Below are 57671 nucleotides of genomic sequence, written 5' to 3' on the forward strand. Positions count from 1 at the left end.
ATGCCGAACACAGAAGTTAAGCTTCTTAACGCCGAGAGTAGTTGGTGGGCAACTGCCTGCGAGGGTAGGAAGCTGCCGCGCTCTTTTTTAATATTCCGGCTTAGCTCAGTTGGTAGAGCGCTTGACTGTTAATCAAGATGTCGTCAGTTCGAGTCTGACAGCCGGAGCTAAACGGAATATGCAAGGAAGGGATCACCGGAAGGTGGTTCCTTTTTTCGTTGCTTTTATTTAATAATTTCTGTTTGAAAATTTAATATAACGTTATTTTATTTTTGGATTAAAAATGTTATTGTATTAAACTTCTGTACGTGTAGAAATTAAAATGAAAATTTGAAAAAATTTCAAAAAAACGGTTTTTTATGTAAGCGTTTTTTGATACAATAATAAAGGATTTATTTTTGATCTAGAGGAGGAAATAACATGGTAGGAATTGTTTTAGCCAGCCATGGTGGTTTCGCTGATGGTATTGCACAATCTGCGCAAATGCTTTTTGGTGAACAAACAAATTTTGCTCATGTCATCTTAAAGCCTGAAGAAGGTCCAGATGATGTTCGTGGCAAAATGGAAAAAGCAATTGCTTCATTTGATGACCAAGATGAAGTATTGTTCTTAGTTGACTTATGGGGTGGAACACCATTCAATCAGGCTAATACTCTTAGCGATGGTCATGATAATTGGGCAATCGTTAGCGGTTTGAACTTACCAATGGTTGTTCAGGCTTTGACTGAAAGAATGATGAATGATAAGGCTACTGCACACGAAATTGCAACTGCAGTAATTGCCCCAGCAATTGATGGTATTAAAACTAAACCATCAGATTTGATGCCTAAGACTGAAGCTGCTGCACCGGCTCAATCTGAAGGTAAAGCTACTGGTTCATCTAAGACTATTCCAGAAGGAACTGTTTTAGGTGATGGTCATATCAAGTACGTGTTGGCAAGAATTGATTCTCGTTTACTTCATGGTCAAGTTGCAACTGGTTGGATTCCTGCAATGAAGCCTGATCGTGTAATTGTTGTATCAGACAGCGTTGCAAAGGATGAATTACGTAAGAGTATGATTCGTGAAGCTGCGCCAGCTGGAGTTAAGGCACACACTGTTCCACTTAAGAAGATGGAAGAAATTGCTAAGGACCCAAGATTTGGTGATACACACGCACTTCTTTTGTTTGAAAATCCTGAAGATGTTTTAAGAGCTATTAAGGCCGGAGTTGACATCAAGGAAGTTAATGTTGGTTCAATGTCATACAGTGAAGGTGACGTTAACGCAAACAATGTTTTATCAATGAATCAAAAAGATGTTGATACATTCCGTGAACTTGAAAAGATGGGCGTTAAATTTGATGTACGTAAAGTTCCATCAGATAGTCCAAGTAATATGGATGCTATCTTAAACAAGGCTCAAACTTTACTTGACGAAAAGAATAAATAGGAGTAAATAAATGCAATTTAACTTTATTCAAATCATTTTGATCTTAGTTGTTGCCTTTCTTGCTGGTACCGAAGGTATCTTGGATGAATGGCAATTCCACCAACCATTAGTTGCTTGTACTTTAATTGGTTTAGTTACTGGTAACTTAACACTTGGAGTTATTTTAGGTGGTTCATTGCAAATGATCGCAATGGGTTGGGCAAACGTTGGTGCCGCTGTTGCACCAGATGCCGCTTTGGCTTCTGTTGCTTCTGCAATTATCTTGATCGAAGGTGGTCAAGGTAAGGCAGGTGTCGGTACAGCCGTAGGTTTGGCTATTCCTTTAGCCGTAGCTGGTTTGTTCTTAACTATGATTGTCCGTACTATTTCTACTGCTATCGTTCACATCATGGATGCTGAAGCTAAAAAGGGTAACTGGAGAATGATTAACTTGTGGCAATGGATTGCTGTCTGCTTACAAGGTTTAAGAATCGCTATTCCAGCTGGACTTCTTTTAGCTATTCCTGCCTCAACTGTTCAAGGTTGGCTTAAGTTGATGCCAACATGGTTGAGCGAAGGTATGTCAATCGGTGGTGGTATGGTTGTAGCTGTTGGTTACGCAATGGTTATTAACATGATGGCCTCAAAAGAAACTTGGCCATTCTTTGCTATCGGTTTTGCATTAGCAGCAATTCAAGAATTAACTCTAATCGCCCTTGGTGCTATCGGTATTTCATTGGCCTTGATGTACTTAGCTCTTGAATCAAAAGGTGGCAACGGTGAATCTGCATCAAACAGTTCAAACACTGGTGATCCACTTGGCGATATTATTGATGATTATTAAAATAGGCGCTTAGAGGAGGATTTTTATAATGGCTGATAAGAAATTTCAATTAACTAAGCGTGACCGCTTTAACGTTATGTGGCACTCACAATTCCTTCAAGGTTCATGGAACTATGAAAGAATGCAAAACGGTGGTTATGCATACTCAATGATTCCAGCATTGAGAAAATTATATCCAGATAAGAAAGATTTAGCTGCTGCCTTACAAAGACACTTAGTATTCTTTAACACTCACCCATACTTAGCTTCACCTGTACTTGGTGTTACTTTGGCTTTGGAAGAAGATAAAGCTAACGGTGCTGACGTTGAAGACGAAGCAGTACAAGGTGTTAAGGTTGGTATGATGGGACCTTTGGCCGGTGTTGGTGACCCAGTATTCTGGTTTACTATCCGTCCAATCCTTGGTGCTTTAGGTGCCTCAATGGCCTTAAGTGGTAATGTCGTTGGTCCTATCTTATTCTTCGTTCTTTGGAACTTAATTCGTCTTGGCTTCTTATGGTATACACAAGAATTTGGTTACAAGGCCGGTTCTGCAATTACTAAGGACGTATCAGGTGGTCTTTTGCAAAAGGTTACCCGTGGTGCCTCAATGATGGGTATGTTTGTTTTAGGTGCCTTGATTGAACGTTGGGTTAACATTAAGTTCATCCCAATTGTTTCTAAAACACCTATTCAAAAGGGTGGCTACATCGAATGGGACAAGCTTCCTGCAGGAGCAAAAGGTATTCAAGATGCCCTTCTTCAATGGGATATGGGTAAAGGTAAGCAATTAACTAACATTAAGACTACTACCTTACAAGATAATCTTGACCAATTAATCCCAGGATTAGCCGGACTTCTTTTAACATTCTTATGTATGTGGTTATTGAAGAAGAAAGTTTCACCAATTTGGATCATTATCGGTATTTTCGTTGTTGGTGTATTATTCCACCTTTGGGGAATCCTTTAATCAAAAATGGTCAAATCAATCAATACAAGGGTCGACTTTACGGTAGCTGCTACATGGTTTAGAAGTGTACCAAGTTACGGTAAGGCAATGATCGGTGATAAAGCTTTTGAATTTTATAATGAACGCAATGTAACTGATTACGTTCAAATTCCTTGGAACGAAGTAACCTATGTTGTTGCGGATGTAAAATTTAAAGGAAAGTATATTCCGAGATTTGAAATTCGTACCAGACAAAATGGTAATTTCATCTTCGCTACCAGAGAAGTAAAGAAAACTTTGCGCGAGATTCGGAAGTATATTCCAGCAGATCATATGCTTAAGTCTTTGACGATTTGGCAAAAACTTAAGCGCAGATTTACGCGTAAGGGATAATAAAAAACTGCTAATACTATCAAATAAGATGGTAATTAGCAGTTTTTTTATGCTTCCAGTGAAGCACGTAAACGGTCTAAGAATAATTGAGCAACAGGAGAAAGGGTAGTTTCTTTTTTCCAAATAATATTTAATGGTAGATGGATCATTGATTTTAGTGGAATAAAAGTTAAATCAGAATCGGCCGATGTGTTGGCTAAGTGATCTAATGTTAACATTACTGCGGCATGATTTTTCACAACTAAAGTTCCATTAAAACTTAAATTGTAGGTACCAATAATATTCATTTTATCTCTATAGTTGCCAAACCAATTGTCAAAAATTGAAAAGTTTTCTGCTTGTTGCGAGGTTAGAATCGGCCGATCGATCAAATCTTGAGGTTTAATAAATTCTTTTTGAGCTAGAGGATCTTCTTTAGTTACTAATATTCCCCAACTGTCCTTTTCAGGTAACTGTAGGCTATTATAGTTATCTAGCGGCAAGTTACCAATGATTAGTGCAAAATCAACTGTGCCGATATTTAAACGCCTTTCAGCGTATTCATAATCCCCACTCATAATATGGAATTTTACAGTTGGATAGTCTTGAACGATATTACTGATGATGTTAACAATTCGCTGCATAGCGATACTTTCACCAGCAGCTATTGTTAAATCTCCGCTGATAATTTCGGAAGATTGAAGATTTTCTCTTGTTTTTTGAGTTAAAGTTAAAATCTCTTTAGCTTGTTCCTGTAAGTATTGACCAGCAGGTGTCAGAATTAACTGACGCGGTTTTCTGATGAAAAGTTTGACTCCAAGTTCGGCCTCTAAATCTGCAATTTGACGAGATAAAGCTGGTTGAGAAACAAGAAGTTTTTCGGCTGCCCTAGTCATATTGAGTTCTTGTGCGGTAGCCAAAAAGTAATTTAATACACGTAGTTCCATATAATCACCATGATTTTTTGTTATACCAAAAGATAATTAATAAGTTTTTTACATTGCTTAGCATACAATTTAAACTTGGGTTTAGCAAGAAAAGAGAAGGAAATAAATATGGACGAAAACTGTAGACGATTAATTGAACAAAATCAGAGATTATTGCAGAATTTAAATACACAAAGACATTGTAATTGCGAGGTTTTGCAGCTTGTTAGTGAAATAACTGGGCGGAAGATTGATTCATCAGTTGAAATTAGATTACCATTTTATACGGACTATGGTCGAAATATCAAGATTGGTAAGAATGTTTTTATTAATTCTAATGTGACGATGGTCGACACAGGTGGTATCGTTATCGAGGATGATGTGTTGATTGGTCCAGGAGCACTTCTAATCACTGTTAATCCTCAAATTGATCCACTACATAGAAGAGAATTTGATTTAAAACCCGTGAAAATAAAGAAAAATGCCTGGATTGGTGCAGGAGCAAAGATTTTACCAGGCGTTACCGTAGGAAAGAATGCGATAGTTGGGGCTGGCGCAGTTGTAACAAAGAATGTAGCAGATAATACGATTGTTGCTGGCGTACCTGCAAAAACAATTAATAAGATAAAAAAATAAGAGTGATCAAAGTCACTCTTATTTTTTTAGGCATTTTCTTTATCCCAGATTTTTGAAATGATATACAAAATTACAAAAGTTAAAATTGCAGAGATCATTGGAATTCGATAGCTTGGCAATATTAGCAATAAAATAATTAATATTACAAAGAAGGCTAGAATTAAGTAATCAAGATATGGAAAACCTGGCATTTGGAAATCATGAAATTCACTTTCATCAGTTTTTCGGCGATAGGACATGTGAGTTAAAATCATTAAACACCAAATGATTAAGAACATACTTGTAGCAACTGAAGAAATGAAGTTAAATGCTTGGTCACCGATAATCAGGGTGATTATCGGTGCTAATCCCATTAAGATAGCTGATAGAATTAAACCATTTTGTGGAAGTTGACGTTTAGAAAGGTGGCCGAATGTTTGATTCCACTTGCCTTTTTTGTCATATGTAACGGAGAATAAAAGCCTACCAGCACTATATAAGAAACTATTTGTAGACGAAACAGCTGCTGAAATAACTACAAAGTTAATGATTGAGCTGGCATTTCTCATACCTGTTGCACCAAGTGCTTGAACAAATGGACTTGAATTAGTAGAAACTTTTGACCATGGAATTACTAATAAAATAGCAAGGATTGCTAATACGTAAAACAGGATAATTCTAACGGGTAACTGATTAATTGCATTTCTTAAAGTAACCTTAGGATTTTGTGCTTCGGCTGCAGTTAGTCCGATTAATTCAACCCCGATAAAACTGAAGATAACCATTTGAAATCCCTGCAAGAATCCTTTTCCACCTCTTGCAAAGAAACCACCGTGATCATTTAAAGTGGCAAAAGTTACAGGACCGAAGGTGGTTTTACCACCAGTGATTAAAAGATATGCTACTAAAATTACGAAAGCGATAATGGTAACAATCTTAATAATTGAAAATGAAAATTCTAGATTACCAAAAACTTTTGCCGATATCAGGTTAATACCTAATAGAATTACGATGGTAATTAGACCAGGAATCCAAGGTTTCAAACTAGGGAACCAGTATTGGAAGTAGATCCCTAAAGCCGTTGTTTCAGCCATTCCTAAAGTAATCCAGCTTAACCAATAAAGATAACCAGTAATAAATCCAATATTTTTTCCTAAATATTTTTCAATGAAATCAATATAGGTATGCTTGCTTAGGTCTGACATAATAAGTTCACCTAATGCACGCATTAAAAGGAATAGGAAAGTCCCGACAATGATGTAGATTAAAATTACACTAGGACCAGCTCGGTGAATACTATCACCAACTCCTAAGAAAAGTCCTGTTCCAATTGTACCCCCAAGTGCAATCAATTGGATATGGGCATTACTTAAAGTTCGTTTGTAGCCTGAATTAGTATTTGATTTTTTTTCAACCATTAAATCTCCCCAATTTTGCAATATATTTAATATTTTATCATCTATAGATTTTCTTTCCATAATTTTTAATGAAATTTTAAAAGTAATCCAGAATTAAGTGAATGATAATATATCTTATTCATAAGTTTGTTAATTCACAAACAAATAATTTAGATAACGCTTTCACATATAAGCTAGTAAGGGAATAAAGGATATTATAGTTTGTGCATCAAACAATTTTCAAAATAAATCGTTTACATTTATTTTGAAAGTGATATAGTGAGAATTGTAAAAAGTTTCACAATCATTAGTAGATCTTAGAGGTAATCAATTATGACTAAGACAGAAGAAAAGCATATCGTTACAGAAGAAGAGAAAAATCAACAAATCTACAACATGGTTGATAATTTGGTAAAAAAATCACATGTTGCTTTAGATCAAATGGCCAATTTTTCGCAAGAACAAGTAGATAAGATCTGTGAGGCAATTGCAACGGCCGGAGAACAAAATGCATATCCATTGGCAAAGATGGCAGTTGAAGAAACTAAGCGTGGTGTCTTAGAAGATAAAACTACCAAGAACATGTATGCTAGTGAAAACATTTGGAATAGTTTACGTCACGAAAAGACAGTTGGTGTAATTGAAGAAGATAAGGAGTTAGGTCTAGTTAAGATTGCTGAACCTAAAGGTGTTATTGCAGGTGTTACTCCAGTAACTAATCCAACTTCAACCGTCATTTTCAAAACAATGCTTGCTTTAAAGACAAGAAATACAATTATTTTTGGCTTCCACCCACAAGCTCAAAAGTGTTGCGTGGAAACTGGAAAGATTTTGCAAAAAGCTGCTGTAGCTGCAGGTGCTCCCAAAGATGCAATTCAATGGATTGAAGAACCTAGTATCCAAGCAACTAATGATTTGATGACCCACCCTGATGTCCAAACCATTCTAGCAACCGGTGGTCCAGGTATGGTTAAGGCAGCATATTCATCAGGTAAGCCAGCCATTGGTGTTGGACCTGGTAACGGACCTTCTTACATTGAAAGAACTGCTAATATTGAGCGTGCAGTTTATGATATTATTCTTTCAAAGACTTTCGACAATGGTATGGTTTGTGCTTCAGAAAACTCTGTCGTAGTCGATGATCAAATTTATGATCGAGTAAAAGAGGAATTTAAGAATTGGAATTGCTACTTCTTAAACAAAGAAGAGATCAAGAAATTTGAACAACACTTTATTGATCCAAAACGTGGTACTGTTGCAGGACCAGTAGCTGGTAAGTCAGCTTATGAAATTGCTCAACTTTGTGGAGTACAGGTTCCTAAAGATACTAAAGTGATCATTGCCGAATATCGCGGCGTTGGAAAGAACTTCCCATTATCTGCTGAGAAGTTATCACCAGTCTTTACTTTGTATCGTGCTAAGAGTCATGACGACGCCTTCAAGATTTGTACTGATTTATTAAATTATGGTGGACGCGGTCATACAGCTGGTCTTCACTCTAATGATCAAAAGATTATTAAGAAATTTGCTATGAAGATGGATGCTTGCCGTATCTTGGTTAACTCACCAGCAGCCTTAGGTGGTATTGGCGACCTTTACAACAACATGCTTCCGTCACTTACTTTGGGAACTGGTTCATATGGTGCCAATACCTTCTCACACAATGTTGGTGCAAGAGATTTGTTAAATATTAAAACGGTGGCAATGCGCCGTGACAATATGCAATGGGTAAAAGTTCCTGCTAAGACTTATTTTGAACATAATGCTGCAAACTACTTACGTCATATGCCAGATGTTCATCGTTTCTTCATCGTAACTGACGAAGGTGTTGCTAATCAAGGATTTGCTGATGAAATTACTGACATTATTTCTAAGCGTCGCGGCAGTAAAGAATATGAAGTATTTAAGGCTGTAACTCTTGATCCAGATACCGATGTGATTAAAGATGGTGTTCACCGCATGAACATCTTCAAGCCAGACGTAGTCATCGCTATTGGTGGTGGTTCAGTCATGGATGCCGCTAAGGCAATGCGTTTATTCTATGAAAATCCAGAAATGACTTTTGAAGAAGCTTATCAAAAGTTTCTTGATATCAGAAAAAGAGTAGTACGCTTCCCAAAGGAAAATGAAGTCAAGTTAGTATGTATTCCAACTACTTCAGGTACTGGTTCAGAAGTTTCACCAGTCGCAATCATTAAAGATGCAACAACAGGTATTAAACATACTTTATGTGATTATGCTCTTAACCCAGATGTTTCAATTGTCGATGATCAATTTGTTCAAGAACTTCCTAAGAAGTTAATCGCTTGGTCAGGATTTGAAGCTTTAGGTCATGCTATTGAAAGTTATGTTTCAACAATGGCAACTGACTTTACTCGTGGATGGTCACTTGAAGCAATTAAGATTATTTTTGAAAGCTTGAAGGCTTCATATGATGGCGATCTTGATGCAAGAAAGAGAATGCATGATGCTGCAACTATTGCCGGTATGGCTTACTCCAACGCCTTCTTAGGCTTGCAACACTCAATTGCCCACACGGTTGGTTCAACATTTGATATTCCAAGTGGTGTAAGTGATGCAATTGCTCTTCCACAAGTAATTCGCTTCAATGCTAAACGTCCACAAAAGTTGGCTATGTGGCCACACTACTCAGTTTACCGTGCTGAAAAAGACTATGCAGATATTGCTAGAGCACTTGGATTAACAGGTTCAACTGATCATGAATTAGTTGAAAAATTAGTTCAAAAGATCATTGATTTAGCTCATTCAGTTGATATTAAGCTAGCATTTAAGGAATACGGTGTTGACGAAAATGAATTTAAGAATAAGGTAGCTGAATTGGCAGTTGAAGCATACGGTGATCAAAACACTGTAACTAATCCAGTATCTCCATTAATTAGTCAAATCGAAGAACTAATGCTTGCTTGCTTTGATGGTGAAGAAACTAAGTAAATATAGATAAATAATTTTGAGAGAGCCTTCTTGAAGGCTCTTTTTTATTGCCTAAATCTCCTTTATAATGAAAGGGCTATCAAAAGATGAGGGGAAGTACATGTTTTTAACAGATAGACAAAAAAGGCTACTTTCAATTTTAACCAGAAATCCTAGTGGAGTAAGTCGCAAGGAGTTGGAAGAGCAATTAGATATTAGTAGGAGAACACTATACCGTGAGTTTAGTGAGCTAAAGAATTCTCTGCTTAAAAATAATTTGGAGATTATCAATCATAAAGGAAGTTACCAGCTTAAAGGTGATTTACAGGATATTGAAAAAATCAAGAAAGAAATTAGACAAGTTAAAGAACAAACCGTAATGTCAATTTCCGATCGAGAGAATGCGATTGCCGCTATGCTCTTAATAGATAATGAGCCGCACAAAATAATTGAATTGGCGCTAGATCTAAAAGTTAGTGAGGCAACAATTCAAAATGATTTGAATACAGTTGAAAAATCTTTGGCTCAATATAAGATCAAATTAGTTCGTAAAAAAGGTGTCGGCGTCTCACTTGAAACTAGTGAAAAAATTCGTCGACAATTATTTGTTAAAATTTTGGTTGATAATATTAATGAGTATGACTTTTTTGAATATTTAAATAAAAAAGAGAATAATTCGAATATTTTTCTTAGCTTAATAGATCGAGATTTATTAGTAAAAATATATGATTTGTTAAAGCAAAGTGTTTTTAATCAAATTAAAACAAGTACAGATCAGCAGATAATTGAATTGATTTTAGTATTTGCGACAACTATTAAGCGTGCAGCAGAAGGTCATAACTTAGAAGATATTCCCCAGGAAAAAAATTCCTTAAAATATCAGGGCTATGTTTATCGGTTCTTTGCATTATATGCTGCACATCGGCAATTAAAAGTAAATCAAAGTGATATTAATTATCTAGCCAATAAGACCATGCTTGCTAGTTATCATCACTTCTCACTGTCGTATGATAATGATCAAGAACTTGAACTTTCTATTCAAGTTAAGCAATTTATTGAAGCAATTTCTAATGAAGTTAAATTCAATTTTCAAAAAAATCCTACTTTTATTAAACGTCTCACACAACATATTTATAATTTAATGAAAAAACGGGTGACTTTGTTACCAGATAGTAAGATTGAAACTTTAGCAGTCTTAACTGAAAAATTCAAGGATCTGTATCAAGCAATTGAAAGCTATTGGCCACAATATTTTGAAAGGATTGAGCTGACAAGTTCAGAAATGCAGCTAATCTTGCTTTACTTTGCTAAAGAATATTCGAGCGGTCAAAGCAATCGAGATTTTTCAGCTTTGGTTGTTTGTGAAAATGGTATTGGTACTTCCGCAATTCTTAGTGCTCGCTTAAAGCAAAAATTTCCAGAAATTAAAGCTATTAAAATTAGTCGAGTATCAAAACTCAATGATTTGGATTTATCAAGTTATGATTTGATTTTATCTACACTCAAACTAAATAATTTTTCTCGGGATTATCAATTAGTAAGTCCGTTACTACTGGATAATGAAATAAGTCGAATTAAAAATTACTTGCGGACATATGAACAAAAGTATCCATTAAAAAGTAAGCAGGAAGAAGTTGAAAGTAACAGAGATTTGGTTGATCAACTTAATAAGTTGTCAATTAATGCGCTCTTTTGTGCTGAATTAGTCAATGGAGTGCGCGTCCAGCGTCTTAAAGATAATTCGGAAGATTTAATTGCAGTGATTCAGGAATGCTTGGCACATATTGATTCAACTATTCTTAAGAAAAGGCGACCGGTAGTTAAGAAATTGCTTGAACGTGTCCGCCTGGCTCCAGTTGGTTTGCCAAATAGTAAAATGGCTCTGCTTCATACTAGTAGTAAGGAAATTTCTCGCTGTTTATTTACCATTTTTGACCTAGATAATGAAATAACGATGCAGGCAATGGACCATAACGAAATTCAGGTAAAAAGAATTCTACTAATGCTTGGTCCGGGAGAACTAACTAAAGAAGAACAAGCAGCAATGAATCTAATCTCCAGTATGATTATCATGGATGATAGTAATCTTGAGTTATTTACGGATGGAGATCAGGACAAAATTAAACAGGCAATTGCTAGTGAATTTTTCAATAACATAAAAAGTAAATTATTAGGCGATTAACGTCATTATAAACTCTGGCACAGTTTTGTGCCAGAGTTCTATTTTTGTGTCATTGTAAACGCTTACTTTTAAATCTATGATAAAAATGTAAGTTTTCAAGGGAGGAAAAATTTATGGCTCAAGTAAAAAAGAAATCTTCTTTTAAAGTGAAGATTCAAAAATTCGGAACAACTTTGTCAGGGATGATAATGCCTAACATCGCTGCCATTATTGCTTGGGGGTTAACTGCCGCTTTATTCATGTATCCACACGGTTGGTTCCCAAACAAAGATATTAACAATTTGGTTTCACCAATGCTTCGCTACCTCTTACCACTTTTAATTGGTTATACCGGAGGTAAGATGGTCGACGAAGAACGTGGAGCCGTCGCAGGTGCGATCGGTACTATTGGTGTTATCGTCGGAACAACTCAACCAATGTTCTTAGGTGCCATGATTATGGGTCCACTTAGTGCATGGTTAATTAAAAAACTTGATGATGTTTTCCAAGATAAGATCAGATCTGGTTTTGAAATGATCTACAACAACTTCTCACTTGGTATTTTGGGAATGATTGCCGCAATTTTTGCTTACTTCATTATCGGACCAGTAATGGCTTGGGGAAGTTACTGGGCAGGAGTTGGTGTTAACGCAATTATTAGTGCTCATATGTTGCCATTTGCCAACATTATTATTGAACCAGCAAAGGTATTGTTCTTGAACAATGCAATTGGTAACGGAATTTTAGTTCCGTTAGGTATTCAACAAGCTGCTGATACTGGTAAGTCGGTGCTCTTCTTAATGGAATCAAATCCAGGTCCTGGTCTTGGAGTGCTTCTTGCATTTATGTTCTTCGGTAAAGGGAGATCTAAGAGTTCAGCTCCAGGTGCTGCAATTATCGAATTTTTCGGTGGGGTCCACGAAATCTACTTCCCATACGTATTAATGAAACCTTCATTAATTTTAGCTACTATTGCTGGTGGTATGACAGGTACTTTCTTATTTACAACCTTTAACGGTGGTTTAAAGGCAGCTGCTTCACCAGGTTCAATCTTGGCTATCTTGCTTGTTTCAGCCAAAGATTCATACTTCGGTAACATTATCGGGGTTTTAGGAGCTGCAATTGTTTCATTTGTGATTGCTGCAATTATTTTGAAAGCTGATAAGAGCGAAGACAGTGGTGACTTATCAGAAAAACAAGCTCAAATGCAAGCTATGAAGGCTGAATCTAAAGGTCAAGAAACTGAAAATATTGAAAATGCTCAAGATACTATCAAATCATATTCAGATATTAATAAAGTGATTTTTGCTTGTGACGCTGGTATGGGATCTTCCGCAATGGGTGCTTCATTACTTCGTGACAAGTTTAAGAAAGCAGGTATTGATATTCCTGTAACTAATATCGCGGTTAGAAACTTGAAAGATGAAAATGGTTTATTGGTTGTTACTCAAGAAGAATTAGCCGATCGAGCTCTTCAAAAGACACCACACGCAATGCACATTGCCGTAGGTAATTTCTTAAGTAGTCCAAAATATGACACTATTGTTGCTAACTTTAAGGCAATGTCCCAAATCGAAGATAAGCCATCAGAAAAGCCAGAGGATAAGCCGAAGAAGGGTTCACTTGAAAATATCGATTTCAGTAAAGTAAAAGAAATTATCTTTATCCGCCATGACCAACATGTTGGTAGTGCAACAATGGCAACAAGCTTGTTGAAAGATGAAATTAAGAAGGCTGGTAAGAATATTCCGGTTAAGGCCTTAAGAATTAATGAAATTAAAGATGAGCCAAGTGAATTATTAATTGTTACACCAGCTGCTAAGAAGAATTTAGCCGTTAGATACAGCAATATTCAAATTGTTGTAGTTGATGACTTGCTTAAGGATAAGAAATTAAGTGAAATCGTTAATAAGTTGAATTAGAAGGGGATGAGTTCAATGAAATTAGAAACAAGTATGATCAAACTTAATCAAGATGTTCCAACACGTGAACAAGCAATCAGAATGGCCGGACAATTATTAGTTGATGGCGGCTGTGTTGAACCAGAATACATTGATTCAATGATTGCTCGTAATGAAGATGTTTCAACATATATGGGTAATTTTATTGCCATCCCTCACGGAACTGATGATGGTAAAAAGTTCATTAAGAAAACTGGCATCTCTGTAGTCCAAATTCCGATGGGAGTTGACTTCAGTGATCCAAATGACGACGGCGCTGAACAACTAGTTACAGTTGTTTTCGGAATCGCTGGTTTGAACAATGAACACTTGAATATTTTGTCACAGATAGCAATTTTCTGTAGTGATGTTTCCAACGTTGCCAAATTAGCTGACGCTCAATCACCACAAGAAGTTATTGATTTATTAAAGAATGTAGGAGAATAAGAATGAGAGCAGTACATTTTGGTGCAGGTAATATTGGTCGTGGATTTATTGGTGAAACTTTAGCTGATAATGGTTTTGGAATTGATTTCGTTGATGTTAACGAAACAATTATTGATGAATTGAACAAGCGCGGTGAATATGATATTGAATTGGCCGCTCCTGGTAAAAAGAAGATTCATGTTTCTAACGTTGATGGTATTAACAATGCTAAGAATCCAGAAAAGGTTGTTGAAGCAATTAAGAATGCTGACATCATAACAACAGCTATTGGTCCTAAGATCTTAGCAATCATCGCTCCATTAATTGCAGAAGGTTTGACTGCTAGAGTTAAGTCAGGCAACACTAAGCCTATCGATGTTATCGCTTGTGAAAACATGATCGGTGGTTCAGAACACCTTAAAGAAGAGGTCTACAAGCATTTAGATGACGACGTTAAATCTGAAATTGATAAGTACGTTGGTTTCCCTAACGCAGCTGTTGATAGAATTGTGCCAATTCAACACAATGATGATCCGTTGTTTGTTTCAGTTGAAGACTTCAAGGAATGGGTAATTGACGAAAGCCAAATGAAGAATAAAGATATCAAGTTGAAGGGCGTTGATTATGCACCAGACCTTGAACCTTATATTGAAAGAAAATTGTTCTCAGTAAATACTGGTCACGCAACGGTTGCTTATACTGGTAAAAGTCTTGGTTACGATACAATTGGTGAAGCCATTAAAGATCCAGTTGTTTTGAAGCAAGTAAAGCGTGTCTTAGCAGAAACTCGTTCACTTCTTTACCACAAGTGGAACAAGGAATTTACTGAAGAAAGTCTTGAAGAATACCACAACAAGATTGTTAACAGATTCCAAAATCCATACATCTCAGATGACATTGCTCGTGTAGGTAGAACTCCAATCCGTAAGCTAGGATACAATGAAAGATTCATTCGTCCGATTCGTGAATTGAAGGAAAGAGGCCTTAGCTACGATGCTTTGATGGAAACAGTTGGTAGAATTTACCACTTCGATGAACCAAATGACAAGGAAAGCGTCAAGTTAATGCAAATGCTTAAGGATGAAGACTTAAAGGATGTCATCGTTGAAACTACTGGTTTGAAGGATGATCCAGAATTAGTTGAAGAAATCATTGCTTCTTACAAGCAAGCTGATAAAGATTAAATAATCTATTTTTAAATTTCCCCTCTCAGATAAATAATAGTTAGAAAAAGTTCGTAACGAAAGGTTGCGGACTTTTTTGTTAAAATCGATAATTTGAATATCAAGATATACGAGAAGATGACTATATGAAATTTTGATCAGCAAGTATACTTAATCAAAAGAAAAAGGGGAAGACAAATGCCTTCCTCTTTTATGTAGAGAATGATATATAATGTTTGAAAATATATACTTAACTAATTTATTAGCTTAATTCCTTGATGATGCCTTCCAAAGTCTTCTTAGCTTCTTCTTGAATTGGAGTATTTGGATGTTCTTCATCATACTTGTTTAACCAATCAAGACGATCTTGCATTCTTCTTGCCAAAGTTTTTTGGTATTCAGGATCGTCAAGGTGTACCTCGTAACCATCGATAGGTAAGTAGCTAACACCCTTGAAGTTACCGAATGGTTTGAAATCCTTATCAGTGATTGAACCGTTAGCCAAACCTTCAATAAGCTCTTTAGTAACTTCCTTAGGAATATCTTTACCCATAAATGCATCAGTATTTAAGATGTAACAATTTGCTCCACGCTTGGTAAACAATTCCTTGAAGTCACGGTAGTCACCGGATACTGGGTATGCACGGAATGGGTCTGCGAATGGTTCAATTACTAAAGTATTCATATCGAAGCCTTTTGGTAAGTTTTCTGCAGAAGTTCTCTTAGTTGCAAGAGTACATCCCATAGTAGTAGCAAGAACTGGATCATCAATTTTAAGTAGTGGTGGAAGTGAACCATCCTTCATAATCCAGAATAAAGCGGTAATAGGTGCCTTTTCAAAGTCAACACGGTGAGGACTAGTGTAACGGGTCTTGATAACACGACCATTGTTGTTACGTAAGTCTTCAGTAACGATTACCTTATTACCATTTGAGTCTAATGTTACATCACAGTTCATTATAGTGGTGTAGTACTTAGTTTCATGGTGACCTGCTGGGTAGTCGTGAGTCTTATCAAAGTATGAAGGTTCTAAGGCAACCGATGAGCCATCTTCACGTGAAATGATAAATGCATCATCGTGAAGAACGGTGATGTCGTACTTGCCATCGTACATTTCGTGAGTCAATGTTGACTTACCTGAACCCGACAAGCCATAGAATGCGAATACCTTATCATCCTTGTCCTTAAAGTGGAATGACTTTTCACCACCGTGACAAGCAGTATAACCATGTCTGTGGGCCATTGCCCATGCCAAGGTTAAAGTACCCTTCTTAAGTTCACCAAAGTAGCGAAGGTTAAAGACGGCAGCACAGTTATGTGGAGCATCAAAGACTCCAAAGCCCTTTGGATAATCTAGATCCTGAGTATTTGGATCGAAGTAGAAATAAATGTCAGGTTCTTCATAGAACTTAGACTTCTTGTACATCTCTTCTGCTTCGTCATCGAAGAAATGGAAGTTTAATATGTATGAAAGTAAGTTGAATGCTTGATCTTCAGGCATCATAACATGTGCTTTAACAGTGAAAGTAGGGTCAAGTCCTACCAAAACAGTTGCCTTCAAAAATTTTTGATTATGGCCATTATAAATATCTTCACGTAAGTTGCCAGCTAATGCTTCAGGATCTTCGTTTGGATCGTCAGTAAAGTGACGAGCACTAGCAGTTCTACCTAAAATTTTACCGTGATTGTAAACAAGTTGTGTTGCACCTTGTGGTAAACCTAATTCTTTTGTATGTAAAATTGGTAAGTCTGTAACAATGACGCCAGGTTGCTGTTTAGCCAAGTTATAGGCTTCGGCCACACTAGTAATTTCATGAACATTGTTACCATAGAATGCACTTTCGATAGTTGAGCGAACTCGACTAAACATTGGATTTGCTTTTCTTAATTCATCTTGTGAATATCGTTCTTTTGTACTCATAGTAGCTCTTCCTCCCTCAAATTCAGAAAGCGGTTTCATGCTTTTTGACAAATATAGAATAACATAATTGGTTGTGAATAACTACACAATTTCAAAAGATAACTAAAAGATAACTATAAGTATTTTAAAAACAGTTATTCAAAATAAGTGGTAAAACTGCTATAATATTCAGAACGTACGTACGAATGGAGGCCGGAAAGTTGAATTTTAATGAGTTAAGTCGTTATGTTTATCAAAAGTTTGGCTTGAAATTCAAACCAGCAATTCCGGGATCAACAGAGTTATATGTTTTAGAATCACCATTAGATGGGGCATATTTTGCCATGATGTCTCGAATTAAAAAAACTAATGCAGGTATGGATCAAGATGGTTATATTTCAACTTTAGATTTAAGATGTGGATCTTTTTCAGATATGATTCGTGATTTACCTGGCTTTAGTTCAGCCTTTCGCTTGAAAGCTAACGATTGGGTTGGTGTTTGGCTTGATCAGGCAAGTGAAAAGACGGTTAAACAGGCACTTGATTATGCTTTTAAGCTTGCAATGAACAAGAATGAGCAAGTGGACGTTTCCAATAGTCAATATATTTTTGTCCCTGGTGAAAAAGTCGATAATAAGTATCAAAGCCAAGCAATTAAACCTCGCAGTAAAGTTAGAAGAAAAAATAATTCAAATGTTCCTAACCAAATTTTGAAGATGCAAGAGGCGTATGACTATAGCCTGCTTCCATCAATGGGGAGAGAAAAGAACTTCTATCATCAAGCGGTGATCATGAAAGATTATGAGGATGATTTTGATGAAAAGGTTAACTTTAAGCAATATTATCCAACATATCATGATATGAAAATTTCACAGCTGCGAACTTATTTCACTTGGCGCAAAAATATTCGTAAGGGAAAATTTGAAAAGATTAGTACCTCTTATGCTTATGTCTATGTTTATGAACTTTTAAACGACGTGGCTGATGACCCAAAGAAAAGTTTTCGTAAGTTAAGAGAGTTTATTAATAAGTATATTTTAATTTACGATGTGGGGATGTTAGTTAATGTTGAAAGTTGGTTGAAAGACTATGTGATTTACTACCAACTTGATTATGAGGCGGTTGAAGCAGCTTTCAAGCAGGAATTGGCAGAAGATCATAATTATCAAGTTTTACTTAAACCTGAAGAATATTCTGCCAAGGAAATTTTTGCTGTTTTAGAAGGGATATCCACATATTTAAAGAATTGTTTATCTTACAAGAAATTAGGTGAGCAATTTGAGGAAATTGTTTATTATGTGTGGAAAAGTCTTGTTGCACTTAAACTTGAACCGAGAAGATCTTTTTTCAGTAAATATGTAGCTACAGCAAGTACTTTAAGTAAGAAACTATTTGCAGGTGCAGTTTTTTATCAAAGAAAGAGTAAATTTGAAGACTTTGATCTCGATCCTGTAAGACATATTTCATACCAAGATGGGCACTGCTACTTAAAGGCTTACTATCCAATAAAAAATCAGAAAAGTGAAATTAATACTTTTTTGCATGAGATTGATCGACTTCTAAGAAAAGAATTTTCTTTAGGGAGACCGCTAAAAGCTCGGCCAATGGAAAAGCATTTTTTAGAAGTAATCGAAACTGGAATCAAAAATTATGAATCTGAAAAGGAACAGGAAAAGCGTAAAGTTGAGATTGATTTTTCAAGTTTAAATAAAATTCGTTCGGATGCATCAGTGACTAGAGATAGTTTGCTAACTGAGGATGAATTACGCTTTGATGAAGAAGATCTTAAAGAGAATGTTCAAGATAAGCAAGATAAAATAGAAAGTAAAGATACTGAAGAAGGCGAAAGATATGGGTTAGATCCTGACGAGCTTTATCTAGTCAAGGCTTTGCTTAAAGGCTTAGAATATAAAGATTACGTGAAAAGTCACCATTTGATGTTGTCAATTGTTGTTGATAATATCAATGAAAAACTTTTTGATGAGATCGGTGATTCTGTCGTTGAATTTGATGAAAAAAATCAGCCAATAATCGTTGAGGATTATCTTGATGATCTAAATGAAATGTTTAAATAATGGAGTGATATTAATGCCAGAGAAAAAACGGAAAGTTCCGAAAAGAATTGCACAGGCTGTGCTTAACTCTTTAAAGGGTGGGGTTGTTCCAAGAATTGGACTTCCTTATGTAACAGTTGGACGTAAAAGTGAAATTGAAGCCTTTTTACACGATGTTGATGTAATTTCTGAAGGTGGAGCATCATTTAGATTTATCGTTGGGCGCTATGGCTCAGGTAAAAGTTTTCTGCTTCAAACCATTAGAAACTATGTCATGGATCGAAATTTCGTTGTTGTTGATGGTGATTTATCCCCAGAAAGACGCCTTCAAGGTGGAAAAGGTCAAGGGTTAGCAACATATCGTGAATTAATTCAAAATTTATCCACAAAAACTCGCCCAGAAGGTGGGGCATTAACTTTAATTCTTGACCGGTGGATAAATTCTGTGCAAAACGAAGTTATCCAAGAAACAGGTCTAACAGATGATGATCCAAAGTTTGAAAAAGAAATGGATAAAAAAATCTATGATGTTATCAATAATTTAAGTGAGATGGTGCATGGTTTTGATTTCGCTAAAATTTTGAATATGTACTATCACGCTTATTTAGAAGACGATGATGAGACCAAGGCTAAAGTCGTTAAGTGGTTCCGCGGAGAATATACGCATAAAACTGAAGCTAAGAAAGAACTTGGTGTAAGCATCATTATCTCTGATGATGACTGGTACGAATATTTGAAATTGTTTGCTAGTTTCTTCAAGCAAGCTGGTTATGCTGGACTCGTGATTATGATTGACGAATTGGTTAATATCTACAAAATTCCAAATGCAATTAGTCGTCAATATAACTATGAAAAAATCCTTACTATGTATAATGATGCGATGCAAGGTAAAGCCAAATATCTTGGCATTATTATGGCAGGAACTCCGCAATCAATTGAAGATCGCCGACGTGGTGTATACAGTTATGAAGCATTGCGTTCTCGTCTTTCAGAAGGTAAGTTCTCAAAGGCAGGAGCTCGTGATATGTATGCGCCAGTAATTAAACTTGATCCATTGACTGCAGAAGAAATGCTAGTTTTAACTGAGAAGTTGGCCGATATGCATGCTGGTTTTTATGGCTATGAACGCACAATTACTGATGATAATTTAGCCCAATTTATCAAGATTGAATATGCTCGAATAGGTGCGGATACGAATATTACTCCGCGTGAAGTGATTCGTGATTTCATTGAATTACTTGATATCGTTTGGCAAAATCCACAAACCAACATTGAAGAACTACTTAATTCAGATCAATTTTCTTACACTAAATCTGAAGCAGTTTCAGATGATAAGAAGGATGATTATACTGAATTTACTATTTAAAGAAAGTAAGATGAATTATGGACGTATTTGATCATTATGCTCCGTTTATTCAAGACTATATTTATGAACATAATTGGCAAAATCTTCGTCCGATTCAGGTAGCAGCGGCCGAAGAAATTTTTACAACTAATCATAATGTGCTTTTGGCAGCATCAACTGCTTCTGGAAAAACCGAAGCAGCATTTTTTCCAATTCTGTCAGAAATTAGTGAAGAAAAAGCTGACTCAATTCAAGTTCTGTATATTGCACCACTAAAGGCTTTGATTAACGACCAATATGATCGTTTAACTGAATTGTGTGAACCTGCTGATATTAAAGTTTGGCGCTGGCATGGAGATGTAGCACAGTCACAGAAAAGACGAATGTTAAAAAAGCCGTCAGGTATTTTACAAATTACACCTGAATCACTTGAAAGCTTTATGATTAATAAGCATATGGATGTGCCACGTCTATTTCATGGCTTGAATTTTATCGTAATTGATGAACTTCATTCTTTTTTGCGTAGTGATCGTGGTGGACAGACTTTTTCTTTAATTGAACGAATCTCGAAATTGGCTGATGTGAATCCTAGACGAATTGGACTTTCAGCAACAATTGGAAATTTAGATGATGCAAGTAAATTTTTAGGTGCAGGTAGCAAGTATGATACGGTGGCACCACGAGCTCAAAATGATCGTCAAGTATGGCGTCTTTCAATGGAACATTTTTATGAAACCGATCCGCAGGCTTCAAGCAAGGACTTTGATCCAGCAGAAATTGTGGAAGCTAAAACTGACAAAGCACCGGAGTTGGCTGATCCGGGAATTGGGTATATTTTTGAACACACTAGAGGAGCAAAGTCGCTGGTTTTCACCAACAGTCGTGAAGAATGTGAGGCCGTGTGTCAGGAGCTGCGTGAATATTGCCGCTATAACCATGAACCAGATCGCTTCTTGATTCACCATGGTAATTTGTCGCCAGCTTTGCGTGAAACTGCTGAACAGGCGATGAAAGATGAAGATTCTTATATGACTACATGTGCTACGGCAACGCTGGAATTGGGAATCGATATCGGAAAACTAGAAGCAGCCTATCAAATTGATGCACCGTTTACAGTTTCAGGCTTTTTGCAAAGAATGGGACGAACGGGTAGACGGGGAACACCGCCAGAAATGCATTTTGTAATGCGAGAAGAACATCCAGAATCTAGAACGATGCTGCCAGATTTAATTCCGTGGTCACTACTTCAAGGAATTGCATTAGTTCAACTATATATTGAGGAAAAATGGGTAGAACCACCTAACCCTAATCGCTTGCCGTACAGTTTGCTTTATCATCAAACAATGAGTACTTTAGCAGCAAGTGGAGAAATGACCCCGGCAGAGCTGGCTTCAAGAGTTTTAACCTTGTCATATTTTCACAATGTTAGTCAGGAAGATTATAAGGTCCTACTCAAAAATTTGATTAAAACTGATCATATTCAGTGGACTGAAAATAAGGGCTTAATTCTTGGACTGGCTGGGGAAAGAGTTGTTAATAACTTTAAATTCTATGCGGTTTTTCAAGAAAACGAGGAATTTAGTGTTCATGCTGGTAGTGAAGAATTAGGTACGATTGTGAAGCCGCCACCTGTTGGTGATAAGATTGCGATTGCAGGTCGCGTTTGGGTGGTTGAAGATATTGACCGCAAGCGTCATCAAGTCTATTGTCACGGAGTTGAAGGTAGAATTCCTGCATATTTTGGGGATGTACCTGGTGATATTCATCCGCATATTTTGCACAGAATGAGAAAAATTCTATCTGAAACAAATATGTATCCATATTTGATGAAAAATGCGAAAGCTAGACTTACTCAAGTGCGTGATACAGCTAATATTGCAGGACTTCCTGATAAGCAACTAATTAATTTAGGTGGAAAAATGTGGGCATTTTTCCCTTGGACTGGTTCGTATGCGTTTTTAGCACTTGAACGATTGCTTAGAATTAAGTGTGCCGATCGACTTAATTTGCGCGGCTTTAATTCATCAAGACCTTATTACATGGAATTTGCGATGGATGCAAATGAAGAAGAATTTTTCAAGATTTTGAAAGAAGAAGCAAATAAGGACTTTGATCCGATGACTTTAGTGTATCCTAAGGAAGTTCCGGTTTTTGATAAGTATGATGAGTATTTACCAGATGAGCTGATTAGAAAAGAATTTGCTCAGGGCGTCCTTGATATTGAAGAGATGAAACGTTGCGTTAATGCGATGTAAAAGGCATAGCCGATTAGATTCGGTGATGCCTTTTTTATTCTTAAATTAAGTTTTCAAGTAATAGAGTTTTAATCAGATAATTTCTATTTGTCTTAGATAAATTCATTAATATCATTTTTTATTTTTTAGAAGAGTTGTATACTAATCTTTAGTAAGCAAAAAGAGGGAAGAAAAATGATACATAATTCAACTATAGATGCACAACTTAACCACCGCTCAATCAGAAAATACAAGGATAAAACTTTATCTAAAGAGCAATTAGAAACGCTCTACGAAGTTTTTCGTCAAACTCCAACCAGCATGTTCATGCAAAACGCAACTTTGATGCATATTACCGATGAAGCAAAACGTGCCAAAATTCGTGAACTTTGCAATCAAAAGTATGTTGGTGCAGAAGGCGATTTATTCATCTTTGTAGTTGATCTTTACCGTAATCAACAAATTCGTCACCAATTAGGAAAAGATGATGGTCGTGTTCACACAACTGATATTTTCTTCCAAGCTGTTGAAGATACCTTGTTGGCTTATCAAAATGTGGCCAATGCTGTAGAAAGCATGGATCTTGGTTATGTGCCACTTGGTACCATCAATGATCATCCGCTTGAAATGCTTGCAGAATTAGACCTTCCAAAATTGACTTTCCCAATCTTAGGAATGCAAGTTGGTGTACCTGACCAAGCACCACAATTGAAGCCACGTCTTCCACTTAAATTTACGACTTTTGAAAATGAATATTCAAAGGACTTTAATGTAAAGGATTTAGCAGATTATGATCAAGTTGTAACAACTTATTATGACTTGCGTGATTCTAATAAGAGAATCGATTCATTCACTAATCAAATTACTGGTGCTAAGCTTGCAAAGCATGAAACTGATCGTGATGAATTACCAGAACTTTTACATAAACAAGAACTTTGTTTAGACTGGAAGTAACATAATTGTATATGTGGCAATAATATTTAGATTGGAACTAGCATAATTATATGAGACAATAATATGATAGAAGGAGTTGAAACATATGCCTTATTCACTATCGGAGATTATTGTCTTATTTTTTACCTATTCAGTAATTGGCTGGCTATGGGAGACATTCTATTGTTCACTTAAGGATCATCATTATGATTATCGTGGATTTCTTTTTGGGCCATATTGTCCAGTTTATGGTTTTGCAGTTACAACAATCTTAATTTGTACATATCGCTTTCAAGACAACATTATTTTGTTGTTCTTGGTCGGAATTGTGGTAGCGACAATTTTTGAATATGTGGCTAGTCTGTTTCTTGAAAAAGTTTTCCACATGGTTTTATGGGACTATTCACATTTATGGGGAAATATCCAAGGACGCGTTGCACCAGTAATTTCATTATTCTGGGGCTTCGGAGTTGTTTTACTTGTTAAGTTTATTCAACCGTTTGTTCAAAGAATCATCAATTGGGAAGAGATGAAAACCCATGGTGGACTTGCTGCGATTGTGGTTTTAGTTATGGGAACAGATCTAGTTCTTACTATTATAAGTGTGAGAAGATTCCATGCTACAACTAAGATGTGGGATGAACGGATTAATAAGCGTCTTGATGAACTTCATGTTCGCTTTGATGAAGCAAAAAGCAATATGAAGTTGCGTAAGAAGCTTCATGATGATATTTTTACGCATATTGATAAGATTCGCCCATCACGCAGACTTAGCTGGAATCAAAAACGTTTTATGAATAGTTTTGCTAAAATGCGCTTTAACGATACTGAAAAGTTTGAAAACTTCAAAGATGACTTAAAGAACAGGGGCTTATTAAAATAGAAATTTGGATTTCTAGGAAGTTTTTTGGTATAATTCTTTTGTTAGAAATATGCCAAATTAGCTCAGTTGGTAGAGCGCTTCCCTCGTAAAGAAGAGGTCGGCAGTTCGATCCTGCCATTTGGCATAAACTTATATTATTAAATTTAATTAACCTTTATTTATCAATGCTTTATGAAGATAAGTTGAAGATAAGTAAAGGTTAATTTTTTTGCAAAAATAATAATTATGCACACGCAATGCACATAAAATTTTCTGTGTGCATGGAAGAAACCAGAGGTAAGGCATAAGGCTTATTAAGAATTTCTAAAGCAATCTTCAAATTATGTTATAACATGCTATACTATTACCTGTGACACGATGTCACCTGAGTGATATAAATATAGAAAGAGGTAAGTATTATGAATACACAGTTTCTTCCCGGAGCAATAATTGAGACTCCGTACTCAGAAAATAAGTATTTAGTTGTTTCAAGCCCAATGCGCATAGCTGCATTGAACAACGCAGTTAAGGCAGTTCCAATTATTGAGGAAAAATCTAATGACTGTTACCAAAAACGTCATCTACCAATGTCGAGCAACTTAAAGACAAACGGTTTGATTTGTTTGCATAAGCCAAAGTGGCTGAATTGCGATAATCTTAATAGAATAGAGCAAATTGAGGATCAGCTTTTAACTTATGTACTTTCAATTACCGAGAAGTTACTGCCAATTTCTTTTGATAAGAAAGGTTCTAAATAACTTATCTCAAAAAGCTTAGCCATCTGGCTAAGCTTTTTGTATACTGTAAAATAATGTTTGATTGTAAAAATAGAAGGAAAACTCTATCTAAGTAATTTTTCTACGATTCTTTAAAATATTTATTGTAGCCAACCATTCCAATAATCAAAATTAAAATAGCAATGGCACTACCAATAACTTCCATCATATTGGTATGAGCAGTGATCAGACCTCTAAGAAGAGCGGTAATTCCTAGTCCCATCAAAAATGAAATACTGGTATGACCATTATTTTTTAGAGCCGCAATAATCATTTCTTCAAATTCGAAGAACAAGAAGAAGACAATAATATCATCCATGATCTTAGCATTTCTGTCAGCGATTGAAGTTGCAAAAATTGCTTGGAATAAAACATATAATTCTCTAAAAATTAAAATAGCAATTAAAATTCCTAACAGTCCAAGTGCAATTACAATCAAAACTTGAAGACAGTGAGCGAGAAGATCATTGACCTTTTGATAGTTTTTATTTAGATTTTTCATTAGATCACCTCATAATGCTTAAGTGCATTATAAATGCCATCTTCTTCAATGTCATCTGTGACGTAATTTGCAATTTCCTTTAATTCATCAATACCATTTCCCATAGCTACACCAATGCCCGAATTTTCAAGCATTTCTAAGTCGTTATCGCCATCTCCAAAGGAAATAATTTCATCTTCATTTAGGCCATAAAGCTTTAGCATTTTTCTAATTCCTACTATCTTACTACCATCTTTTGGAACAATATCAAATCCAAGTGGATTCCATTGAGTTAGACGGCAGTGAGGAAGTCGGTCCATTAGTTTATGAGCGGCAGTTCCATCGCCATAAGTCATACATTGATAAATTTTCCTTCCATCGTATTCACCAATATCAGGCAAAGGTGATAGGATTCTTTTCAAAGTGATATCAACATCTTGATTGATATAGTTGATATAAATTTTGTCATCTTCTACAAAATTAAGTGGAAGAGACTTATTTCTAAATTCTTCTACTAATACTTTGGTATCTTCAGGATCAATTGGATGGTCGAAAATAATATTTTGATCATGATCGAGTCCGATTTGTCCATTTGAAGTAACGTATCCTTCAAATTCTAATTCGTTAACCGGGAGACGATTAAGTTCCAGGATGTGACGACCAGTAGCAACAAAGGGTAAGATATTATTCTTTTTCATTTCTTGGAAGGCCAATTTTGTGCTTTGAGGGATGCTATTGGTCTTGTGAGAAAAAAGAGTTCCATCTACGTCAAAAAAAGCAGCTTTAATATTCATATTTATTCCCTACTATATTTATTGTTCAATAAAAAATGGAGCCGGATTTGCCGACCCCAAATTGAAGAAAAATAATTAGTTTTCTTCCTTAGCTTCATCTAAAGCTTTCATGATTGAAGGATTCTTACTGTGGCAATCCTTGAGCATTTGTAAATCTTCTTCATTTAATTTAACAACGTATTTAGTCATAGTTTTATTCCTCACTTTGAAAAAATCTATCTTAATTATAGCTCTTACTGCAAATAATTACATGGTATCTTTCAATAATTCAATAAAAAGTAGAAAAAACAAATTGAAAAGAATATTTTTCGTGGCTAAATGTTTGCATTGTTAAACTGATGTATCGCAAATTTTTACTGCCAAATATATGTTCTTTCGTTATACAAAAACCGAATAAGTCTTGATAAATCAACACTTGAGCATATTCGATAATAACGATGAATTGTTTTACTAATATTACAATTGTTACAACTTTGTAATATTAGTAATATTTTTTTAACTCTCGAGTGATATTTCTGTTATGGTTCTGAAATTTTCAGCATGTAGTATATAGGCTGTAAATCAGGAGCGATTAATAAACACAGATACAAACAATGACATAGCTCCTGAGAGTATTTATTTTTAAGGAGAGAATTTTTTGAAAATTAAATCTATCTTAACTAAGTCAATCACCGCAGCTTCATTTACTTTAGTTGGTGCAGCTGCATTTACTACAACTAATAATGTACAAGCTTCTGTTGTTGAAAATGACGCAGCAGTTTACACTGTACATACTTCAACTACTGTATACAACAATTACCAAAACGGTGCAGCAACTGGTCAAGTTTTAGCACCAAACACTTCATGGAAAGTTATCAAGACTGCGTATGACGCACAAGGCGACAAATGGTACGATCTTGGTAAGAATCAATGGGTTAAGGCTGAAAAGGCTGTAGCTGTTTCAACTAACGCTCAAGCTCAAACACAAGCTAATACTCAAACTCAAAACACTTCAGTTTCAACTCAAGCTCCAGTATCACAATCACCTGTAGTTGCTTCAAACGCATATACTACTAATGTTAGTGGTTCAGAAGCTAGTGCTAAGGCTTGGATTGCTGGTCGTGAATCTGGTGGTTCATACTCAGCACGTAATGGTCAATACGTTGGTAAGTATCAATTATCTTCAGCATACCTTGGTGGTGACTACTCAGCTGCTAACCAAGAAAGAGTTGCTGATAACTACGTAAAATCACGTTACGGCTCATGGACTGCTGCTAAGAACTTCTGGCAAGCAAATGGCTGGTACTAAAATTCAATATTTAATTACACAGAAAGGATTTAAGAAAGGGTAGTTCTTAAATCCTTTTTATTTTATAATTATTTTTAAATAACCAAGCATGGAGGATTTATGCGAATTAAAAAAACAGTAACAGCTATTAGTATTGCAATTGCATTAGCGGGATTAGGTGCAGTTAATAACACTGTTAATACTAACTATACTCAATCAGTACAAGCGGCAAGTAATAAATACATTAATGTTAAGGGAAATAAGCGAGTTCGTTTATATAATGTAAATGGAAGTAAGTCAAAATATTACGCTGCTCCTAAGAAAAAATACCGTTATACTGCAAAACGCTATCTAAAGATTTCAGGTAAGAAACAATTAGCTTATAAAATTGGAGATAATTCACATTGGCTTCTTGCGAAAGATGCAAAGGCTGCCACTTCATATGTAAAGGCAAAAATCACTTTACCGAAGGCCTACACTAGATCCGCTCTTTTAAATGCTTATAAAGGTAAGCCTAGTTCTAAATTTGTTGCCGCTTGTATGAAGGGGATGAAAGATAATGACTTTAGTCGAATTAAAGCAGGTGAAAATGCCGCTGATAATAAGACTAAGATCAATCTTGATAATTTAACCACTGAACAAACAGAAGAGTTAGGTAAGTATGCCTTAAATTTGATTAATGGCGCAAGAAGTCAGCTTGGTCTTCCAGCTTGGGTATATAGTGAAGGTACGCAAAAGTTAGCTGTTGATATTGCAACTGAATATGCTAAGGCTGGTCGCGGTATTAATAATGGTGATCATTATGTTCAAGGAATTGTTAATGCTTGTCATAATAACGGCTTAAAACTAGACGATAATTTTGTTGAAGATATGGCCGGCTTTAAACTTAATAGTCCGGTTATTACTATGACTGAAATGAAGAAGAATATTTACTTTGGTATTAAGCAAATGATCTTTGGATATGTTGGTAGCGGTGAAAGTGGCCGCGCTAAGAAGAGTAACTATCGTGAATGGGAACATGCAGGAGACCTCTTTAATACTCAAGGTTCAAAGAATACTGATGGCGATTATAACTACTTCGGTTTCAGTATTTCGAAGACTTCAAATGTTTATTCAATGCATTTCATTAGTGTGCCAAGTTATGTAGTTAACAGTAGTAAATACAATCAAGGATTTAGACCATAATTTAAAGAGGGTAATAAGAATGACAAAGACAGTTTACTTAGTAAGACATGGACAAACATATTTCAATTATTATCATAAGGTTCAGGGCAGATGTGATTCACCATTAAACGAACGTGGAATTCGTCAGGTTGAAAAGGCCCGTGAATATTTCAAGGATAATGGGGTAAAGTTTGATTTTGCTTTTTCTTCAACTCAAGAAAGAGCTTGTGATACGCTTGAAATTATCACTGATCACAAGATGGATTACACTCGTTTAAAGGACTTACGTGAAAAGTGTTACGGCATTTTTGAAGGTCGTGATGAATTTTTATTGCCATGGAATTATGGTAATGATAATGTTGATCCAACTATGGAAACTAATGAACATGTTGTTGCAAGAATGAGACGTGCACTTGCAACTATCCTTGATCAAATGGAAGATGGGCAAACAGCTTTGGTTGTTGGACATGGTGATATTTTAGCTCGCTATGTTCGTGAAGAAACTGACGAAAATGAATTTGGCGGCTTTGGTAATGCTAGTGTGGTAAAACTTACTTTCAATGATGGTAAGGCTAAATTTGAATCATACTTCTGGCCAGCTGAAAATATGGAATAATAAAGAAAAAGCTTGAGACGAAAATCTCAAGCCTTTTTTGAATATAATCTTAAATTATCTAAGTCGGGTATCAAATGTAAAGTTACCCATGTATTCATCGGTCACATCTTGATCATCGATACCGTATTGGCCACTATCACCCCAGTATAAGTATTGAGCGTTTTTACCGTTAGTACCTGCAATCTTGAAGTAAAGTGTCGAGTTATCACCATTTCCGGTTTCTTTTAAACCATCGACTTTGAGTCTTTGACCAGCTTTGATGATACGTGAAGTTTGCTTTAACTTGTAGTTGTAAACAGGTAAGTTAATTGAAGTTCTGATAGTTGTGCTGCCACCGTTTTGGTAAACTGAATGACCATCAATTAATGTAACGTTACCAGCATTAATGTAAGCACCGCTTCCTAAGTAGTAATATTTACTGCCGCGAATAGTATACATCTTGAGTGCACTACTCTTTGTTTGTGAAAGATTAGTGTAGAAGATAAATTTATCACTTTTTGTTGCTTTATGTGATTTGCTAGAAGAAGTGATTAGTGAGTATTTAGGAATAACTCTTTGTCCCTTATAAGAAATACGTTGACCGCGTTTATTATAAATGTAAGCATTGCTTCCAAGAATTAAAACATTTTTTCCATTCATTGACGCAATGTTTTGTCCTTTAAGATAGTGATTATTACCGATGTTGACATAAGGGGCAGGTTGATAGACGTATTCAATACTATGCTTTTTCATTAATTTTGGATTTAACTTAAGCGCATCATAACTATATTCAATGTCTTGTTTAGTCTTGATGATAATTGGTTGTCCATAATATTTCATGGTTGAGCCAGGCTTAACAGTAACTGCTTCAGTCATACTTCTACCATTAACATCTTGCTTTTGTAATACAGATTTACCATTTTTTTGATAAACAAGAAAGTTGTTAAAACCTTGTTTGAGTGTAATTTTGCTACTACTTGCAGAAACCGATTGACTAAGCATAACTGTTGGAATAACTGCGATTGCTAATGCAACAACTGCTTTTAAAATTTTATGGTTTTTCATATTTTGCCTCCATATCTGGCGATTATAGCATAATTTTTGAAAAGAAATATAAAAGGATTAGACTAATTTTTCAGTCCAATCCTCTTTTTAATTTAAAATACGAATTTATCAAAAGCTTCGCTAATGCCATCTTCATCATTGGAAGAAGTGATATAGTCAGCTGCTTTTTTAGCTTCTTCATCACCATTTGCCATGCAAACACTAGTGCCACAGTTTTCAAACATGCTGATATCATTATATTCATCACCAACTGCCATAATTTCGGCTTGAGTAATGTTAAGCTTACTTGCCAATTCTCGTAAAGCATTACCTTTGTTAACGTGTAAGGCAAATAGTTCTAGAAAGTATGGATCAGTTCTGATAACCGATAAATCTTTTTTAAATTCCTTACGAATTTTGGGTTCAAATTCATCTAAGATATCTGAATCACCAACAAAGCATCCCTTAGCAATCCGCATCTTTTCTTCAGGCAATTCTTCAGGATTTCGAATATATAGTGGATCTTGATTTTCATATGCCTGTTGATAAATCATCGGATCAACGTTATGGTCAGCGGTAATAATGCGAGAATTTGCATCAACAATATTAAAGGGAATCTTATTTGCAAGTCCAAATGCTGTCAAAATTCGGTAATAACTATTAGGAAGCAAATTTTCACTAATGATATCATCGTCTGCATTTCGAACAATTGCACCGTTAAGAGTTATTACATATTCGCCTGAACCCATAATTTCAAGTTCATTCATGTAGCCTTTTAGGCCATCGATTGGTCGTCCTGAAGATAAAACAACTCTAATTCCCTTATTTAAAGCCTTTTTAATTGCGATTTTGGTGCTTTCTAAAATTTCCCCGTCTGAATTTAAAAGTGTGCCATCTGTGTCGATTGCGATAAGTTTTATAGCCATAATCTTTCTCCTTTTGTGTAATCGATTACATTATAAGCTAAAAATAAAATCAATTATAGTAATAAGCCACAAAAAGGATAGTATGCTAATGAAGTATTAGCCTAAATTATAATTTTGACGAAAAAATTGTAAATCTTCTATAATAATCTTTAGGTGATGAATATGACAAAAGAAAATAAAGTAGATGCTGCAACTGGCGCATCATTCAAGAAAGAAAATATTGTAAAAACCGAAAACACTCCAAGTCCATGGCCTGGTCCTAAAGGGATGATTCCTGTGACAAGTGGCCGAGCAGACGATGCCAATGTTCACAATCGAGCATATCTCGACAATATTTTGGTCGAAATGCGTTTAATTGATTCAGTTGAGCCAGATCTAACAACTGAGATTTTTGGTAGAAAATACGCTTCGCCATTAACTCTTGCGGCAGTTTCGCACTTAAATAAAGTATTAGATGATCCGAGTCGTCAACCAATGCAAGAAAAAGTTCGTGCAGCTAAGAATATGCATGTACTTAACTGGATTGGAATGGAGTCTAATGAAGATTATGAAGAAATTGTCAAAGATGCTGGCGATACAATCAGAATCGTAAAGCCATTTGCTGACCACAAGAAGATTATTGATGAATTGCAATTGGCAGAAAAGCTTGGTGCGGTAGCAGTCGGCATGGACATTGACCACGTTCCAGGTGACAATGGAAAGTATGATGTTGTTGATGGCATCCCACTTGGTCCTATCTCATTTAATGATTTAGAAAAGTATGTTAAGGCCACTAACTTACCATTTGTTGCTAAAGGTGTTCTCTCTGTTCAAGACGCTGTTAAGGCTTATCAAGCAGGTGCTAAAGCTATCGTGGTATCGCACCACCACGGCCGTGTTCCTTTTGGCGTGCCACCACTAAAAGTTTTACCAGCAATTAAAGACGCACTTAGTGATACTGGTATGACTATCTTCGTCGATGGTTCACTTATGACAGGTTATGATGCATATAAGGCACTCGCTCTTGGCGCAGATGTGATCTTAATCGGTCGCGGAATTTTGAGCGAGCTGCTTAATGATGGACAAAAAGCTACTGAAGCAAAGATCGAACTCTTGAATGAGCAATTATCACAAATGATGATGTACACTTGTGTGAAAAATACAAAGTCATTTGATCCTAGCGTTCTTCATTTTAATTAATAAAAGTATTGACTGTAACTCCGCGTTACAGTCTATTTTATTTATATTAGGAAGATTTTAAATTAATTCAAAAAATTATACAATTGACACATATGAAAATATCAGAGTAATCAAAAGAAGGATACAAATGGAATTACCAAAGAAAATTGAGGTGCGCGGTGGTCGCGTCCATAACTTAAAGAACATTAATGTTGATATTCCATTACACAAATTTATTGCTATTTCTGGTTTATCAGGATCAGGAAAGTCAAGTTTGGCTATGGGAATTCTTTATGAAGAAGGATCAAGGCGTTATCTTGATGCCCTTTCAACCTATATGAGAAGACGAATTAAGCAAGGCTCACAATCTGATGTAACTAGCGTGAAGCATATTCCATCAGCCTTGGCTCTTCGTCAGCGTCCAAGTGTGCCAAATGAACGTGCAACAGTTGGGACAACCACCGAAACTTTTAACATTGTACGTTTAATTTTTTCTCGTCTTGGTTCACCTGTATGTCCAAATGGGCACAGAGTCGCAACAAGCCTTGATATTGCGGAAGCAATGGCAAAGTCTGGTGATGAAATGGGCCTAATTACTTGTCCAACATGTGGTGTACAATTTTATGTTCCAAGTGCTGAAGATTTTGCCTTTAATTCTGGTGGTGCTTGTGAAAATTGTGGTGGTATTGGAAAAGTTCGTCAGCTTGATGAAAATAAGTTGATCGCTGATCCTAATCTTTCGATTGAAGATGGGGCTGTGGCCTCATGGAGTCTGCCAGGTCGAAATTTCATGCCGAGCGTGGCTGAGCATGCCGGAGTTCGAATCAATATTCCATTTAAAGATTTGACCGAAAAGGAAAAAGATTTTGTCCTAAATGGTCCCGAAAAGAAATACAAAATGGACTTTCTTTCAGGTACTGGTCGAGTATTCCACGATTTCAATGCTTTGTATGAAAATGCTCATATGGCCGTTCTTCGCTCGGCTAAAAGCAGTAAGAGTGAACGAGCACAAAAGAGAATTGCGGAATTCTTTTCATATTCAACTTGTCCAGTTTGTCATGGTACTCGCCTAAGACCTGAACTTCTTAAACAAACTGTTAATGGTAAAAACATCGCTGAAGTTGAAGAGATGCAGCTTGGTGATCTACCAAAATTTAGCAAGCAAGTCCTTGATAAACTTCCACAGGAAATGCATAAGATGGCTAAGGCACTTCTTACCGAATTAACAGATAATTTACAACCATTACTTGATTTAGGTTTGGATTATCTCACCATGGAAAGAGCAGGGAATACTTTATCCACTGGTGAACTTCAAAGAATTCAGCTGGCTAGAACTTTAAGAACTGAAACAACTGGTGTGCTTTATGTTCTTGATGAGCCTTCAATTGGTCTTCATCCAGCTAATGTTGATGGCTTAATTAAGGTATTAAGAAAATTAGTTGATCAAGGAAATTCATTAGTTGTTGTCGATCACAACGTTGATATTATTAAAGCTGCTGATGAAATTATTGAAATTGGCCCAGGTTCTGGTGAACAGGGTGGTCAAATTCTTGATCAAGGTACTCCTAACGAGATCAAGCAAGATAAAGAATCACTCATTGCGCCATATTTGAATGGTAAGGCTAAGCTTCATGCTAGAAAAGTAGCTGATAAAGTTAATGATGAAGCGATCAGTTTTGATGTTGAAAACTACTTTAATTTGAAAGATGTTCATGCCGAAATCCCACTTAATCAGTTAACTGCGGTAACTGGATTTTCAGGAGCAGGAAAGACCAGTTTGATCTTAGATTCACTTGTTCCTGCGATTCAGGCTCAGGCAAAGAAAGAAACTTTACCTAAGCAAGTTAAAAATTTCTCCTCATCAATTAATAGTGTAGTAAGTGTCGATGCTAGTCCAATTGGCAAAAGTACGCGTTCTACAGTGGCTACTTATACTTCAATTATGGATAATTTGCGGAAGCTTTTTGCAAGACAAGAACTTGCTAAAAAGCGCCATTATACGGCTAGTTACTTCTCCTACAATAATAAGGAAGGAGCCTGTCCAACCTGCGGTGGAACAGGGATTATGACACTTGATATTCAGTTCTTGCCAGATATGCAGCAGACTTGTACCACTTGTAACGGCAATCGCTATAACAAAAAAATTGAAGAAGTTAAGTGGAATGGGATGTCGATTGTTGATGTCTTAAATCTTGATGTTGAACAAGCTATTCCGATCTTTAAGAAAGTGCCAAAGATTGAACGTGAACTTAAGCTGCTTAAGGAAGTTGGATTGTCATATTTGCACTTGGGTGAAGATACGCCAACTCTTTCTGGTGGTGAGGCTCAACGCCTTAAGTTAGTAACGCACCTTAGCCGTAAGCAAGATGATACTTTGTTTGTCTTTGATGAACCAACTATTGGACTTCATCCCCTTGACGTCAAAGTCTTAGTAGAAGTAATGCAAAAGTTGATCGACCAAGGTGCAACTATTATTACAATTAGTCACGACTTGAATTTGATTGTTAATGCAGATTATATGCTTGATCTTGGACCACGTGGAGGAAACAATGGTGGACATATTGTGGCTGAAGGTCGGCCAGAGGAATTAATTAAGCAACCAGGGAGCTTAACTACAAAATATTTAGCAAATTATTTAAAAATTTTTGCCTAAATCGAGTTAAATAATCTCCCTTTTTTTGCAAAGAACATTAAAATAGAAGATAGAGATTATGGAAATACGAGGACGGAACAATGGATAATAAACCAATCTTTAGAATTACTAAAATTGATATAAAAAAAGAAGACGTTGAAGCTTTTGTTAGTGAACAAGAAGCAGAACTTGAAAATTCTATCCCAGTTGAAGATGGAACCTTATTCTTCGCTAGTGCTCACGAAGGCGATGAAGGTACAACTAACTATGTAGTTGATCTTTTCCGTAATTCGGAAGCATATGAAGAACACAGTCTTGCTAACTACATTGACCACTATAACAAGGTAATGGATAAGATGGCTGTTGATAAGAAGGTTTATGATTTGAATCCTGAATGGATTACCACTAAGCCAGTTGAAGCTCTTAACTCATACGCTAATGACTTTGCAGTTCGTCTTACTAAGGTTGAAATTCAAGACAAGATGCATGATAAGTTTGCTGATATTGTTAAGAAAGAAATGCGTCGTGCGATGGCTCAAGAAGCTGGCGTAGAAATTATGATGGCAGCAAGCAATAAAGAAAATGCTAATGAATGGCTCTTCTTCGAAGTTTACTCAGATCGTAGAGCATACGACATCCATATTAAGCAAAAGTGGTTTATTGACTATATTAAGGATTCTGAAAACATCATCAAGGATCGTCAAATCCATGAATTAACTAGAGATGTCATGGCTTCACAAGGACAAATCGTTTTAGACTAATAATTTAAATTTAAGCGCGACTGTTGTCGTGCTTTTTTTATGACTAATTATGCAGCTAAGAGATAAGTTGCAAAAACAATTCAATTTTTTTAAATTTTTCCTTGACCTTTACTTCCATTTCCCATATACTAATTACTGTTGAGTGATCAAGTGATCATTCTTCTAGAACCAATTCAAGTAAAAGGTTTGAAGGATGGGTTATAGCCAAGTGGTAAGGCAATGGTTTTTGGTACCATCATGCGCTGGTTCGAATCCAGCTAACCCAATAAATTTTAACTCAGGTCTGCATGGACCTGAGTTTTTTTGTGTAATTTTTTAATAGAAGATCTACAATTAACTAGAGAAATTTATGGAGGAATTTAAAATGGAAACAAAACATGGAAGAACCTCATTTTTTGATGGAGGTTTATTCGCTTTGCTTGGGTGGTATATTCTCGGCTTCCTAGTTACGTTTTTCACACTAGGAATTTGCTATCCATGGGCAGTATGTATGGTATATGGATGGCAGATTAACCACACTGTAATTGAAGGTAGAAGAATGAAGTTCATCGGAAGTGCTTGGGGTTTATTTGGAAATTGGATTAAATGGCTATTTCTGACAATTATTACAATCGGAATTTATGGTTTCTGGGTGAAGATTAAACTACTCGATTGGAAAGCAAAAAATACCAGATTCTTGAATTAAATCGTATAGGTTGTAACATGCAAAAAGACTGCAATTTTTGTTATAACTTTGTAATTATTTCACAATTAAGTGTAAGTACTTTGTAATTCAAATTTGGAGAAAATAGGTTATGATATAGGTGTAATGGAAAACATAAGAAAGCCTTAAGAAATTATGAAGTGTAAGCCTTAAATTATAAATAAAAAAATAAAGGCGTTACAATTAAGGTGATGCAGATGAGTGAATTGTCTGCAATTTCGTTCCATTCGAGAAAGGAAAGACCACATAATTATGAAAAAGAATACAAGAATAATAAGTATGGCAGCTGCTGCATTATTGGCAGTTTCACCTGTTGTTGCTTCAACTATGACTGCTAATGCGGCAGATTTTAGTTTCACAGCACCAACTACTTCAACTGGTACTAGTACAACCACAACTCCAGTACAAGCACCACAAAATAAACCATATTTTACTTTTAACAATGAAGTTATTGGAGAAGCTACTCAAGCTGATCCAAATGGTAACGTGGTACGTACCACTATTAGTCTTAAGAGCGGAGAAGAAGTTTCTACTTTCTTAAACGCCATTAATAATGCAGTTAAGTTCCATGAAAGCAACAGTAGTCAAGGTACTTCACCTAACTTCTCAGAAAAGGACTTAGCAACATACGGAATTACTACCAAGACAGATAGTAAAACTAAGAAGCAAGTTATTGATAAGATCCCTTCATCAGCATTTAATATCGTATTAACTGCTAAGGGTAGTGACAATCAAACTGCAACTATTCAAATTCCAGTTGTTCCATCAGTTGCTAGCACAACTCCTGATACCACTGCAAATCCAGTATTTAAGTGGAATCTAGGTAATCAACCACAATCTGATAGCTTAAATGGTCACGTATTCCAAGTTGCTGTAAATACTAACTTTAGCCCTACTAACTTTGTGAACAGTAACGGTGAACAAGTTTCAATTTGGGCTCAACAAACTAAGGATAACTCTACTTATGCTTCAGTTTCAGCTTCAAGCTCAGTTAACACTTCAGAAGCAGGTCGTTACTACAACGTAACTTTGACTGCTACTGGTATGACTGGTAAGAAGACTACTGTAACATACACAGTATTGATTACTTCAAGCCAAAAACAAACTTTATATGCTAACGGTGCAAGCTCAATTGCAACTTACAACATTTACGGTAACAACGTTTTAAGTGGTTCAACTACTTTCAAAGACGGTGAACAAGTTTACGTTGCTGATCAAACTAAGACAATTAACGGTGTATCATACTCACAAGTTTCAACTAAGTCAAAGAACGATGCTTCAACTAGTGGAATTTGGGTAAAGACCTCATCACTTGTTAAGCCAGCAGGTGACACTAACGTTAAGACTCTTCCAGTAATGGTTGACTCAAGAGCTTACAGCAAGACTGGTCAATACTTAGGTCACATGTACTATGCTTACAACAACATTGACATCGTTCCAACTGTTGTAAACATCAACGGTAAAACTTACTACAAGGTTGCTAACAAGGATGAATACGTACGTGTAACTAACATTACAGGTAACAAGCGTACTTTGAAGCACAATGCTTACATCTACTGGTCATCATACCGTCGTACCCCAGGTACTGGTAAGATGTACAGAGGTCAAACTGTAACTACTTATGGTGGTCAAATGAAGTTCAAGAACGGTAAGAAGTACTACCGCATCGAAGGCTGCCGTGATAACAACAAGCGTTACATTAAGGCTGTAAACTTTTATTAAAAAGTAGCTATCTAGCTTAATTAAGAAAAAGACGATGCAGTGCATCGTCTTTTTTCATCGAGGTATAAAATGAAATTTTCTAAGAAATTGACACTCATCTCAGTAGCAACTTTAATGACAGTTGCTCCAATTGTTCCACTTGCGCAGAATCAAACAATAGCTATTCAAGCGGCTACAAAATCTACTGTTACAACAGTAGATACTATAGTCTCAATGTATAATGCCAAAGGAAACTATGTTAAGTCTGTTAAAGCTAATACAATTTTCAAGAATTATGGTATTGTCACAATTCATAAACGTCAATACTATAAAGTAGGAAATAATAAATACATTAAGGCTACAGCCATTGGTCGAATCAACGGTAAAGATTATATTCGACTAGATTACAATTCAGCTGTTTATAACAGCAATGGCAAGCGTGCAAAGACGTCAACCATCAAGAAGAATTCTCTAATTAGATTTTATTCAACCAAGACTATTAAGGGTACTAAGTATTATCGTATCGGCAGGAATAAATATATCAAAGCTGCCAATGTTGGCGTAGTTAATGGAAAAACTATCTATGCTAAAGAAACTTATGTCACCGTCACTGAGCAGACGGCTAGTTATACCAAGGATGGCTATGCTAACGATGTGACTTATAAGAAGGGGCAAAAAGTTGAAGTTGACCAATATATCGCCATTCCGGCCAGCTATATTGATGACTTTACCGCCTCTAATGATGATTCACCTGTATATTTTTACAGAATTAAAGGGCAAGAAGACTCATACATTCCAGGTAACAGAGTTAAGCCTCGCAAGCAGATGAAGTTGCTTAACTACGATGATATGCATTATAGCTATATCAAAATAACTGAACAAGGCGATCTGCCGGTTTATGGTATTGATGGTAATCCCTCAAAGGTTGTGATTCCTCATGCTGCAACCAATGCAGCTAGCTCAAGTCTTTCAGTTGATCGTCTAATGTATATTTGGGTACCTGCAGAGAAGAAGGCAGAGCTTTTCTACCATATTAGTTCGGCCTACATTGATGTTCCTGCAGGAGACGTATATAGCATCGCTGAAGTGAGAAAGTATATCGGCAATGGCTTTATTCCAGCTAAAGATGCTAAGGAGTCTGGCATTAAGCTTACTCTAGCTAACACACCTGAAGAGGCTGAGAAAGATATCGCAATTGCGCAAGCAGCAGACAAGAGCGGTCTTAAGGCAGAAATTGCTAAAAAGACATCTGTTGAAGCTAGTGACAAGTATAAGTTGACTAGTCGCGACAAGCGAGATGCATATGACGAAGCTTTAAAGGATGCGCAAGCAATCTACAACTCACCTAATTCAACAATTGCACAAGTTAAGATTGCGCTTTTCCGTTTAAAGCAGAGATCAAACGATTTGGATGGGAAAAAAGTCCATGTCAAAAACATCAATAAATTGACTGAATCAGAGGCCCTTAAAGTTTATCGTGTAGCTTACAATGCCAATGATGTTTACTCACCTAAGTATCAATATTTGATCTCTATTTCTTTCAAAGATCACAATAGCAAATTGGTCATGAACCTCAAGCATTATAGCAAGTCAATTCAAGATCCAAAGTATTTACTTAGCGATACAACTAAAGATCTTAAAATCTCAGATTATGCAACTGAAAATTAAGCGAAAAATAAAATGAAAATATTATTTATGTCATCTCAATGGCCTATATTCAAGAGGTGAATATTTTATTCAAAAAAATAAATAATTTTACTTGCATTATCCACGTTTTTTAGGTATTATAATAAACGTGCGATACGGAGGAGTAGCGAAGTGGCTAAACGCGGCGGTCTGTAAAACCGCTCTCTCTGAGTTCGGCGGTTCGAATCCACCCTCCTCCATTGCTGAAGTAATTCAGCTGGTAAATTGAACAACAAGTAAAAGTTCAATCGAATGGGTTATAGCCAAGTGGTAAGGCAATGGTTTTTGGTACCATCATGCGCTGGTTCGAATCCAGCTAACCCAATTGTTCATTACGAACACCCAACCCGAGAAAGAAACAAGTCAGTTGACTTGTTTCTTTTTTTGCATTTTTTTAATATGCAATTTGCTGATACTGCATTACACTAAATTTATTTGCAAATTTCGGATTATCATTTATACTAATTTTATGTAAGCTGATTAACAAAAAGTAAGTAAAAGGATGAGAGAATTGAAACATAAAAAATGGCTTTTTTCAGGGATAATGGTGACAGCTGCAGCATTGGTTCTTGCAGCATGTTCTAACAATTCCTCATCATCTTCAGATAAAAAGGTGATGAACACATCAACTCCTAATGAAATTTCAACTTTAGATTCAAGTAAGTATGGTGATACTACTAGTTCTGAAGTTTTGCAAAACTCAATGGAAGGATTATACCGTTTCGATAAGAACAATCGCGCTGAGCTTGCTGGAGCAAGTAAGGTCAGTCGTTCTAAGGATCAAAAGGTCTATACTTATGAACTTCGAAAAGATGCCAAGTGGTCTAATGGAGATCCAGTAACTGCTCAAGATTATGTTACTGCATGGCGCAGAACTGTTGATCCAAAGAATTCTTCACTTGATAGTGATAGTTACACTATTATCAAGAATGGTCAAAAGATTACTCAAGGTAAAGCTCCAGTTAGTTCTTTGGGAATTAAGGCTTTAGGCAAGTATCGTTTGCAAATTACTCTAGAAAATCCAATTCCATATTTGCCTGAAATTTTAGAGGGTGCACAGTTTTATCCACAGGATACTAAGGTCGTAAATAAGCTTGGTAGTAAATATGGTACTAGCAGCAAGAACTTAGTTTATAACGGACCATTTGTAGTTGACGGCTGGACTGGTTCTAACTTGAAGTGGACACTTAAGAAGAATAAGAAATACTGGAACAAGAATACAGTTAAGATTGATGATGTTAATATGCAAGTAGTTAAGACTACTTCGACTGGTACTAACCTCTTCAAGAGTAACCAACTTGATTATGTTCCATTAACTTCAGAATTTGTGAAGCAATACCAAGGTAACAAAGATTACCATTCTAAGTTGACGCCAACTAACGGTTACATGACCTTTAATTTAAAGAAAAAGACTACTGGTAATGTTCACGTTAGAAAGGCAATCGGTCAGGCAATTGATAAATCTCAACTTGTGAAGACTGTGCTTCATGCAGGAAAAGCATCTAATGGAATTGTCGCAACTGGTTTCATTACCGATGAAGCTACTGGCAATGACTATCGTAAGGATGCCGGTGATATGATGTCTTACAATGTGAAGGCTGCTCAAAAGGAATGGAAACTCGCACAAAAAGAATTAGGCCAAAAGAAGATAACTTTAGAAATGTTAACTTCAGATCTCGATGATTCTAAGCGAGTAGGTGAATTTGTTCAAAGTGACTTGATGCGTAATTTGCCAGGTTTAACTATTAAACTTCGTTCAATCCCACTTAAATCAAGACTTGCAAGTACTACTAATCACGACTATGACTTTGTTTATGGTACTTGGCAACCAAGTTACGAAGATCCATTAGACTTCTTAACTATTGGTGGCTTATTTAACTTAGAGCAAGATTATAAGAATGCTAACTTCTGGCATCAAATCGATCTTGCTAAGACAACTTATGCAACTGAACCTAAGAAACGTTTAAACGCCTTAATTGCGGCTGAACGTCAATTAATTCAAAAAGATGCATTTGCAGTTCCACTATACCAAGCAGGAAGTTCATACTTGCTCAATTCAAGAGTTGAGGGCCTCAAGCTTTCCCCATATGGTAATGTCGTTTACTACTGGAATGTTAAAATGAAGTAAAGAGATAAAACTTGATGTATAATAGTACATCGAGTTTTATTTTGTTTGAAAAAAGTCGCTGATATGTTAAAGTTTTTAAGCGAGTAAAAAGTAAATTTTATTTAGGGAGGAATTTCTTAGATGGCAAGAATTATTAAAGTTGGTGCCGGTGGAGACGAACTTGATTGGCATCGAGCTTTAAAGGATTTACGTGCTGATGACGTAATTATGCTTGAACCTGGCTTTTATGAATTGCCACAAGGTTTAACTTTAACTGATATTACTTTTAAGGGAATGGGTTCCTCTCCAGAAGATACAACCATCCTAGGCTACATTGGTGTTTCTGAAAATAGTAGATTCGTAAATTTAGAGAATCTCTGTATCAACACGATTACTGATAATAATAGTTTGATGATTCCATACAATGCGGATAGTTATCTTAGCTTACGCAATTGTATTATTAAAGGAACAAATACTGATACGGCTGCGATTGCAGTTAATGGAAAGGCCACTTTGGAATTATATTCTACTAAAGTTCTTAATGGTTCCATTTCAATGTATGCTGCTTCAGATTTCCGCCTAGAAATGAATGATTCGTATGTTGATTATCCTTCAGATGAATTTTGTGCTTTAGCTTTAGAAGGAAAGGGCACTGCAATCATTAACAATTCTCGAGTACGCGGCGCTACTAATACCTTTGAAGATACTAACATGGAGCTTGATATTAATAATTCTCAGCTTGATTACATGTTACTTCGCGGACAAACTTGGTTAAACATGTTAAATACCAGTTTAAGTTCATTTGAAGATGCCTGTCTTTACATTGGCGATTCTTGTTGGAGTAATATTGTTGGCTCATCTTTTAATGGTGGAGTTTATCTTGATAGTGAAACTAGAACTATTATTCAGAATTGCAAGATCAATCGTTTAATGGTGGTTGATAAGTCTAAACTAACAATGACCAATACGGAAGTGGTAGCTCATGCGGATTTTCAAGATAATACGGTCGCTGACGTTACTAGAGGTTCATTTAACGGGAATATGGACTACGAATATTTCTTAGCTTTAGACGGTCATGCTAAATTATCAGGACATAATTTAGTTCTTAATAGCAATGATTCACAACTTGCTATTAAAGAAGATGCTAAAATTAATGCCAATGTTTTATTAAGTGATCAAACTAGCTTAGAGATCGAATGTGATAATCCGAATAATGTCAAAATTATGGGTGTGCAGTGGACTGTTAGAAAGAAATAATATTTTTCTTAAATTAAAACAATGCAATATAGACCAATTTGGCTTATAATTGAGTATATGTTGGAGGAGGTGCAAGTTCATGGAAGAACCAATGTACATTAGAATTCATAATCAAATTAAACGTGATATTGAAAATCATGTTTACAAGGTTGGGGATCGAATTCCAGCCGAAAGACAATTGGCTACTAAATTTGGAGTTTCACGAATGACTTTACGCCAGGCTATCAAAACTCTTGAGGATGAGGGAATTCTTGAAAGACGTCTTGGCAGTGGTACTTATGTGGCCAGTCAAAAGGTCCAAGAGAAGATGTCTGGAATTATGTCATTTACTGAAATTACCGAAGCAAATGGACAGACCCCTTCAAGTAAATTAATCTCTTATCAAATTGGGAAGCCATCACTTTCAGAAAAAGAACGCTTAGGAATTAATGCTGACGATGAAGTGCTCAGAATGGAAAGAATTAGATTCGCTGATGATACCCCAATTTGTCACGAAGTGGTTACAATTCCATATTCTTTAGTTAAAAATATTTCTAAAGAAGATATCTCATCTCACTTATATGAAGCCTTAGCTAAGAATGGTTATCAAATTGGTCGAGTAACTGAACATATTTCAGCTGCTGTCTGCAGCGAAAATGATGCGCGCCTGCTTAAGGCTAAAAAAGGAGAAGCTTTAATTACGCGCCGTCAGGTAACTGAGTTAACAAATGAGAAACCATTTGAATATACGCGTGCACGCTATGTTGCTGAACGATTTGAATTTACATTTTCAAAATAAAAAATCGAGTCCAATCAAAATGATTCGGCTCGATTTTTTTATTTCAAATCTTCTTTAATCTTTGTTGTTGAAATGCCAGGTGTGCGAGGAAGGTAAACTACATCGCAGTACGGTTTTAAGAAATCAAACTTACCTTTCCAGTCGTCACCCATTACAAAGGTATCAATATCGTATTTTTGTACATCAGAAACTTTTTGTTCCCAATCTTTTTCAGGAATGACCTCATCAACATAGCGAATTGCTTCTAAGATGTACTTTCTTTCAGGATAAGTATTATAAGCTTCTTTATGTTTACTGAAGGCATTGAATTCATCGGTTGATAAACCTACGATTAGATAATCGCCTAATTCTTTAGCTCTTTTTAATAGGCGAATATGCCCGTAATGTAATAAATCAAAGGTACCGTAAGTAATAACTTTTTTCATGTTAAACTCCTATTCATAGATGAGTTAATCATACCATAGTTAAGGAAAAGATAAAGCTGTGCCAAACATAGGTAAATTTTGATAAAATAAAGAAAAAAGCAGGATGAGGTAAATACAAATGGATAAGGTAAATGTTTTAGGGGTTAATTTTGATAATAAAACTTATAAGCAATTTCAAAATGAGTTTGTTAATCGAATTAATAATCATTTGTCAACTTTTGTAGTAACGGCTAATCCGGAAATCGTTATGGCCGCTAATGAAAATCCAGAATTTATGAAGATACTTAAAGAAGATGCCGATTATATTACTGCTGATGGGATCGGAATTATCAAGGCTGCTAGGATGCTTAAAACACCGCTACCAGAGAGAGTAACCGGCTATGATTTGTTTACTTGGTTAATGGAGTTTGCAAATGAAGAAAGAAAGCGAGTATTTTTAATTGGGGCAAAGCCAGAAGTAATCCATGCTGTTCAAGAAAAAATTAGTAAAGAATACAGTAATATTCAATTGGTTGGAGCAGAAGATGGATATTTCACAGAGGATTTGGATTTAGTAGCGCGCCGAATTCAAAGAACCCAGCCTGATCTGGTTTTTGCGGCATTAGGTTTTCCAAAGCAGGAAAAGCTCCTATCAATTTTACGAAAAAATGCAATTCCAGCCTTTATGATGGGAGTTGGTGGAAGTTTCGATGTCTTTTCAGGTCATGTAAAGCGAGCACCTGAAATTTTTCAAAGAGCACATCTTGAATGGTTTTATCGCTTAGTTACCAATCCATCCAGATTTAAACGAATGATGGTTTTGCCACAATTCATAGTTAAAGTTAAACAGTCTAAGAAGGGTAAATAATTAATGAAAGTTTTGCATATTAATGCAGGTCTTGAAAACGGTGGTGGCTTATCACATATCGTTAACTTGTTAAAAGAAGCCAAAATTGAAAACAAAGATTTTGAACTTTTAACCCTGCAAGAAGGTCCCGTTGCCAAAGTTGCTCGTGAAGCTGGTATTCCAACGCGGGTTTTAGGAGCTTCTAGCAGATATGATTTAGGAAGCTTAAAACGATTAACCAAAATTATTAATGATGGTAAATATGATATTGTTCATACTCATGGAGCTAGAGCAAATTTATTTGTTTCTTTAATTCATAAAAAGATTAAGGCGACATGGTGCATTACGGTTCACTCAAACCCTTATTTAGATTTTGAAGGTAGAGGAATAATTGGTAAGATCTTTACCGCTTTAAATTTACGCGCTCTTCGTAAGGCAGATTGTGTTTTTGCAGTAACAAATCGCTTTGCAAAGTTAGTAATTGAGCAAGTGAAGGTTCCAACAAGTAGAGTTCATGTGATCTATAATGGAATTTTTTTCCATAATAATAGTGAAATTCCAGCCAAGTATGAACATGTCTATTTCAATATTATTAATGTGGCTCGAACTGAAAAAGTGAAGGGACAAGAATTATTATTAAAGGCTTTAAAAGAGTTGGATAATTCTCATGTTCGTTTGCATATTGCTGGGGATGGTAGTCAACTTGAGAACTTAAAGAGGCTTAGCCAAGATTTAGATTTAGGACCACAAGTGACTTTTCACGGCTTTTTGTCGCCGAAGAAAATTACTCACATGTACCGCAGAATGGATCTAGCAGTTTTAACTTCATATTCGGAAAGCTTCCCATTAGTTCTGCTTGAAGCCAGTGATAATCAAGTACCGATTTTATCAACTAATATTGGTGATATTGAGAAGATGATTCCAAACGAAAAGTATGGCTTCGTTGCCAAAGTTGGGGATCTTCAGTCAATTGTCACCGAACTTAAAAAGGCAATAACGATGTCAGAAGATGAATTAACTGAGATGGCAAAAAGGGAAAAAAGGTATGTTTCCGAACATTTTTCTATCAAAAATCAATTAGATTCAATTGAAGCAGTTTATAAACAATTGGTAAATTAAATTGATGATACGACTATCTTCGAGTTATAATTAAAAGAAAATTAATTTAGTTTAATTCGTGAGGAACTTAATGCTTTATCAACAAATCGACAACGATGATTCTTTGGCACTTCATACAGACTTGTATGAAATCAACATGATGTACACATATTTCAAAAAAGGAATTGCAGATCGCAATGCTGTTTTTGAAACTTTTTACCGTCAAGAACCTTTTGGTAATGGTTATGCTGTTTACGCTGGTCTTGAACATATAATTGAATATTTACAAAACTTAAAATTTAAAGAAAGTGATCTTAAGTATTTAAAAGAAACTCAAGATTATGATGATGATTTTATCGATTACTTGCGTAATTTGGAACTTAAGTTGACTATTCGTTCAATGAAAGAAGGGGAATTGGTATTTGCCAATGAACCTATCTTGCAGGTTGAAGGTCCACTTGCTCAATGTCAATTAGTTGAGACTTTTATTTTGAACGTGATCAATTTTCAAACCTTACTTGCTACCAAGGCTGCAAGAATTAAATTGGCTGTTCAAGATGATAGCTTGATGGAATTTGGTTCTCGCCGTGCTCAAGAATCAGATGCTGCTATTTGGGGTGCACGTGCTGCATATATCGGTGGTTTTGACTCCACTAGTAACGTTCGTGCGGGTAAGTTATTCGGTATTCCGATTTCAGGAACTCATGCCCATGCCTTAGTTGAAGCATTTGGCAGTGAATATGAAGCTTTTAAAGCTTATGCAGAAACTCATAAAGATTGTGTCTTTCTTGTGGATACTTACGATACTGTTAGAAGTGGTGTACCTAATGCAATTAAGGTTGCCAATGAAATGGGCGATAAGATTAACTTCTTAGGTGTACGTATTGACTCAGGAGACATGGCATATATTTCTAAACAAGTTCGTAAGGAACTTGATGATGCGGGTTATCCTGATGCAAAGATTTTTGCTTCAAATGATCTTGATGAATACACTATCACTAACTTGAAGATGCAAGGTGCTAAGATCGATGTTTGGGGAATTGGAACTAAATTTATTACGGCCTATGATCAACCAGCATTGGGTGCTGTTTATAAGTTAGTTGCAATTGAGGATGAATTCCATGTTCTTCGTGATACTTTAAAGATTTCTTCAAATGCAATTAAGGTTTCAACTCCAGGTAAGAAGCAGGTGTGGAGAATTAGTGCTAATACTGCTAAGAAAAACGAAGGTGACTGGGTAAGTCGTTCAGATGAAGATCCACGTAAATTTGATGCTTTATTCATGTTTCATCCTCAATATGAATACATCAACAAAGTAGTAACTGACTATACTGCAATTCCACTTCTTCATGATATTTTCAAAGACGGTAAGCTTGTTTACAAGCAACCATCGCTTGATGAAATTAAGAAGTTTGTGGCTGATAATCTAGATGGCTTATGGGATGAATATAAGCGTAGCTTGAATCCACAAGAATACCCAGTTGACTTATCACAAAACTTATACGAAAGTAAAATGAAGTTAATTCAAGATATTCGTCGTAAAATTAGAGAAAGAAGTATTGGTCGATGAGAGAACTACAAAAGAAAATTGTTGCATATGAACATGTTTTACCAGAAATTAATCCTAAAGAAGAAATCAGAAAGTCAGTTGATTTCTTAAAAGATTATCTTAAGGCAAATCCATTTCTTAAGTCTTATGTTTTAGGAATTTCAGGTGGTCAAGATTCAACCTTAACTGGTAAGCTTTGCCAAATGGCCATTGAAGAAATGCGTGAAGAAACTGGTGATAATGAATATCAATTTATCGCAGTTCGTCTTCCATATGGTGTTCAAGGGGATGCTCAAGATGCTGCAGATGCAGTTGCTTTTCAACATCCAGATCAAGATTTAATTGTTAATATTAAAGAACCCGTTGATGCAATGGTAAAGGCTGTTGAAGCAGCTGGTCAAAAGATTACCGACTTTAACAAAGGTAACATTAAAGCTCGTCAAAGAATGGTTGTGCAATATGCAATTGCTGGTGCTAATAAGGGTGCTGTAGTTGGAACAGACCATGCTGCCGAAAATTTCTCAGGTTTTTACACTAAGTTCGGTGACGGTGCTGCTGATCTTACTCCACTTTTCCGTTTGGATAAGCGTCAAGGAAAGGCGATGCTTAAGGAACTTAACTGCCCAGCACATCTTTATGAAAAGGCGCCAACAGCTGATCTTGAAGAAGAAAAGCCGGCCCTTCCAGACGAAGTTGCACTTGGAGTAACTTACGAGAAAATTGATGATTACCTTGAAGGTAAAGAAGTTAGCGACAAGGCCGCTGATCAAATTGAAAAGCTCTGGAGAAAGAGCGAACACAAGCGTCATTTGCCAGTTACTATTTTTGATGACTTTTATAAAAAGTAATAACTATTAATCTATTTTTGTTACTTGTTAATTTAAGCAAAGTTACTTATAATTAATGATGTCATAAGGGAGTAACGGCAAATTGCTTGCGATAAGTCCAACAACCGAAAAATTATTTTCTGGACTTATCTTAATGAGTGAGACTTATGTGCGACAAGCATATAGGTCTCTTTTTTGTTATAGGAGGTAAGAAAGTGGTTAAAAAATATTACACCCAAAATATTTCCGAAGTCGAAAAAGACTTGCAAACATCTTTAGTAGATGGTTTAAGCAACGAAGAAGCTAAAAAGCGACTTGAAAAGTATGGTGAAAATGCTTTAGCGGCTAAAAAGAAGAAGAGCATGTTTATGCGCTTCCTTGATCAATTCAAGGACTTTATGATTATTGTTTTGATCGTGGCTGCCATTTTAAGTGGAGTTGTCGCTAAAGAATGGACTGATGCAGCAATCATCATGATCGTAGTTATCTTGAATGCTATCTTGGGTGTTTTCCAAGAAGCTCGCTCAGAGGCTGCTATCGAGGCTTTAAAAGAGATGGCAACACCAAATGCCCATGTAAAGCGAAATGGTGCAATTGTTGAAGTTCCCAGTCCAGAACTTGTACCTGGTGATATTGTTTTACTTGAAGCAGGTGATGTTGTTCCAGCAGATTTGCGTTTAACTCAAGCTCATAGTTTGAAAATTGAAGAATCTGCATTAACTGGTGAATCGGTTCCTGTTGATAAGCATACAGAAACTTTAGCTGACGAAGATGTTGCCTTGGCTGATCGAGTAAATATGGCTTATTCAAGTACTAATGTAACTTATGGTCGTGGTGAAGGTGTAGTTGTTTCGACGGGAATGAATACTGAAGTCGGTAAAATTGCGACGATGCTAAATGATACCGATGAAACTGACACTCCTTTGAAAGAAAACTTAAATCAACTTGGCAAGACCTTAACTATTATGATTTTGGCAATCTGTGTGATTGTCTTTGTCGTGGGCGTCTTGAAGGCTGATCCAGCACAACGTAATTCAACTCTTATGATTAATATGTTCTTAGTTGCTGTATCGCTAGCAGTTGCCGCAATTCCAGAAGGACTTCCTGCGATCGTTACTATTATTTTGGCACTTGGGACTCAAACAATGGCCAAGCATAAGGCAATTGTTAGAAAGCTTCCTGCAGTTGAAACCTTAGGTGCGACTGATATTATTTGTTCAGATAAAACAGGTACTTTAACTCAAAACCGCATGACAGTTGAAAAGGTATTTTACCAAGGGAAACTTCATGACGATGATGAGGAAATTTCTGAAACAAATCCTGCTTTACTGTCAATGATTCTCGCTAATGATACTCAGATTGAAAATGGCGGTAACTTGTTAGGTGACCCAACTGAAACTTCATTGATTCAATATGCCTTTGATCAAAAGATTGATGTTGATGCCCTTCTTAATAAGTACAAGCGTGTTCAAGAAGTTCCATTTGATTCAGAACGTAAATTAATGAGTACTGTAAATATTGATGGTGACAAATATTTTGTTGCCGTTAAAGGTGCTCCAGATGAATTAATGAAGCGAGTAACTTCTATTAATATTAATGGTGAAATTACACCAATTACTGAAGCTCAAAGAAGTGAAATTCTTACGGCCAACCAAGATATGGCCAAAAAGGCACTTCGCGTGCTGGGACTTGCTTATAAAAATGTTGATAAGCCTTATGATGATCCATCAACTGACAATGTTGAACAAGATTTAATCTTTGCTGGACTAGTTGGAATGATCGATCCAGAACGTCCAGAAGCTAAAGCTGCAGTTGAAGAAGCTCATAGAGCAGGTATTAGAACCGTCATGATTACTGGGGATCATCAAGTAACTGCTCAGGCAATTGCTGAAAGACTCGGTATTCTTAAGCCAGGCCACGGTGAACGAGTTTTAACTGGTGCGCAACTTGATGAATTAAGTGACGATTATTTCACTAAGCACGTCGCTGATTACAATGTTTATGCACGTGTATCACCCGAACACAAGGTTAGAATTGTTAAGGCTTGGCAAGCCAATGGTAAGATTGTTGCCATGACTGGTGATGGTGTTAATGATGCTCCAAGTTTGAAGCAAGCTGATATTGGTATCGGTATGGGTATTACCGGTACAGAAGTATCAAAAGGAGCTAGTGATATGATCCTCGCCGATGACAACTTTGCGACAATCGTAGAAGCTGTTAAGCAAGGGCGTAAGGTCTTTAGTAATATTCAAAAAGCCATTCTTTACCTAATGAGTTGTAACGTTGGTGAAGTTTTAACCGTCTTTATGATGACTATGCTAGGGTGGGATATTTTAGCACCCGTGCAACTTCTGTGGATTAACTTGGTAACTGATACTCTTCCAGCGATTGCCCTTGGAGTAGAACCGGTTGAAGAGGGAATTATGAAACGTAAGCCTCGTGGTAGAAAATCTAACTTCTTTAGCGGTGGGGTGGCCAGTTCAATTATTTATCAAGGAATTTTAGAAGGAATTTTAGTTCTTGGTGCTTACCAAATTGGACTTCACGTAGGTCCTCACGTAAATGAACCTGCTCTTCAACATGGGGATGCATTAACAATGGCCTTTCTTACTCTTGGGCTTATTCAGTTATTCCACGCAATTAACTCTAAGTATGTTCATCAATCAATCTTTAGAAAGCATATTTTCTCAAATAAGTGGTTCAATTGGGCAATTCTGATTGCTGCTTTGATTATGTCGGCCGTAGAGCTTCCATTTATGACAAAGTTCTTTGATGTGACAGAACTTGATGGAGGACAATGGTTAGTTATTCTTGTAAGTGGAATTTGTATGATTCTCATTGTTGAAATTGTCAAATTCTTTCAAAGAAAAGCTGGTAAAGAATAAAAATTTTAAAAATAATTAAGAAAAGCTTGAGTTTACTCAAGCTTTTTTTGTACTCTTAAAAGAAAGATTATTTTTGTAGGAAGAATATAAGATCAATGAAAAGTTTTTTATTTCGCCTTTATTTGGCTTGGATGAGTTTTTTAGCAAAATTTACGACAATGGAAAATAATAATATCGTAATTTTAAATGGAGCAGGCCGTTCAGGATCTAACGGTTACTTATTTTATAAATATTTGCAAACTAACCATCCTGAATACAATGTTACATTAGTTGAGCCGTGGCCATCATCCCACTTTAAATGGGAAACTTGGCAAAAGATTGGTGCTGCTAAGTACGTTATTACTACTCATCAACCATTTAAGGTAAGAAAAGGTCAAATTAACTTACAATTCTGGCACGGGGTCCCACTTAAGCGAATGGGGATCATGGCTAACAATACTCGTTACAAAGACAATAAGCGTAATGAAAAATTATGGCATAAAAATGCGGATATTGTTGCTTCAAGTTCGGATCTCTATGAAACTTTAATGAGTTCATGCAATGCAATTGAAAGTAAAAAGTACCAAAAGATTGGTTTTCCAAGACTCGATTATTTAAAAAAGCCAATAATTTCTAGGCAGCAGTTGCTTAAGGATCTATTTGATATTGAAGATAAGCAAGCTCAAATTGGAATCTATATGCCAACTTTTCGTTATGAATTAGAAGATGTATCTATTATGGAAAAAATCAAGACAGGCAATTTCTTTGCTTTTGATGATTTTGATGGCGAAGAGTTGAATGCTGCTTTAAAAGCGCGTCATCAATATTTGATCGTAAAATTGCATCCCTATGAAATGCGCTTGTTTGCCAATTTTGACAGCAAATATTCCAACATCACCTTTTTGAATAATGATTACTTGTTTGATCACAATTACGACCTGTACGAATTGCTAGGTGATACTGATTTCTTAATGACTGATTTTTCATCAATTTATTTCGATTATTTGGAATTAAACAAGCCAATTGTCTTTGTTACTAATTTTCTTAAACAATATGAAAAAGTGCGTGGTTTACTTATTGGCCCCTATGAAGAAATTACTCCAGGAATCTGTGTTAATTCACAACGTGAATTGATTAATAACTTGGACCAATTAGACAACCAGCAAATCATCAATCGTCGTTTATACTGGCTTCATTTAACTGATGAAGTTAATGGTGATGATTATTGTAAGCGAAGTTTTGATTTTATGACTACCGGTAAATAGGTGAAACAGATTGAGACGAACTTTTTTAAATATATTGTATAATGCCGTTTACCAAATCTTTTTGGTATTGGTGCCTTTAATCACTGTACCGTACTTGTCTCGAGTTTTAGGACCTAAAACTTATGGTATTTATAGCAGCGTTAATAATACTATGCAGTTTTTGATGGTCTTTTGTACCTTGTCTGTTTCTTATATCGGGATGAGAACTATTTCACGTACACGAGCTTATGGGACTCCGGAAGATCTTACAGAGGCTTTTTGGGGGTTATGGTATTTTCAGGGAATAGCCGGTATTGTAACTATTGCAATAACAGTTTTAGTTTGTATATTTTTTAGAGTCCAATATTGGAATTATATTTTATTGATGGCGCCATATTTAATTTCCGCGCAAGTGGATATTTCCTGGTTCTTTCAAGGTTTAGCAGATTTCGGACGCGTTGTTTTGAAAAACACGGCTGTAAAACTGGTCAGCGTCGTTTTGATTTTGCTTTGGGTTAAATCATCAACTGATTTGTGGAAATATCTACTCATTATGTCGGTTTCAACGATGCTGGGCTCATTTGTATTTTGGCTTGATATTCATCGCTATGTCGGCAAACCTGTTAGCCATTTTTATAAATATAAGTCGACAATTATAGCGATTATTACTCTGATGATTCCACAGATCGCTACACAAATCTATACTTCCCTTGATAAGCCGATTTTGGGAATTTTTCAAAATTCAACGCAGGTAGCCTTTTATGATAATTCGCAACGAATTTCTAATATGATTTTAGGTGTGATTACCAGTATTTCATTGGTTATTATGCCTAAGATGGCAAGTGAAGGTGAGAAAACACAAAAAATTGTTTTGAAAAAGTCATTAGAAGTAACTGTAATGCTGGGAACTTTGTTTTCAGTGATTATTATGGCTAATACTAAACAATTTGTACCATTTTTCTTTGGACAAAAATTTGTACCAATGACACCGCTTATGTTTTTCTTTACCTTAACGATCATTATGATTCCTACTGGTGGTGTTTTTGCTAATCAATTTGCTTTAGCTAATAAACGTGATAAGGATTATGCTTTTCCTGTTGTTATTGGCGCTATTTTGGAAATTGTTTTAAGCTATTTGCTAGATCGTCCTTATGGTGCTATGGGGGCTATGATTGCAATTTTGATTACAGAATTTATTGTTTTGATTTTGCGATTATGGGTTGTTAGAGACGCCTATAACTTTAAATATGTTTTTCATGATGTTCCAAAATATTTATTAATAGCAATTGTTACTTTAGCGTTGGGGATGATTATGCCTAACATCATTCCATCTGCCTTTTTCAATATGGCATTAAAATCAATAGTAATGATAATAATATATACAGTTTTAATGTTTATTATGAAATTGGACTTTAATCAAGATATAATCAAGCTAGTCAAGAATTTCTTTAAACGAGGATAATAAAATGATTCCAAAAATTATTCATTATGTTTGGGTAGGACATAATCCTAAATCGAAGATTATTGAGGAATGTATTCAAACCTGGCATGAAAAATTACCCGATTATAAAATCATCGAATGGAATGAAGAAAACTTTGATATGCACGAAAATCGTTATATTGAAGAAGCATATGCGGCTAAAAAGTGGGCATTTGTTTCCGATTATATTCGAGCACGCGTTATTTATGAGCAAGGTGGCATTTATTTAGATACAGATGTGCGTGTTATTGATAAATTAGATGAATTATTAACTAATCGTGCATTTATTGGTTTTGAAAATAAAGATTATCTTTCAGCTGCAATTTTTGGTGCAGAAAGTGGACATCCTTTTATTAAAGATATTTTGAATTATTATGTGGATCTTGATTTTAAATTTGATAAAAGTAATCAAATGGCAGGTGTAAACAGTTTATCTGTTACTGATATTTTGAAAGAAAATTACGATTTGAAAACCGGCAATTTTGAACAATTGTTAAAGGATGATATTCGTGTTTATTCTGATGGCGTTCTTTGCAATCCAAGCGCTCATTCTAAGACTATTCATCTCTTCACAGGAACTTGGATGGATGGTAAGCATAGTTTTAAGCAAAAAGTAGTTACTGCTTTAAAACGTCATATTTCGACGCCTAGAGAGGCAGCAATTTATCAAAAGATAATTCGCAATTAAAAATGGATCAAATTGAATTACAAAGTTTAGTTGAAGAAATTTCTTTAAAATATTTTGGACGATCGTTTCGGCATCGCGTGAAGATAAATCATCGCATGAAGACAACGGGCGGACGCTATCATTTGGATGATCATCATATTGAAATCAATGCTCATTTTTTAACGGCAGATCATTATGATGATTTGGTTGGTATTATTAAACATGAATTGTGCCACTATCATTTGCATCTTTTAGGGATGGGATACCAACATCGCAATCGTGATTTTAAAGTATTGCTCCAAAAAGTTGGTGGCAGTCGCTATGCGCCTGATATTGGTTTAAAGCGTAAAAGAAAAATTAATTATTTATATCAATGTGAAAATTGCGGCTTGCAGTATCCACGCATTCGAAGGATTAATACAAGACGCTATCGCTGTGGAAAATGCCGTGGAAAATTAATTTTGAAAAAAAGTTTTAAATAAATTTCCAGATTTACTTGCATAAGTTGTAAATTTGGGGTACTATTATTGAGTACCGCGGGCGTGGCGGAATGGCAGACGCGCAAGACTAAGGATCTTGTGATCGCTTTAGATCGTGGAAGTTCGAGTCTTCTCGCCCGCACCTGAATAAGAAGTCGCTGAGGCGGCTTCTTTTTTTATATAAAAATTCAAGTCAGACCTTTATTTTTTTATTTGGTCTGCTTATACTTAAGTAAAAAATTGTGAGTTTGTGAATAGGGAAGTTTTATGGCAAAAAGGCGTAAAAAGCGGAGCGTACCTGTAGTAATTAAAGTATTTTTGATTTTATTTGGATTGATTATTGCATTTGCGGCATTTAGATATTATCGCCGATATGCGATTCAAACTGAACAAATTAGACAAGAACAGCTTCAAAAACAAAAAGAACAAGAAGAAATAATGCGTAAGCGTAAGGCCTTTATTAAGGAAATTGGGCCAATCGCAAAAGAAGTAGATAAGTCATATGATTTGCTTCCAAGTATTACCATTGCTCAAGCTTGTCTTGAAAGTAATTATGGTCAAAGTGACTTATCAAAGAAATATAACAATTTATTCGGAGTAAAAAGCGCTAATCCGAATACTTCAGCTGTTTTGACGACAAAAGAATACGTAAAAGGCAAATGGATTGAAGTAAAGGCACGTTTTCAAATTTATGATTCATACGAAGCATCCATTAGAGCACATGCACGGTTATTCCAAAATGGAACAACTTGGAATAAAAAGCAATATCAACATGTTTTAGCTTCAAAAGATTATAAAGAGCAGGCACATGCTTTGGTTAAGGATGGCTATGCCACTGATCCAGATTATGCAGATAAGTTGATCAACTTGATTAATCAATATCATTTAGATAATTATGATAAATAAAATTAAAAGGAAGGACCGAGAGTGATTCAGGTCCTTCCTTTTTTGATATAATAGTAACGCTGTATTTTTTAAGAGAGGTTTGTGAAGGGAGTTAATATGAGCAAAGAATCTATTTTAGCTGGGTTGAATCCGCAGCAAAAACAAGCTGTTGAAACTACGGAAGGTCCGCTTTTGGTTGTTGCCGGGGCTGGATCAGGTAAGACATCAGTTTTAACTCGTAGGATTGCTTATTTAGTTGAGGAAAATGGCGTTAATCCTTGGAATATCTTGGCAATTACCTTCACCAATAAGGCCGCAAATGAAATGCGTGAACGTGAACAAAAATTGCTTGGTCCATCTGCCGAAAGTATTTGGATGTCCACTTTCCACGCTCTTTGTGTAAGAATTTTGCGTCGTGATGCTGACAAGATTGATTACAGTCATAACTTTTCAATTGCAGATTCAGCCGAACAATTGACATTGATTAAACATATTCAAAAGGATTTGAATATCAATCCTAAGATGTATGATCCACGAGGTATTTTATCTGCTATTTCAAATGGAAAAAATGATTTACTTACTCCTGAAGCTTTTGAAATGAGTGCATCTTCACCATTTGATAAGATGGCTGCTAAGATTTACAAGGAATATCAACGCAGACTTAAACGTGATCAAATTATGGACTTTGATGATTTGATTATGCAAACTTTAGTGCTTTTCAAAAAGGATAAGGAAACCTTACATTATTATCAAAATAAGTTCCGTTACATCCTTGTTGATGAGTACCAGGATACTAACCAAGCTCAATATGAGTTAACTCATGCACTTGCTGCCCAATATAAGAATATTTGTGTCGTTGGGGATGCAGACCAGTCAATTTATGGTTGGCGTGGGGCCAATATGGAAAACATCATGAACTTTGAACAAGATTACAAAAATGATGGTGTCCAAACTGTTAAACTTGAACAAAATTACCGTTCTACTGGTCACATTTTGTCAGCTGCTAACTCAGTCATTAAAAACAATCAAAATCGTAAAGCTAAGAATCTTTGGACA

The 57671-nt window shown here is 35.8% G+C and carries 47 protein-coding genes, 6 tRNA genes and 1 rRNA gene (1 of these 54 running past the window's edge); 46 read left to right on the forward strand and 8 right to left on the reverse strand.

Features of this window, described 5'->3' with window-relative positions:
* From rrf to NFR82_RS01705, 6 genes are all read left to right on the forward strand, one after another.
* A 5S ribosomal RNA gene (gene rrf / locus NFR82_RS08900) occupies positions 1 to 81 on the forward strand; the annotation flags it as partial.
* Positions 82 to 94: 13 nt separating this feature from the next.
* Positions 95 to 167 (forward strand) — tRNA-Asn (locus NFR82_RS01685).
* A 253-nt stretch (positions 168 to 420) separates the two neighbouring features.
* Positions 421 to 1431 carry a PTS sugar transporter subunit IIB gene (locus NFR82_RS01690; protein ID WP_251716422.1) on the forward strand — a complete coding sequence of 337 codons (1011 nt, stop codon included), beginning with the start codon at positions 421 to 423 and terminating at the stop codon, positions 1429 to 1431.
* A gap of 10 nt (positions 1432 to 1441) precedes the next feature.
* Complete coding sequence (locus tag NFR82_RS01695) at positions 1442 to 2254, forward strand: PTS mannose/fructose/sorbose transporter subunit IIC (protein WP_251716423.1); 813 nt, start codon at positions 1442 to 1444, stop codon at positions 2252 to 2254.
* Between the two features lie 28 nt (positions 2255 to 2282).
* A complete protein-coding gene (locus NFR82_RS01700) occupies positions 2283 to 3203 on the forward strand; it encodes a PTS system mannose/fructose/sorbose family transporter subunit IID (RefSeq protein ID WP_251716424.1) in 921 nt (306 codons plus the stop codon).
* A 6-nt stretch (positions 3204 to 3209) separates the two neighbouring features.
* Positions 3210 to 3575 (forward strand): DUF956 family protein, encoded by a 366-nt coding sequence (locus NFR82_RS01705; protein WP_251716425.1) that lies wholly within the window; start codon positions 3210 to 3212, stop codon positions 3573 to 3575.
* Positions 3576 to 3622: 47 nt separating this feature from the next.
* On the opposite strand, the gene NFR82_RS01710 is transcribed toward NFR82_RS01705, so the two are convergent.
* Positions 3623 to 4501: a LysR family transcriptional regulator gene (locus tag NFR82_RS01710; RefSeq protein ID WP_251716426.1), complete on the reverse strand. Its 879-nt coding sequence runs from the start codon at positions 4499 to 4501 to the stop codon at positions 3623 to 3625.
* Between the two features lie 108 nt (positions 4502 to 4609).
* Between NFR82_RS01710 and NFR82_RS01715 the strand changes: the two genes are divergently transcribed.
* Positions 4610 to 5116 carry a DapH/DapD/GlmU-related protein gene (locus NFR82_RS01715; protein ID WP_251716427.1) on the forward strand — a complete coding sequence of 169 codons (507 nt, stop codon included), beginning with the start codon at positions 4610 to 4612 and terminating at the stop codon, positions 5114 to 5116.
* 26 nt (positions 5117 to 5142) lie between these two features.
* Here the strand turns inward: NFR82_RS01715 and NFR82_RS01720 are convergent, their stop codons facing one another.
* Positions 5143 to 6513: an amino acid permease gene (locus NFR82_RS01720; RefSeq protein WP_251716428.1), complete on the reverse strand. Its 1371-nt coding sequence runs from the start codon at positions 6511 to 6513 to the stop codon at positions 5143 to 5145.
* A 312-nt stretch (positions 6514 to 6825) separates the two neighbouring features.
* On the opposite strand from NFR82_RS01720, the gene adhE reads away from it, so the two are divergent.
* The 5 genes from adhE to NFR82_RS01745 all read left to right on the forward strand — a co-directional run bounded on the left by adhE (position 6826) and on the right by NFR82_RS01745 (position 15134).
* The gene (adhE, locus tag NFR82_RS01725) at positions 6826 to 9444 is read left to right on the forward strand and encodes a bifunctional acetaldehyde-CoA/alcohol dehydrogenase (protein ID WP_251716429.1); all 2619 of its coding nucleotides are present in this window, start codon (positions 6826 to 6828) and stop codon (positions 9442 to 9444) included.
* A 100-nt stretch (positions 9445 to 9544) separates the two neighbouring features.
* On the forward strand, positions 9545 to 11605 hold the full coding sequence (locus NFR82_RS01730) for a BglG family transcription antiterminator (protein ID WP_251716430.1): 2061 nt from the start codon (positions 9545 to 9547) through the stop codon (positions 11603 to 11605).
* Between the two features lie 113 nt (positions 11606 to 11718).
* Complete coding sequence (locus tag NFR82_RS01735; RefSeq protein ID WP_251716431.1) at positions 11719 to 13506, forward strand: PTS mannitol transporter subunit IIBC; 1788 nt, start codon at positions 11719 to 11721, stop codon at positions 13504 to 13506.
* Between the two features lie 15 nt (positions 13507 to 13521).
* Positions 13522 to 13971 carry a PTS mannitol transporter subunit IIA gene (locus NFR82_RS01740; protein ID WP_251716432.1) on the forward strand — a complete coding sequence of 150 codons (450 nt, stop codon included), beginning with the start codon at positions 13522 to 13524 and terminating at the stop codon, positions 13969 to 13971.
* Positions 13972 to 13973: 2 nt separating this feature from the next.
* Positions 13974 to 15134: a mannitol-1-phosphate 5-dehydrogenase gene (locus NFR82_RS01745; RefSeq protein WP_251716433.1), complete on the forward strand. Its 1161-nt coding sequence runs from the start codon at positions 13974 to 13976 to the stop codon at positions 15132 to 15134.
* Positions 15135 to 15375: 241 nt separating this feature from the next.
* Here NFR82_RS01745 and NFR82_RS01750 read toward each other — a convergent pair whose 3' ends face one another.
* Positions 15376 to 17034, reverse strand: a complete 1659-nt coding sequence (locus NFR82_RS01750; protein WP_251716434.1) for a phosphoenolpyruvate carboxykinase (ATP) — start codon at positions 17032 to 17034, stop codon at positions 15376 to 15378.
* Between the two features lie 200 nt (positions 17035 to 17234).
* Here NFR82_RS01750 and NFR82_RS01755 point away from each other — a divergent pair, with 200 nt between their 5' ends.
* The 7 genes from NFR82_RS01755 to NFR82_RS01785 all read left to right on the forward strand — a co-directional run bounded on the left by NFR82_RS01755 (position 17235) and on the right by NFR82_RS01785 (position 25199).
* Positions 17235 to 19088, forward strand: a complete 1854-nt coding sequence (locus tag NFR82_RS01755; RefSeq protein WP_251716435.1) for a TerB N-terminal domain-containing protein — start codon at positions 17235 to 17237, stop codon at positions 19086 to 19088.
* Between the two features lie 13 nt (positions 19089 to 19101).
* Positions 19102 to 20433, forward strand: a complete 1332-nt coding sequence (locus tag NFR82_RS01760) for an ATP-binding protein (protein ID WP_251716436.1) — start codon at positions 19102 to 19104, stop codon at positions 20431 to 20433.
* Positions 20434 to 20450: 17 nt separating this feature from the next.
* A complete protein-coding gene (locus NFR82_RS01765; protein WP_251716437.1) occupies positions 20451 to 22667 on the forward strand; it encodes a DEAD/DEAH box helicase in 2217 nt (738 codons plus the stop codon).
* Between the two features lie 174 nt (positions 22668 to 22841).
* The gene (locus NFR82_RS01770; RefSeq protein WP_251716438.1) at positions 22842 to 23600 is read left to right on the forward strand and encodes an NADPH-dependent oxidoreductase; all 759 of its coding nucleotides are present in this window, start codon (positions 22842 to 22844) and stop codon (positions 23598 to 23600) included.
* 85 nt (positions 23601 to 23685) lie between these two features.
* On the forward strand, positions 23686 to 24462 hold the full coding sequence (locus NFR82_RS01775; protein WP_251716439.1) for a putative ABC transporter permease: 777 nt from the start codon (positions 23686 to 23688) through the stop codon (positions 24460 to 24462).
* A 51-nt stretch (positions 24463 to 24513) separates the two neighbouring features.
* Positions 24514 to 24586 (forward strand) — tRNA-Thr (locus tag NFR82_RS01780).
* Between the two features lie 274 nt (positions 24587 to 24860).
* Complete coding sequence (locus tag NFR82_RS01785; RefSeq protein ID WP_251716440.1) at positions 24861 to 25199, forward strand: hypothetical protein; 339 nt, start codon at positions 24861 to 24863, stop codon at positions 25197 to 25199.
* A gap of 100 nt (positions 25200 to 25299) precedes the next feature.
* Here NFR82_RS01785 and psiE read toward each other — a convergent pair whose 3' ends face one another.
* Positions 25300 to 25719: a phosphate-starvation-inducible protein PsiE gene (gene psiE, locus NFR82_RS01790; protein WP_251716441.1), complete on the reverse strand. Its 420-nt coding sequence runs from the start codon at positions 25717 to 25719 to the stop codon at positions 25300 to 25302.
* Positions 25719 to 26492, reverse strand: a complete 774-nt coding sequence (locus NFR82_RS01795) for a Cof-type HAD-IIB family hydrolase (protein ID WP_251716442.1) — start codon at positions 26490 to 26492, stop codon at positions 25719 to 25721. Before NFR82_RS01795 ends, psiE begins: the two co-directional genes overlap by 1 nt.
* A gap of 637 nt (positions 26493 to 27129) precedes the next feature.
* On the opposite strand from NFR82_RS01795, the gene apf reads away from it, so the two are divergent.
* The 3 genes from apf (at position 27130) to NFR82_RS01810 (ending at position 29539) form a co-directional block, all read left to right on the forward strand.
* Complete coding sequence (apf, locus tag NFR82_RS01800; RefSeq protein ID WP_251716443.1) at positions 27130 to 27780, forward strand: aggregation-promoting factor; 651 nt, start codon at positions 27130 to 27132, stop codon at positions 27778 to 27780.
* A gap of 99 nt (positions 27781 to 27879) precedes the next feature.
* Entirely contained in the window at positions 27880 to 28944 is a 1065-nt protein-coding gene (locus NFR82_RS01805; protein ID WP_251716444.1) for an SEC10/PgrA surface exclusion domain-containing protein, read from the forward strand.
* A 19-nt stretch (positions 28945 to 28963) separates the two neighbouring features.
* The gene (locus NFR82_RS01810; protein ID WP_251716445.1) at positions 28964 to 29539 is read left to right on the forward strand and encodes a histidine phosphatase family protein; all 576 of its coding nucleotides are present in this window, start codon (positions 28964 to 28966) and stop codon (positions 29537 to 29539) included.
* A 54-nt stretch (positions 29540 to 29593) separates the two neighbouring features.
* On the opposite strand, the gene NFR82_RS01815 is transcribed toward NFR82_RS01810, so the two are convergent.
* Positions 29594 to 30583 carry an SLAP domain-containing protein gene (locus tag NFR82_RS01815; protein WP_251716446.1) on the reverse strand — a complete coding sequence of 330 codons (990 nt, stop codon included), beginning with the start codon at positions 30581 to 30583 and terminating at the stop codon, positions 29594 to 29596.
* 92 nt (positions 30584 to 30675) lie between these two features.
* On the reverse strand, positions 30676 to 31488 hold the full coding sequence (locus NFR82_RS01820; RefSeq protein ID WP_251716447.1) for a Cof-type HAD-IIB family hydrolase: 813 nt from the start codon (positions 31486 to 31488) through the stop codon (positions 30676 to 30678).
* Positions 31489 to 31650: 162 nt separating this feature from the next.
* Between NFR82_RS01820 and NFR82_RS01825 the strand changes: the two genes are divergently transcribed.
* From NFR82_RS01825 to NFR82_RS01880, 12 genes are all read left to right on the forward strand, one after another.
* Positions 31651 to 32667 carry an alpha-hydroxy-acid oxidizing protein gene (locus NFR82_RS01825; protein WP_251716448.1) on the forward strand — a complete coding sequence of 339 codons (1017 nt, stop codon included), beginning with the start codon at positions 31651 to 31653 and terminating at the stop codon, positions 32665 to 32667.
* Between the two features lie 127 nt (positions 32668 to 32794).
* On the forward strand, positions 32795 to 35299 hold the full coding sequence (locus NFR82_RS01830) for an excinuclease ABC subunit UvrA (protein ID WP_251716449.1): 2505 nt from the start codon (positions 32795 to 32797) through the stop codon (positions 35297 to 35299).
* An 80-nt stretch (positions 35300 to 35379) separates the two neighbouring features.
* Entirely contained in the window at positions 35380 to 36039 is a 660-nt protein-coding gene (locus NFR82_RS01835; protein WP_251716450.1) for an antibiotic biosynthesis monooxygenase, read from the forward strand.
* 194 nt (positions 36040 to 36233) lie between these two features.
* A tRNA-Gln gene (locus NFR82_RS01840) sits at positions 36234 to 36305 on the forward strand.
* Positions 36306 to 36403: 98 nt separating this feature from the next.
* The gene (locus NFR82_RS01845; protein ID WP_251716451.1) at positions 36404 to 36724 is read left to right on the forward strand and encodes a YjgN family protein; all 321 of its coding nucleotides are present in this window, start codon (positions 36404 to 36406) and stop codon (positions 36722 to 36724) included.
* 270 nt (positions 36725 to 36994) lie between these two features.
* The gene (locus tag NFR82_RS01850) at positions 36995 to 38464 is read left to right on the forward strand and encodes an SLAP domain-containing protein (protein ID WP_251716452.1); all 1470 of its coding nucleotides are present in this window, start codon (positions 36995 to 36997) and stop codon (positions 38462 to 38464) included.
* Between the two features lie 69 nt (positions 38465 to 38533).
* Entirely contained in the window at positions 38534 to 40111 is a 1578-nt protein-coding gene (locus NFR82_RS01855) for an SLAP domain-containing protein (protein WP_251716453.1), read from the forward strand.
* 136 nt (positions 40112 to 40247) lie between these two features.
* Positions 40248 to 40329: transfer RNA gene (locus NFR82_RS01860), tRNA-Tyr, on the forward strand.
* Positions 40330 to 40382: 53 nt separating this feature from the next.
* Positions 40383 to 40454: transfer RNA gene (locus NFR82_RS01865), tRNA-Gln, on the forward strand.
* 219 nt (positions 40455 to 40673) lie between these two features.
* On the forward strand, positions 40674 to 42257 hold the full coding sequence (locus tag NFR82_RS01870; RefSeq protein ID WP_251716503.1) for a peptide ABC transporter substrate-binding protein: 1584 nt from the start codon (positions 40674 to 40676) through the stop codon (positions 42255 to 42257).
* A gap of 120 nt (positions 42258 to 42377) precedes the next feature.
* Positions 42378 to 43493: a hypothetical protein gene (locus NFR82_RS01875; RefSeq protein WP_251716454.1), complete on the forward strand. Its 1116-nt coding sequence runs from the start codon at positions 42378 to 42380 to the stop codon at positions 43491 to 43493.
* Between the two features lie 79 nt (positions 43494 to 43572).
* A complete protein-coding gene (locus NFR82_RS01880; protein ID WP_251716455.1) occupies positions 43573 to 44271 on the forward strand; it encodes a GntR family transcriptional regulator in 699 nt (232 codons plus the stop codon).
* Positions 44272 to 44309: 38 nt separating this feature from the next.
* On the opposite strand, the gene tagD is transcribed toward NFR82_RS01880, so the two are convergent.
* Complete coding sequence (gene tagD / locus NFR82_RS01885; RefSeq protein ID WP_251716456.1) at positions 44310 to 44696, reverse strand: glycerol-3-phosphate cytidylyltransferase; 387 nt, start codon at positions 44694 to 44696, stop codon at positions 44310 to 44312.
* A gap of 118 nt (positions 44697 to 44814) precedes the next feature.
* Here tagD and NFR82_RS01890 point away from each other — a divergent pair, with 118 nt between their 5' ends.
* The 12 genes from NFR82_RS01890 to pcrA form a co-directional block, all read left to right on the forward strand.
* Complete coding sequence (locus NFR82_RS01890) at positions 44815 to 45543, forward strand: WecB/TagA/CpsF family glycosyltransferase (RefSeq protein WP_251716457.1); 729 nt, start codon at positions 44815 to 44817, stop codon at positions 45541 to 45543.
* A gap of 3 nt (positions 45544 to 45546) precedes the next feature.
* Positions 45547 to 46641, forward strand: coding sequence for a glycosyltransferase (locus NFR82_RS01895; RefSeq protein WP_251716458.1), 1095 nt, complete (start codon positions 45547 to 45549; stop codon positions 46639 to 46641).
* Between the two features lie 70 nt (positions 46642 to 46711).
* Positions 46712 to 48190, forward strand: a complete 1479-nt coding sequence (locus tag NFR82_RS01900; RefSeq protein WP_251716459.1) for a nicotinate phosphoribosyltransferase — start codon at positions 46712 to 46714, stop codon at positions 48188 to 48190.
* A complete protein-coding gene (gene nadE, locus NFR82_RS01905; protein ID WP_251716460.1) occupies positions 48187 to 49017 on the forward strand; it encodes an ammonia-dependent NAD(+) synthetase in 831 nt (276 codons plus the stop codon). The genes NFR82_RS01900 and nadE overlap by 4 nt, the downstream gene beginning before the upstream one ends.
* Positions 49018 to 49211: 194 nt before the next feature.
* Complete coding sequence (locus NFR82_RS01910) at positions 49212 to 51881, forward strand: calcium-translocating P-type ATPase, PMCA-type (protein ID WP_251716461.1); 2670 nt, start codon at positions 49212 to 49214, stop codon at positions 51879 to 51881.
* 95 nt (positions 51882 to 51976) lie between these two features.
* The gene (locus tag NFR82_RS01915) at positions 51977 to 53125 is read left to right on the forward strand and encodes a CDP-glycerol glycerophosphotransferase family protein (protein WP_251716462.1); all 1149 of its coding nucleotides are present in this window, start codon (positions 51977 to 51979) and stop codon (positions 53123 to 53125) included.
* A gap of 10 nt (positions 53126 to 53135) precedes the next feature.
* A complete protein-coding gene (locus NFR82_RS01920) occupies positions 53136 to 54566 on the forward strand; it encodes an oligosaccharide flippase family protein (RefSeq protein ID WP_251716463.1) in 1431 nt (476 codons plus the stop codon).
* 4 nt (positions 54567 to 54570) lie between these two features.
* Positions 54571 to 55272 carry a glycosyltransferase family 32 protein gene (locus tag NFR82_RS01925; RefSeq protein WP_251716464.1) on the forward strand — a complete coding sequence of 234 codons (702 nt, stop codon included), beginning with the start codon at positions 54571 to 54573 and terminating at the stop codon, positions 55270 to 55272.
* 2 nt (positions 55273 to 55274) lie between these two features.
* Positions 55275 to 55733: a SprT family protein gene (locus tag NFR82_RS01930; RefSeq protein ID WP_251716465.1), complete on the forward strand. Its 459-nt coding sequence runs from the start codon at positions 55275 to 55277 to the stop codon at positions 55731 to 55733.
* 54 nt (positions 55734 to 55787) lie between these two features.
* Positions 55788 to 55872: transfer RNA gene (locus NFR82_RS01935), tRNA-Leu, on the forward strand.
* A 125-nt stretch (positions 55873 to 55997) separates the two neighbouring features.
* Positions 55998 to 56636: a glycoside hydrolase family 73 protein gene (locus NFR82_RS01940; protein ID WP_251716466.1), complete on the forward strand. Its 639-nt coding sequence runs from the start codon at positions 55998 to 56000 to the stop codon at positions 56634 to 56636.
* 96 nt (positions 56637 to 56732) lie between these two features.
* Positions 56733 to 57671, forward strand: the beginning of a protein-coding gene (gene pcrA, locus NFR82_RS01945) for a DNA helicase PcrA (protein WP_251716467.1). It continues 1302 nt past the right edge of the window; only the first 939 of its 2241 coding nucleotides appear in the window; the start codon lies at positions 56733 to 56735; the stop codon falls past the right edge of the window.

Origin of the sequence: Lactobacillus agrestimuris (genome assembly GCF_943193025.1) — a bacterium.
Taxonomy (GTDB): domain Bacteria; phylum Bacillota; class Bacilli; order Lactobacillales; family Lactobacillaceae; genus Lactobacillus; species Lactobacillus agrestimuris.

Bases quoted from the DNA above. Each gene is read 5' to 3' on its own strand.
- NFR82_RS01690 (WP_251716422.1), top strand. From the start codon at position 421: ATGGTAGGAATTGTTTTAGCCAGCCATGGTGGTTTCGCTGATGGTATT.
- NFR82_RS01695 (WP_251716423.1), top strand. From the start codon at position 1,442: ATGCAATTTAACTTTATTCAAATCATTTTGATCTTAGTTGTTGCCTTT.
- NFR82_RS01700 (WP_251716424.1), top strand. From the start codon at position 2,283: ATGGCTGATAAGAAATTTCAATTAACTAAGCGTGACCGCTTTAACGTT.
- NFR82_RS01705 (WP_251716425.1), top strand. From the start codon at position 3,210: ATGGTCAAATCAATCAATACAAGGGTCGACTTTACGGTAGCTGCTACA.
- NFR82_RS01710 (WP_251716426.1), bottom strand. From the start codon at position 4,501: ATGGAACTACGTGTATTAAATTACTTTTTGGCTACCGCACAAGAACTC.
- NFR82_RS01715 (WP_251716427.1), top strand. From the start codon at position 4,610: ATGGACGAAAACTGTAGACGATTAATTGAACAAAATCAGAGATTATTG.
- NFR82_RS01720 (WP_251716428.1), bottom strand. From the start codon at position 6,513: ATGGTTGAAAAAAAATCAAATACTAATTCAGGCTACAAACGAACTTTA.
- adhE (WP_251716429.1), top strand. From the start codon at position 6,826: ATGACTAAGACAGAAGAAAAGCATATCGTTACAGAAGAAGAGAAAAAT.
- NFR82_RS01730 (WP_251716430.1), top strand. From the start codon at position 9,545: ATGTTTTTAACAGATAGACAAAAAAGGCTACTTTCAATTTTAACCAGA.
- NFR82_RS01735 (WP_251716431.1), top strand. From the start codon at position 11,719: ATGGCTCAAGTAAAAAAGAAATCTTCTTTTAAAGTGAAGATTCAAAAA.
- NFR82_RS01740 (WP_251716432.1), top strand. From the start codon at position 13,522: ATGAAATTAGAAACAAGTATGATCAAACTTAATCAAGATGTTCCAACA.
- NFR82_RS01745 (WP_251716433.1), top strand. From the start codon at position 13,974: ATGAGAGCAGTACATTTTGGTGCAGGTAATATTGGTCGTGGATTTATT.
- NFR82_RS01750 (WP_251716434.1), bottom strand. From the start codon at position 17,034: ATGAGTACAAAAGAACGATATTCACAAGATGAATTAAGAAAAGCAAAT.
- NFR82_RS01760 (WP_251716436.1), top strand. From the start codon at position 19,102: ATGCCAGAGAAAAAACGGAAAGTTCCGAAAAGAATTGCACAGGCTGTG.
- NFR82_RS01765 (WP_251716437.1), top strand. From the start codon at position 20,451: ATGGACGTATTTGATCATTATGCTCCGTTTATTCAAGACTATATTTAT.
- NFR82_RS01770 (WP_251716438.1), top strand. From the start codon at position 22,842: ATGATACATAATTCAACTATAGATGCACAACTTAACCACCGCTCAATC.
- NFR82_RS01775 (WP_251716439.1), top strand. From the start codon at position 23,686: ATGCCTTATTCACTATCGGAGATTATTGTCTTATTTTTTACCTATTCA.
- NFR82_RS01785 (WP_251716440.1), top strand. From the start codon at position 24,861: ATGAATACACAGTTTCTTCCCGGAGCAATAATTGAGACTCCGTACTCA.
- psiE (WP_251716441.1), bottom strand. From the start codon at position 25,719: ATGAAAAATCTAAATAAAAACTATCAAAAGGTCAATGATCTTCTCGCT.
- NFR82_RS01795 (WP_251716442.1), bottom strand. From the start codon at position 26,492: ATGAATATTAAAGCTGCTTTTTTTGACGTAGATGGAACTCTTTTTTCT.
- NFR82_RS01805 (WP_251716444.1), top strand. From the start codon at position 27,880: ATGCGAATTAAAAAAACAGTAACAGCTATTAGTATTGCAATTGCATTA.
- NFR82_RS01810 (WP_251716445.1), top strand. From the start codon at position 28,964: ATGACAAAGACAGTTTACTTAGTAAGACATGGACAAACATATTTCAAT.
- NFR82_RS01815 (WP_251716446.1), bottom strand. From the start codon at position 30,583: ATGAAAAACCATAAAATTTTAAAAGCAGTTGTTGCATTAGCAATCGCA.
- NFR82_RS01820 (WP_251716447.1), bottom strand. From the start codon at position 31,488: ATGGCTATAAAACTTATCGCAATCGACACAGATGGCACACTTTTAAAT.
- NFR82_RS01825 (WP_251716448.1), top strand. From the start codon at position 31,651: ATGACAAAAGAAAATAAAGTAGATGCTGCAACTGGCGCATCATTCAAG.
- NFR82_RS01830 (WP_251716449.1), top strand. From the start codon at position 32,795: ATGGAATTACCAAAGAAAATTGAGGTGCGCGGTGGTCGCGTCCATAAC.
- NFR82_RS01835 (WP_251716450.1), top strand. From the start codon at position 35,380: ATGGATAATAAACCAATCTTTAGAATTACTAAAATTGATATAAAAAAA.
- NFR82_RS01845 (WP_251716451.1), top strand. From the start codon at position 36,404: ATGGAAACAAAACATGGAAGAACCTCATTTTTTGATGGAGGTTTATTC.
- NFR82_RS01850 (WP_251716452.1), top strand. From the start codon at position 36,995: ATGAAAAAGAATACAAGAATAATAAGTATGGCAGCTGCTGCATTATTG.
- NFR82_RS01855 (WP_251716453.1), top strand. From the start codon at position 38,534: ATGAAATTTTCTAAGAAATTGACACTCATCTCAGTAGCAACTTTAATG.
- NFR82_RS01870 (WP_251716503.1), top strand. From the start codon at position 40,674: ATGGTGACAGCTGCAGCATTGGTTCTTGCAGCATGTTCTAACAATTCC.
- NFR82_RS01875 (WP_251716454.1), top strand. From the start codon at position 42,378: ATGGCAAGAATTATTAAAGTTGGTGCCGGTGGAGACGAACTTGATTGG.
- NFR82_RS01880 (WP_251716455.1), top strand. From the start codon at position 43,573: ATGGAAGAACCAATGTACATTAGAATTCATAATCAAATTAAACGTGAT.
- tagD (WP_251716456.1), bottom strand. From the start codon at position 44,696: ATGAAAAAAGTTATTACTTACGGTACCTTTGATTTATTACATTACGGG.
- NFR82_RS01890 (WP_251716457.1), top strand. From the start codon at position 44,815: ATGGATAAGGTAAATGTTTTAGGGGTTAATTTTGATAATAAAACTTAT.
- NFR82_RS01895 (WP_251716458.1), top strand. From the start codon at position 45,547: ATGAAAGTTTTGCATATTAATGCAGGTCTTGAAAACGGTGGTGGCTTA.
- NFR82_RS01900 (WP_251716459.1), top strand. From the start codon at position 46,712: ATGCTTTATCAACAAATCGACAACGATGATTCTTTGGCACTTCATACA.
- nadE (WP_251716460.1), top strand. From the start codon at position 48,187: ATGAGAGAACTACAAAAGAAAATTGTTGCATATGAACATGTTTTACCA.
- NFR82_RS01915 (WP_251716462.1), top strand. From the start codon at position 51,977: ATGAAAAGTTTTTTATTTCGCCTTTATTTGGCTTGGATGAGTTTTTTA.
- NFR82_RS01925 (WP_251716464.1), top strand. From the start codon at position 54,571: ATGATTCCAAAAATTATTCATTATGTTTGGGTAGGACATAATCCTAAA.
- NFR82_RS01930 (WP_251716465.1), top strand. From the start codon at position 55,275: ATGGATCAAATTGAATTACAAAGTTTAGTTGAAGAAATTTCTTTAAAA.
- NFR82_RS01940 (WP_251716466.1), top strand. From the start codon at position 55,998: ATGGCAAAAAGGCGTAAAAAGCGGAGCGTACCTGTAGTAATTAAAGTA.